Source organism: Chryseobacterium sp. D764, from assembly GCF_019317325.1.
Classification (GTDB): domain Bacteria; phylum Bacteroidota; class Bacteroidia; order Flavobacteriales; family Weeksellaceae; genus Chryseobacterium.
In genome coordinates, this window is the sequence record NZ_CP079219.1 from 2,767,622 (window position 1) to 2,825,292 (window position 57,671).

The 57,671-nt window shown below is 36.2% G+C and carries 54 protein-coding genes (2 of these 54 running past the window's edge); 32 read left to right on the plus strand and 22 right to left on the minus strand.

Going from position 1 to position 57,671, the window contains the following annotated elements:
• Positions 1–287, minus strand: the start of a protein-coding gene (locus KYG33_RS12560; protein WP_077418794.1) for a DUF6759 domain-containing protein. It extends 499 nt beyond the left edge of the window; 287 of the gene's 786 nt are visible here — the first part of the coding sequence; its start codon is at positions 285–287; its stop codon lies off the left edge, out of view.
• Positions 288–432: 145 nt separating this feature from the next.
• Here KYG33_RS12560 and tsf point away from each other — a divergent pair, with 145 nt between their 5' ends.
• The 9 genes from tsf to KYG33_RS12605 all read left to right on the plus strand — a co-directional run bounded on the left by tsf (position 433) and on the right by KYG33_RS12605 (position 12,421).
• Positions 433–1,257, plus strand: a complete 825-nt coding sequence (tsf, locus tag KYG33_RS12565) for a translation elongation factor Ts (protein ID WP_047385945.1) — start codon at positions 433–435, stop codon at positions 1,255–1,257.
• A gap of 388 nt (positions 1,258–1,645) precedes the next feature.
• Positions 1,646–4,468 carry a gliding motility-associated C-terminal domain-containing protein gene (locus KYG33_RS12570; protein WP_219071843.1) on the plus strand — a complete coding sequence of 941 codons (2,823 nt, stop codon included), beginning with the start codon at positions 1,646–1,648 and terminating at the stop codon, positions 4,466–4,468.
• Between the two features lie 114 nt (positions 4,469–4,582).
• Entirely contained in the window at positions 4,583–7,981 is a 3,399-nt protein-coding gene (locus tag KYG33_RS12575; RefSeq protein WP_219071844.1) for a T9SS type B sorting domain-containing protein, read from the plus strand.
• Positions 7,982–8,182: 201 nt separating this feature from the next.
• Positions 8,183–8,977 carry a hypothetical protein gene (locus KYG33_RS12580; RefSeq protein WP_219071845.1) on the plus strand — a complete coding sequence of 265 codons (795 nt, stop codon included), beginning with the start codon at positions 8,183–8,185 and terminating at the stop codon, positions 8,975–8,977.
• 284 nt (positions 8,978–9,261) lie between these two features.
• Positions 9,262–10,026: a DUF6759 domain-containing protein gene (locus KYG33_RS12585; RefSeq protein ID WP_219071846.1), complete on the plus strand. Its 765-nt coding sequence runs from the start codon at positions 9,262–9,264 to the stop codon at positions 10,024–10,026.
• A gap of 96 nt (positions 10,027–10,122) precedes the next feature.
• The gene (gene trmB / locus KYG33_RS12590; RefSeq protein ID WP_219071847.1) at positions 10,123–10,800 is read left to right on the plus strand and encodes a tRNA (guanosine(46)-N7)-methyltransferase TrmB; all 678 of its coding nucleotides are present in this window, start codon (positions 10,123–10,125) and stop codon (positions 10,798–10,800) included.
• Between the two features lie 19 nt (positions 10,801–10,819).
• Complete coding sequence (locus tag KYG33_RS12595) at positions 10,820–11,521, plus strand: DUF6759 domain-containing protein (RefSeq protein ID WP_219071848.1); 702 nt, start codon at positions 10,820–10,822, stop codon at positions 11,519–11,521.
• Positions 11,522–11,527: 6 nt separating this feature from the next.
• The gene (locus tag KYG33_RS12600) at positions 11,528–11,968 is read left to right on the plus strand and encodes a DUF6759 domain-containing protein (RefSeq protein ID WP_077418788.1); all 441 of its coding nucleotides are present in this window, start codon (positions 11,528–11,530) and stop codon (positions 11,966–11,968) included.
• A 264-nt stretch (positions 11,969–12,232) separates the two neighbouring features.
• On the plus strand, positions 12,233–12,421 hold the full coding sequence (locus tag KYG33_RS12605; protein WP_139348586.1) for a bacteriocin-like protein: 189 nt from the start codon (positions 12,233–12,235) through the stop codon (positions 12,419–12,421).
• A gap of 66 nt (positions 12,422–12,487) precedes the next feature.
• Here KYG33_RS12605 and rpsB read toward each other — a convergent pair whose 3' ends face one another.
• The 3 genes from rpsB to rplM all read right to left on the minus strand — a co-directional run bounded on the left by rpsB (position 12,488) and on the right by rplM (position 14,285).
• Complete coding sequence (gene rpsB, locus KYG33_RS12610; protein WP_047373581.1) at positions 12,488–13,249, minus strand: 30S ribosomal protein S2; 762 nt, start codon at positions 13,247–13,249, stop codon at positions 12,488–12,490.
• Between the two features lie 187 nt (positions 13,250–13,436).
• Positions 13,437–13,823: a 30S ribosomal protein S9 gene (rpsI, locus tag KYG33_RS12615; protein ID WP_047385930.1), complete on the minus strand. Its 387-nt coding sequence runs from the start codon at positions 13,821–13,823 to the stop codon at positions 13,437–13,439.
• A 6-nt stretch (positions 13,824–13,829) separates the two neighbouring features.
• Positions 13,830–14,285 (minus strand): 50S ribosomal protein L13, encoded by a 456-nt coding sequence (gene rplM / locus KYG33_RS12620; protein ID WP_047385928.1) that lies wholly within the window; start codon positions 14,283–14,285, stop codon positions 13,830–13,832.
• 347 nt (positions 14,286–14,632) lie between these two features.
• Here rplM and KYG33_RS12625 point away from each other — a divergent pair, with 347 nt between their 5' ends.
• Positions 14,633–15,745 carry a DUF3667 domain-containing protein gene (locus KYG33_RS12625; protein ID WP_077418787.1) on the plus strand — a complete coding sequence of 371 codons (1,113 nt, stop codon included), beginning with the start codon at positions 14,633–14,635 and terminating at the stop codon, positions 15,743–15,745.
• On the opposite strand, the gene KYG33_RS12630 is transcribed toward KYG33_RS12625, so the two are convergent.
• On the minus strand, positions 15,742–16,074 hold the full coding sequence (locus KYG33_RS12630) for a hypothetical protein (RefSeq protein WP_077419348.1): 333 nt from the start codon (positions 16,072–16,074) through the stop codon (positions 15,742–15,744). The two genes, KYG33_RS12625 and KYG33_RS12630, sit on opposite strands and share 4 nt — an antisense overlap.
• Before the next feature lie 249 nt (positions 16,075–16,323).
• Between KYG33_RS12630 and KYG33_RS12635 the strand changes: the two genes are divergently transcribed.
• The 4 genes from KYG33_RS12635 (at position 16,324) to KYG33_RS12650 (ending at position 21,927) form a co-directional block, all read left to right on the plus strand.
• Positions 16,324–19,671 carry a methylmalonyl-CoA mutase family protein gene (locus KYG33_RS12635; protein WP_219071849.1) on the plus strand — a complete coding sequence of 1,116 codons (3,348 nt, stop codon included), beginning with the start codon at positions 16,324–16,326 and terminating at the stop codon, positions 19,669–19,671.
• Between the two features lie 168 nt (positions 19,672–19,839).
• A complete protein-coding gene (locus KYG33_RS12640; protein ID WP_219071850.1) occupies positions 19,840–20,040 on the plus strand; it encodes a hypothetical protein in 201 nt (66 codons plus the stop codon).
• A 75-nt stretch (positions 20,041–20,115) separates the two neighbouring features.
• A complete protein-coding gene (locus tag KYG33_RS12645; protein ID WP_219071851.1) occupies positions 20,116–21,174 on the plus strand; it encodes a hypothetical protein in 1,059 nt (352 codons plus the stop codon).
• Positions 21,175–21,216: 42 nt separating this feature from the next.
• Positions 21,217–21,927 carry a diphthine--ammonia ligase gene (locus KYG33_RS12650; RefSeq protein WP_219071852.1) on the plus strand — a complete coding sequence of 237 codons (711 nt, stop codon included), beginning with the start codon at positions 21,217–21,219 and terminating at the stop codon, positions 21,925–21,927.
• Between the two features lie 35 nt (positions 21,928–21,962).
• Here KYG33_RS12650 and KYG33_RS12655 read toward each other — a convergent pair whose 3' ends face one another.
• Positions 21,963–23,381, minus strand: coding sequence for a pyridoxal phosphate-dependent decarboxylase family protein (locus KYG33_RS12655; RefSeq protein ID WP_219071853.1), 1,419 nt, complete (start codon positions 23,379–23,381; stop codon positions 21,963–21,965).
• Between the two features lie 173 nt (positions 23,382–23,554).
• Here KYG33_RS12655 and KYG33_RS12660 point away from each other — a divergent pair, with 173 nt between their 5' ends.
• Positions 23,555–24,667 (plus strand): serine hydrolase domain-containing protein, encoded by a 1,113-nt coding sequence (locus tag KYG33_RS12660; RefSeq protein ID WP_077418783.1) that lies wholly within the window; start codon positions 23,555–23,557, stop codon positions 24,665–24,667.
• Positions 24,668–24,683: 16 nt separating this feature from the next.
• Here the strand turns inward: KYG33_RS12660 and KYG33_RS12665 are convergent, their stop codons facing one another.
• Together KYG33_RS12665 and KYG33_RS12670 are read right to left on the minus strand one after the other, a co-directional pair.
• Positions 24,684–25,403 (minus strand): hypothetical protein, encoded by a 720-nt coding sequence (locus KYG33_RS12665; RefSeq protein WP_077418782.1) that lies wholly within the window; start codon positions 25,401–25,403, stop codon positions 24,684–24,686.
• On the minus strand, positions 25,400–25,723 hold the full coding sequence (locus tag KYG33_RS12670; RefSeq protein WP_219071854.1) for a PadR family transcriptional regulator: 324 nt from the start codon (positions 25,721–25,723) through the stop codon (positions 25,400–25,402). Before KYG33_RS12670 ends, KYG33_RS12665 begins: the two co-directional genes overlap by 4 nt.
• 79 nt (positions 25,724–25,802) lie before the next feature.
• Here KYG33_RS12670 and KYG33_RS12675 point away from each other — a divergent pair, with 79 nt between their 5' ends.
• Positions 25,803–26,327 (plus strand): 2'-5' RNA ligase family protein, encoded by a 525-nt coding sequence (locus KYG33_RS12675; protein ID WP_180564713.1) that lies wholly within the window; start codon positions 25,803–25,805, stop codon positions 26,325–26,327.
• Positions 26,328–26,358: 31 nt separating this feature from the next.
• Here the strand turns inward: KYG33_RS12675 and KYG33_RS12680 are convergent, their stop codons facing one another.
• Complete coding sequence (locus KYG33_RS12680) at positions 26,359–27,717, minus strand: M64 family metallopeptidase (protein ID WP_219071855.1); 1,359 nt, start codon at positions 27,715–27,717, stop codon at positions 26,359–26,361.
• Positions 27,718–27,719: 2 nt separating this feature from the next.
• Positions 27,720–28,211, minus strand: a complete 492-nt coding sequence (locus KYG33_RS12685; protein WP_139348585.1) for a hypothetical protein — start codon at positions 28,209–28,211, stop codon at positions 27,720–27,722.
• 100 nt (positions 28,212–28,311) lie between these two features.
• Here KYG33_RS12685 and ruvC point away from each other — a divergent pair, with 100 nt between their 5' ends.
• The 5 genes from ruvC (at position 28,312) to KYG33_RS12710 (ending at position 31,840) form a co-directional block, all read left to right on the plus strand.
• Positions 28,312–28,866, plus strand: a complete 555-nt coding sequence (ruvC, locus tag KYG33_RS12690; RefSeq protein WP_077418778.1) for a crossover junction endodeoxyribonuclease RuvC — start codon at positions 28,312–28,314, stop codon at positions 28,864–28,866.
• Between the two features lie 152 nt (positions 28,867–29,018).
• Positions 29,019–30,089, plus strand: a complete 1,071-nt coding sequence (locus KYG33_RS12695) for a DUF4407 domain-containing protein (RefSeq protein ID WP_184557930.1) — start codon at positions 29,019–29,021, stop codon at positions 30,087–30,089.
• A 165-nt stretch (positions 30,090–30,254) separates the two neighbouring features.
• Positions 30,255–30,848 (plus strand): phage tail protein, encoded by a 594-nt coding sequence (locus KYG33_RS12700; RefSeq protein ID WP_219071856.1) that lies wholly within the window; start codon positions 30,255–30,257, stop codon positions 30,846–30,848.
• A 5-nt stretch (positions 30,849–30,853) separates the two neighbouring features.
• A complete protein-coding gene (locus tag KYG33_RS12705; RefSeq protein ID WP_077418775.1) occupies positions 30,854–31,546 on the plus strand; it encodes a T9SS type A sorting domain-containing protein in 693 nt (230 codons plus the stop codon).
• 84 nt (positions 31,547–31,630) lie between these two features.
• Positions 31,631–31,840, plus strand: coding sequence for a KTSC domain-containing protein (locus KYG33_RS12710; RefSeq protein ID WP_257468771.1), 210 nt, complete (start codon positions 31,631–31,633; stop codon positions 31,838–31,840).
• Positions 31,841–31,894: 54 nt separating this feature from the next.
• On the opposite strand, the gene KYG33_RS12715 is transcribed toward KYG33_RS12710, so the two are convergent.
• The 7 genes from KYG33_RS12715 to KYG33_RS12745 all read right to left on the minus strand — a co-directional run bounded on the left by KYG33_RS12715 (position 31,895) and on the right by KYG33_RS12745 (position 39,277).
• On the minus strand, positions 31,895–33,763 hold the full coding sequence (locus KYG33_RS12715) for a GEVED domain-containing protein (RefSeq protein WP_077418773.1): 1,869 nt from the start codon (positions 33,761–33,763) through the stop codon (positions 31,895–31,897).
• A gap of 350 nt (positions 33,764–34,113) precedes the next feature.
• A complete protein-coding gene (gene guaB / locus KYG33_RS12720) occupies positions 34,114–35,574 on the minus strand; it encodes an IMP dehydrogenase (RefSeq protein WP_077418772.1) in 1,461 nt (486 codons plus the stop codon).
• A 287-nt stretch (positions 35,575–35,861) separates the two neighbouring features.
• Entirely contained in the window at positions 35,862–36,365 is a 504-nt protein-coding gene (locus KYG33_RS12725; protein WP_077418771.1) for a DUF4252 domain-containing protein, read from the minus strand.
• An 11-nt stretch (positions 36,366–36,376) separates the two neighbouring features.
• Positions 36,377–37,663 carry a DUF4252 domain-containing protein gene (locus KYG33_RS12730; RefSeq protein ID WP_257468773.1) on the minus strand — a complete coding sequence of 429 codons (1,287 nt, stop codon included), beginning with the start codon at positions 37,661–37,663 and terminating at the stop codon, positions 36,377–36,379.
• 16 nt (positions 37,664–37,679) lie between these two features.
• Positions 37,680–38,357 (minus strand): hypothetical protein, encoded by a 678-nt coding sequence (locus tag KYG33_RS12735; protein WP_077418770.1) that lies wholly within the window; start codon positions 38,355–38,357, stop codon positions 37,680–37,682.
• A complete protein-coding gene (locus tag KYG33_RS12740; protein WP_047385893.1) occupies positions 38,332–38,841 on the minus strand; it encodes an RNA polymerase sigma factor in 510 nt (169 codons plus the stop codon). Before KYG33_RS12740 ends, KYG33_RS12735 begins: the two co-directional genes overlap by 26 nt.
• 85 nt (positions 38,842–38,926) lie before the next feature.
• A complete protein-coding gene (locus KYG33_RS12745) occupies positions 38,927–39,277 on the minus strand; it encodes a helix-turn-helix domain-containing protein (protein WP_219071857.1) in 351 nt (116 codons plus the stop codon).
• 154 nt (positions 39,278–39,431) lie between these two features.
• Here KYG33_RS12745 and KYG33_RS12750 point away from each other — a divergent pair, with 154 nt between their 5' ends.
• The 4 genes from KYG33_RS12750 (at position 39,432) to KYG33_RS12765 (ending at position 42,217) form a co-directional block, all read left to right on the plus strand.
• Positions 39,432–40,772 carry a hypothetical protein gene (locus tag KYG33_RS12750; RefSeq protein WP_219071858.1) on the plus strand — a complete coding sequence of 447 codons (1,341 nt, stop codon included), beginning with the start codon at positions 39,432–39,434 and terminating at the stop codon, positions 40,770–40,772.
• An 11-nt stretch (positions 40,773–40,783) separates the two neighbouring features.
• Entirely contained in the window at positions 40,784–41,350 is a 567-nt protein-coding gene (locus KYG33_RS12755; RefSeq protein ID WP_219071859.1) for a DUF6705 family protein, read from the plus strand.
• Between the two features lie 44 nt (positions 41,351–41,394).
• Entirely contained in the window at positions 41,395–41,745 is a 351-nt protein-coding gene (locus KYG33_RS12760; RefSeq protein WP_219071860.1) for a hypothetical protein, read from the plus strand.
• 82 nt (positions 41,746–41,827) lie between these two features.
• Complete coding sequence (locus tag KYG33_RS12765; RefSeq protein ID WP_219071861.1) at positions 41,828–42,217, plus strand: hypothetical protein; 390 nt, start codon at positions 41,828–41,830, stop codon at positions 42,215–42,217.
• Positions 42,218–42,259: 42 nt separating this feature from the next.
• Here the strand turns inward: KYG33_RS12765 and KYG33_RS12770 are convergent, their stop codons facing one another.
• Both KYG33_RS12770 and KYG33_RS12775 read right to left on the minus strand, forming a co-directional pair.
• Entirely contained in the window at positions 42,260–43,420 is a 1,161-nt protein-coding gene (locus tag KYG33_RS12770) for a GlmU family protein (RefSeq protein ID WP_180565778.1), read from the minus strand.
• A gap of 105 nt (positions 43,421–43,525) precedes the next feature.
• Entirely contained in the window at positions 43,526–43,777 is a 252-nt protein-coding gene (locus KYG33_RS12775) for a type B 50S ribosomal protein L31 (RefSeq protein WP_002976190.1), read from the minus strand.
• A 183-nt stretch (positions 43,778–43,960) separates the two neighbouring features.
• Here KYG33_RS12775 and KYG33_RS12780 point away from each other — a divergent pair, with 183 nt between their 5' ends.
• The 5 genes from KYG33_RS12780 to KYG33_RS12800 all read left to right on the plus strand — a co-directional run bounded on the left by KYG33_RS12780 (position 43,961) and on the right by KYG33_RS12800 (position 48,956).
• Positions 43,961–45,370, plus strand: a complete 1,410-nt coding sequence (locus KYG33_RS12780) for a hypothetical protein (RefSeq protein ID WP_077418768.1) — start codon at positions 43,961–43,963, stop codon at positions 45,368–45,370.
• The gene (locus KYG33_RS12785; RefSeq protein ID WP_047385875.1) at positions 45,370–45,696 is read left to right on the plus strand and encodes a nucleotide pyrophosphohydrolase; all 327 of its coding nucleotides are present in this window, start codon (positions 45,370–45,372) and stop codon (positions 45,694–45,696) included. Before KYG33_RS12780 ends, KYG33_RS12785 begins: the two co-directional genes overlap by 1 nt.
• A 71-nt stretch (positions 45,697–45,767) precedes the next feature.
• A complete protein-coding gene (locus tag KYG33_RS12790; RefSeq protein ID WP_219071862.1) occupies positions 45,768–46,991 on the plus strand; it encodes a 3-phosphoshikimate 1-carboxyvinyltransferase in 1,224 nt (407 codons plus the stop codon).
• 67 nt (positions 46,992–47,058) lie between these two features.
• Entirely contained in the window at positions 47,059–47,739 is a 681-nt protein-coding gene (locus tag KYG33_RS12795) for a hypothetical protein (RefSeq protein WP_232539015.1), read from the plus strand.
• A 221-nt stretch (positions 47,740–47,960) separates the two neighbouring features.
• Positions 47,961–48,956, plus strand: a complete 996-nt coding sequence (locus KYG33_RS12800; RefSeq protein ID WP_180564720.1) for a phosphatidylinositol-specific phospholipase C — start codon at positions 47,961–47,963, stop codon at positions 48,954–48,956.
• 163 nt (positions 48,957–49,119) lie between these two features.
• Here the strand turns inward: KYG33_RS12800 and KYG33_RS12805 are convergent, their stop codons facing one another.
• The 3 genes from KYG33_RS12805 to KYG33_RS12815 all read right to left on the minus strand — a co-directional run bounded on the left by KYG33_RS12805 (position 49,120) and on the right by KYG33_RS12815 (position 55,448).
• Entirely contained in the window at positions 49,120–50,952 is a 1,833-nt protein-coding gene (locus tag KYG33_RS12805; protein WP_219071863.1) for an alkaline phosphatase, read from the minus strand.
• 73 nt (positions 50,953–51,025) lie between these two features.
• A complete protein-coding gene (locus tag KYG33_RS12810) occupies positions 51,026–52,534 on the minus strand; it encodes a RagB/SusD family nutrient uptake outer membrane protein (RefSeq protein WP_219071864.1) in 1,509 nt (502 codons plus the stop codon).
• Positions 52,535–52,559: 25 nt separating this feature from the next.
• A complete protein-coding gene (locus tag KYG33_RS12815) occupies positions 52,560–55,448 on the minus strand; it encodes a SusC/RagA family TonB-linked outer membrane protein (RefSeq protein WP_180564722.1) in 2,889 nt (962 codons plus the stop codon).
• Between the two features lie 395 nt (positions 55,449–55,843).
• On the opposite strand from KYG33_RS12815, the gene KYG33_RS12820 reads away from it, so the two are divergent.
• Both KYG33_RS12820 and KYG33_RS12825 read left to right on the plus strand, forming a co-directional pair.
• A complete protein-coding gene (locus KYG33_RS12820; protein WP_180564723.1) occupies positions 55,844–56,638 on the plus strand; it encodes an SDR family oxidoreductase in 795 nt (264 codons plus the stop codon).
• Positions 56,639–56,642: 4 nt separating this feature from the next.
• On the plus strand, positions 56,643–57,671 hold the 5' portion of the coding sequence (locus tag KYG33_RS12825) for a hypothetical protein (protein ID WP_232539018.1). It continues 675 nt past the right edge of the window; the window shows 1,029 of its 1,704 coding nt (coding positions 1–1,029); its start codon is at positions 56,643–56,645; the stop codon falls past the right edge of the window.

Below are 57,671 nucleotides of genomic sequence, written 5' to 3' on the forward strand. Positions count from 1 at the left end.
ATTTTTTCTTTACTGATTGGTCTAATTGTAGGTTTTGCTTCCGGAGAATTACCTGCCATAATAATATCAATAAGTTTTCTTTTAAAATAATCAGTTTTAGCATGTCCAGGATTCTGCTTCAAAAAGCCTGCAATTACTCTGGCTTCTTTTGAAATCTCAGCTTCCTGCTCTGTATAGATAATTACAGTTTCTTTTTCAACAACAGCTTTAGATTTTGTTTTTTTCTTTTTTTGGGAAAAACCAAGTGAGAAAATGCATATAAATAGAAGGAATAAGATTTTTTTCATTAATCAAATCTTTAAAATAGTATTAAATATATTAATAACGTGAAAAGTCATTTTTTAGTTTATCATTAAAATCATTATCTTTGCACTGCTCTAAATTTAAGCTAAAAATTAATACTAATCTTAAATAAAAAAAATAATAGATATTATGTCTTATACACCAGCTGCTGCAGACGTAGCAAAATTGAGAAACCAAACAGGTGCAGGTATGATGGACTGCAAGAAAGCTCTAGTTGAAGCTGAAGGAGACTTCGAAAAAGCGGTAGATATCCTTAGAAAAAAAGGACAAAAAGTTGCTGCTAACAGAGCTGACAGAGAATCTGCTGAAGGTGCAGTAATCGCAAGAGTAAACGAAGACAACACTTTAGGTGTAGTTATCTCTCTAAACTGCGAAACTGACTTCGTTGCTAAAAATGAAGCTTTCATCGAGCTAGCTTACGAATTAGCTGAGATGGCTATCTTCGCTGCTACTAAAGAAGAGCTTTTAGCTACTGATTTCCACGGAATGACTGTTGCTGAGAAATTAGTAGAGCAAACAGGAGTTATCGGTGAGAAAATCGAAATCGGATCTTTCGAAAGAATCCAGGGAGATTTCTTAGGAGCTTACATCCACGCTGGAAACAAAATCGCTGCAATCTCTTCTCTTTCTGCTAAAGTAGACGGAGCTGACGAAGCTGCTAAAGCTGTTTCTATGCAGGTTGCTGCTATGAACCCAATTGCTTTGGACGAAACAAGAGTTTCTCAGGAGACTATTGATAAAGAATTAGAGATCGAAAGACATAAACTTACTGAAGAAGGTAAGCCTGCTAACATTATCGACAATATCCTTAAAGGTAAAATGCAGAGATTCTACAAAGATAACACTTTGGTACACCAGGACTTCATTAAAGACGGAAGTATCTCAGTTGCTGATTATGTAAAATCTGTAAATGCAGATCTAAAAGTAACAGGATTTGTAAGAGTAAGCCTATAAGCTTATTATCTTCAAAAAAATATTGAATCCCGGTGAATTTCACCGGGATTTTTTTATTCACAAAACCCTTCAACTACAATATTACACAAACTGATATCGGGCGGAATTAAGCAGAATCTCACCATTGAAGCTGCTGGCCGGTAAAGAGCATCCATTTATAAGCCTTTCTGATAAAATTGTATTCATCGGAAAACCGAATAAAATAAGTCCTAATAAAGAGATATATTTACATATTATCAGACAGACTGATTTGAAATCGAATTACCAGTTTCATATTCAAGATGGCATTTATTTAAAAATTGGTAATATTTTTTTAACATTTATTTACATTTTATTAAAAGTATTTCATTTTTTATTTTAATTTTGTAGAAATCCTAATTCCATACACATGAAAAGATTTCTACTCAGTTTGGTATTAATTTTTTTTACAATTAATACACTCTTTGCACAAAGGGATACCGAGCATTGGATTGCTCCTTATTATGACAGTGTCGGAGGGTATAACAATATGCTATACCTATCCACTGATTCACCAACTCCCATTGATGTAACCATTTACAATAATAACGCCGTAGTTACTACGGTTACCATCAGTAAAACTAACCCACAAACCTATAAGGTTACTAACAGCCTTATTTCTACAGGTACCTCTACTGATGCATTCAATGTGGGCAATAAAGGACTTTATCTAAAAGCAGCAAAACCTTTCTACTGCAGTTTAAGACTTGCTCAAAGTGTTCACGGGGAAGTAATCACCAGTAAAGGAAGGGCAGGAATTGGAAAAACATTCTTTGTTGCTACTGCTCCCAATACCAATACCAGCAGTATTCAAAACTTTACAGCAGGTGTACTTGCCACTGAAGATAATACCAATGTAACCGTTTCATGGAACCCTACTGCCGGAGTAGTTTTTATCAATGGAACTCCTACTGGTAACACTCAATCTTTTACATTGCAGAAAGGACAATCTTTCATTCTTGCAGGATCCGGAACTCAGTCTGCAAACAAGACAGGCTTTATCGGTGCAAAAATAGTTGCTGACAAACCGGTAACACTTACCAACGGAAGCTGTAATGCTAACTTCTCCACTGCCCCTTCAGGAAGTGATCCGGTTCTGGATCAGTCTGTACCTGTTGACAGGCTTGGAAATACTTTTGCAATGGTAAAAACAAGGTCTACTGCTCCTAACCTAAATATGGAAGGAGGGCTTATTGTTGCCACTGAAGATAATACTGATGTGTTTTTAAATGGAGGTGGTACTTCTGTTGCGACACTTGCTGCCGGAGAATGGTACAGAATAAATGAAACCAGCTATGTGGCTCAAGGTACTTCAGGGCATTCAAATATGTTCATTTCTACTACTAAAAATGTATACCTATACCAATTTATTGGAATTATGGGAAGTGATGCTACGAACGGATTCAACTATATACCCCCATTGAACTGTTTCCTTCCGAGAAAAATTGATGAAATCGGAAAGATCAATGAAATGCCTATTGGTACAGGAGGAGCCAGTGCTGTTCAGGATATTATTGTAAAATTAAATATTTTAACAGAGACAGGAGCAACAGTAATGGTAAATGATAACCCAGTTGCAGCGACAGACGGCCCCTATCCGGTAGCAGGAAATACTAACTGGGTAACGTATGGGATCACCGGAGTAACAGGAAATATTAAAATTACTTCTACAAAGGCTGTAACAGCAGGTATCAACGGAGGATTTAGTTCCGCAGGATACGGAGGTTACTTTGCCGGATTCTCATCTATCCCTGTAATTGCTAAAAAGACAGGTGAATGTGTACCGGGAATCGTTCTTGAACTTGATGATGGGTATGAAACATACCAATGGTACCGTGACGGAGTAATTATTCCGGGTGCAACTTCTTATACCTATACTCCTACACAATCAGGAAATTATACCGTAAAAGTAACAATGGGAACATGCCCTCCTGTGACAACTCCTATCTATAAAGTACAAACCTGTTTAAAGGAAACAACTCAAGCGCTTAATGCTTGTTCTACTAAAATTATTACCCCTGCGTTTACTTCGTCAACACAGACTGTGGTACCGACTACCGTAGTAATTTTAACTCCTCCTACAAAAGGAACAGCAGTGGTTAATCCAAACGGAACAATCACTTATACCCCAAATCCTGGATATTTAGGACCTGATAAAATAGTTTATAAATTCTGTGGAAACTCAGTTGAGTTTACAGATTGTGAGCAGATAACACTAAACCTTACTGTAGTACCATTCATTGTAACGGATACTTCTATTAAGGCATGCTGGTATGATGTAGCTCCATACGCTTATTTTGATCTTACGAAAGCTAAAGTAACAGATTATAATGCCGTTACTAAAAAATACTACCGTACTCTGAATGACCTTACTGCAGGTATCAATGAAATCACAACACCAGATAACTTCCCTTCAACAGGAGGATTTGTATATGTGAAAGTAACAACTGCTGAAGGATGTACTGCAAATGCAAAAATCGAATTAATTGTACTTCCAATCAAAAAATCTTCGATATTGGTAGATCAATATATCTGTATGGATGCTAAAACCAACCTGGATGCTGGTTCCGGATATGACTCTTACCAATGGAGCACAGGCGCTACCACTTCAGGTATCAGAGATATAGGTGTTGGAGAATACACGGTAATACTTGGTAAGAACGGATGTTTCCTTACTCAGACAGTAAAAGTTAAAAAAGTTGAAGATCCGGTAATCCAAACGATTGAGCTCAACAACAATACTGCAACAGTAATTGTAAGCGGAGGTAAAGCACCTTATAAATATGCCGTTGACGGAACTGCTAACTGGCAGGATTCAAATACCTTCACAGGCTTAACAAGAGGACAACATACTTTCTATGTAAAAGACTTCTATAACTGTACTCCTACTGAGGTAGAAATTACAGTTCCTAATCTATTGAATGCCATTACTCCTAATGGAGATAACGTAAATGACTATATAGATTACAGTGAGCTTGCTTATAAAGAAAACCTAAGTTTTGTAGTATATGACAGATATGGAAATATGGTATTTACCGGAAATAAATTCAACAACTACAGATGGGACGGAAAACACTTTGATAAGAAACTTGGAACAGGAACATATTGGTATCATATCAACTGGACTGAATCCAATAAAGAAAAGACTCCAATAAAATATACAGGTTGGATTCTTGTTAAAAACAGAGAGTAATAATTAGTTAAAACCATAATGGTAAGCCACGATTTCATAATCGTGGCTTTTTTATTACATTTTCAAGCATTTAATACTTTTTATTATTAAATTTGTGATAAATACTACTACTGAATGAAGAAAATTCTATCTTTTTTATTTATATTTTATATTTTCACCTCTGCTTTTGCCCAATTGGACCGAGAGCATTGGTTTGCTCCGATGGTAGACAGGACCGGCGCTCCCAATCCTTATCAGAAACTGTATTTATCCACCAGCAGAACAACTCCTTTTCCTGTAAATATTTATAACAATAATGTTCTCATCGGAACGGTGAACATCAGTAAAAATAATCCACAGAAATTCGATGTACTAAGGAATTATATAATTACCACACAGCAGACGGATTTATTTACCCCTACAACCAAAGGGTTATATCTTAAAGCAGAATTTCCTTTTTATGCCAATTTAAGGTTCTCGGTATTCAACCACGCAGAAATTATCACTTCCAAAGGGATCCCTTCCACGGGAAAAACATTTTATGCAGCCTCCGCTCCTATTACGGTGAGCAACAATATTCTGAACTTCATGACCAGTGTACTGGCAACTGAAGATAACACAACCGTTACTATTTCCGGATACACCCCTGCCGTTCAGTTTTCTAATGGAACAACAGGAGCCACCAACCCGACAATGACTTTCACTTTAAATAAAGGGCAGTCTTACATCATTGACGGAATGGGGGATATAGCAGGAAACTTTGATGGTTTCATCGGCTCTAAAATTATTTCAAACAAACCTGTCAATGTTACCAATGGAAATTTTAACGGGCAATATGCAGGAAATTTCCCCTCCAGTTCTGATATTTTAATGGACCAGGCAGTACCTGTCAACAGGCTTGGAAATGAATTTGCCCTTGTAAAAGGTAACGGCCCGCTTGGCTCCAATATGGAAGGCGCTGTTGTTATTGCTACAGAGGACAACACTCAGATCTTTGTCAATAATGAAATACCTCCCGTAGCTACCATTAATGCAGGAAAATACTTCGTTATTCCTGATTCCAAATATATCCTTCAGGGAAACGGACATTATAATTTATATCTAAAAACATCCAAAAATGCTTATGTCTACCAGATTTTAGCCGGAGATTCAAATTCGGGAAATGAAACGGCTACCGGAGGATTCAATTTCATTCCGGCTTTGAACTGCTACCTTCCGAAACAGATTAATGAACTGGGACTTATCAATGAAAATTTTGTTCATTCCAATGGTAATCCCGGCGGTATTCTGAACATCCCAACAAAACTAAATCTTATAACAGAAAGGGGAGCTATTATTACAGTAAATGGAGCCAATCCTCCTGCGGTAACAGGTCCTTACAATATGACCGGAACTACCAACTGGGTTACTTATGGAATTCCCAATGTGACGGGTACTATTACTGTGGTTTCAAACAAGGCCATTATGGCAGGCATAACTGCCGGAAGTGATGCCGTAGGATATGGAGGTTTTTTCGCCGGTTTTCCTACGCAGCCCGTTATCTTACAATCAGGCGACGGCTGTATTCCTGGTATTGTTCTTACTGTGGATCCACTTATCTATGACACTTATCAATGGTATAGAAACGGCACACTTGTTCCGGGAGCTACGGCATCTTCAATTACCCCTACACTACCCGGAAATTATACCTGTTCTGTAACAATGGGAAGCTGCGCACCTTTAATTACTGAAAAATTTAAGGTTCTGAATTGTACAAAACTCAGCAATGCTTCCTACAATGTATGCACTTCGCAGACTATAACACCCGCCTTCAGTACTTCATCACAAACTCCTGTTCCTGGCACGGTAGCGATTACAACAGCTCCTTCTTTGGGTACTGCTGTGATAAACCCTGTTACAGGAATCATTACTTATACTGTAAATACTCCCGGTACATCAGGAACAGATACATTCACTTATACATTCTGCGGAAATGATCCGGACTTTCCGGATTGTGAAACAATAACAGTTACCATCAATATTCAGGCGCTTACAGTAATGAATACAACATTATTTGCCTGTGATATCAACGGACAGGGAACATTCAATTTGACGACAGCAAATATTACTAATAACTCCCCCGTTACAATTACTTACTATCCTACTCTTCTGGATGCTCAGAATGAAAATGCCGCAGCATTGATCACCAATACTACAGCTTATCCTGCACCTAATGGAACAATCATATATGCTGTTGTAAAGAACAATATTGGATGTAAAAGTATCGCGCAGATCACATTGTCTCTTTACAATAAAGCGATTGTCCTGGACAACTACAATGGTATTTTCTGTGATGATAACCTGGACGGAACTGTTACTCTCATCCTTTCCAATGTCACTCCTATTGTACTTAATAATCCTAATTATTTTACCAATGTAAGATATTATGCAAATCTGGCGGATGCTAACGCAGGAAACAATAATACTCTTCCTAACAGCTGGAGTTATACCGCAACAACTACCATTTACATCAGAGTAGATTCTCCGGATGGCTGTGCTTCTGTGATCAAGCCTTTACAGTTCAGTATCGGAGCTAAAGTAACATTAATTACCAAAACTGTTACGGAAAGTGTTTGTGATGATGACCTGGATGGAATAAAAAGTGTGAACTTGGCTCAGTTTATCCCCCAGTTTACTTTAGATCCCAATGTTACTTTCACTTTTCATGCAACCTTGGCGGATGCTCAGAATAATGTGAACATCGTTTCATCACCTGTTAATATTACAAATTCACAAATCTATTATATCCGTTTTGAAAAAAATGGGGTTTGTCCGGAAGTAGGGACTCTTAAAATCAACATTAAAATTCCTAAAAAGTCGGATGTATTACAAGATAAAGCCATTTGTCCGAAAACCACTACCACACTGGATGCAGGACCTGGCTTTGAAAGATACTTGTGGAGCACGGGAGCTACTACCCCTTCCATCACCAATGTTGCCCCTGGAAGTTATTGGGTAGAGCTTACCTTCAATGGCTGTGTTTACAAACAATATGTGAATGTTACAGAATTGCCGCTTCCTATGATTACGTCTATTGAAATTGATGGTACAACGGTAAAAGTCGGAGTAAGTGGTGGTATCCCGCCTTATGAATATTCTTTGGATGGTGTGGTATGGCAGAGTTCCAATGTATTCTACAATGTACCAAGAGGAGCGCACAATGTATTTGTAAGAGACTCTAAAATGTGTGAAGAAGTAAAGAAACCATTTGCCATTATTAACCTGATCAACACAATTACTCCGAATGGAGATGGTTATAACGAAGGAATAGACTATTCTGCTTTAATGGCCAATGATAATCTTGTATTCAGGATCTTTGACCGGTACGGTGCGGAAGTCTTCAGAGGAACTCCTGAAAACAGATATACCTGGGACGGAAGAATAGGTGGAAGATATGTCCCTACAGCAACCTATTGGTATTTTATCACCTGGACAGAGTATGGTTCTTCCCTCACTGTAAAATATTCAAGCTGGCTGCTTGTAAAACATAGGTAAAAAAGAAGCCGGAAGAAAGAAAGCTGAATTTTCAGCGGTGCTTTCTTCCGGCTTCTTTACTTATATACACACTTTTTTAAGGCAACTGTAAATTTCTAACAGTCCTTAACAGTTTAATGTTAAAGTTTAATATAACTTTAACCACTATTCTTCATCTAACTACACAAAATTGCTATATTTCTATGTAATTTTGCGCATTATATGAAGAAACTGTTTACTCTACTGCTATTGGTTTTTCTGGCAAAAATTAATGCTCAAATATATTCCGGAGAGGTATTTCTGAGAGACAACTCTATTTTATATCTCAATCAGGTATATGTCACTAACCTAAATACCCAGAAAACCGTTCTTACGGACTTTAATGGTAATTTTAATATCCCTGCCAATACCGGAGATGTGATCCGGTTTACTTCTATTGTTACGGAAAGAAAAGATATTAAGCTCACGCCTCAATCTATGACACAAAAAAATCTGGTTGAGCTAAAAATTGCGTACTATGAAATTCAGGAAATTGTACTCAGTAGGTTCAAACCTACCGGAAACCTTCGGTATGATGTCAATTCTTTAAGAAAAGAAGACAAAGCACATGCTCTTAAGAAAGTAATCGGGCTTCCGGAACCAAAAGGTGACGGAACTCCTCCTGAACTTCCTGTTGCCGGATTGCGAGATGGCGGGCTTACCTTCAGTCTTGAAAGTATCTATGATATTCTTTCCGGTGAGAGAAAGAAAAAACAGCGTTATCAGGAATACGAAAGAATGAACAGTTCCGTTACACAGATCAAAAACTATCTGGGGAAAGATTATTTCACAAGGTTTAAAATTCCTGAGAATTTAATTGATAATTTCCTTCAATTCGTCTATACTTCTGAAAATATTCAGGCTTATGTATTGGCCGGAAATTTTGAAGCCGTAAAGATTCCTATTGAAAAATATCTGCCAATCTATCAGAAGAGACTTAGAAGTTCACATCTTCAGGAAGTTGTAAGCAGTAATTAAAGAAATAATTCCAATATATATAAATAATCCATGTCTTTCACATGGATTATTTTTTTTGAAATAAACAGAAATTCCGTGGTATACCCCTTCCACACTACGTCCAATACAGATTATTCAACTTTTATTACATATCATTCTTCAATATTCAAAAATATGTTTAATTTTATCTCACAAACAGGTGTTTAAAAATAAAAACACTTGTATTTCGTTATTCAAATAAAAACTAACCAACCCAAAACGCAAATTAAGAGAGAAGCACCTATTTTTTAACTTAATATTAATTAATGAAACAAGTACTTTTACTTCTTTGCTGTATGTTTTTCTTTACTATGTCTGCTCAAAAAAAAGGGAAAGACTATAGTAATATTCTGAAAAGTAAGAATATCTATGAAATCAATGCCTTCTTAAGAGATGCCCATCCTGATGATCCGCGGAGATCCGTTCTGAAACCAAGGGTAATGGATATGATGAAAGAATACATCAAAGATGCCCATCCGGCCGATCAGAAAGTAAAAGATATGCAGGAAATGCTTGCCATGCTGAGGAGAAGGCCTTCCACGAAGATTACCTTTGATGAAATGAATGCGATCATCAAACAGAAACAAATTGCAAAATACAAGGCCGAATTGGCCGCCAAACAACCTACCGATGTTTATACACCAAGTACCGCCCAGAATACTTATGTTGTAAATACTGCTGCTAATACGGCAATTCCTAATGCTGAAGCTGAGGAATTCAACATGCTTATGGCTGTCTCCCCTGTAGAGCATAAAAACAAAACTGTAAAAATCCTTAACTCTTTATTTGATAATGACCCAAATGCTAAAGAAGCTATAATATTGATTCAAAATAAGTCAGACTGTAATATCATTGTAAGAATGGAAGGCGTAGGCACTACGAAATACAGACTGGCTGTTCCTGCTCATGGTGAAGGTTCAATTGTTATAGAAAAAGGACAGTATCTTTTCACCAGCCTTGTTTGCGGAGCTCAATATGCTTCACAAAAAACAATTGAAAGGGCAATTATGGTCGCTTTAGGAGGCCAATAATTTCGATCAAAAACGAATTATCTCTATGTCTTTTACCCCAAAAAGACAAAGATACTCCATAAATTTTCACTATTTTTGCACTCATTTTATAACTCAATGGGCAAGAATAAATTAGCAAGATTCGCAGAAAACAAAACATTACCAAATGTAATCCAACCAACAAGAGAAGATGCTTTAAACGGTTTCGAACTTAAGGGAAAATGGAGAGAAAACTTCTTTAAAAATAACAATCCAATTGTATTGGAATTAGGTTGTGGAAAAGGAGAATATTCTGTAGGGCTTGCCAAAACATTTCCTGAAAAAAACTTTATCGGAGTTGATATTAAAGGCGCAAGATTTTGGTTTGGTGCTAAAGAAGCTGTAGATAGTAATATGACTAATGTGGCTTTTCTGAGAACACAAATTGAACTTGTAGATTATTTCTTTGCTGAAAATGAGGTAGATGAAATATGGATTACTTTCCCGGATCCACAGATCAAATACAGAAGAACAAAGCACAGATTGACTCACCCTGATTTCTTAAACCGATACAAAAAGTTTCTGAAGCCTGGCGGTATTATTCATTTAAAAACTGATTCAGAATTTTTACATGGATATACACTGGGATATCTGCAGGGGGCTGGCTATGAAATCATTAGTGCCCATCATGATATCTACGGAGCACCAGAATATGACCCTGATACGGAGCACCTTAGAGACATTAAAACCTATTATGAAGAACTTTTCTCAGCGAAAGGAAAAACAATTACTTACATTAAATTCCGGATAAGCTGATGAAGTAAAATAACAATTGATGAAAAAAAAACTTTTCCCTGTTTTCTTTTTATTCTTCACATTTTTGTTCCCCAACTCAATATCTGCTCAGAAAAAAGGAGGTAATGACATCCTGAAAAGCATTGATATTAAAGAAATTGAAGAGTATATTAAGAACACCCATCCTGATGATCCAAAGAAAAGCGTGCTAAAACCTAAGCTTATCGCTTTAAAAAACGCAGAATGGACAAAAGGAGTCCGTACAGCCAAGCCGATGGAAGCAAGGCCTATTATCTCCGATATTCCTAAAAGTATCATGAGAAACCCTCATTCAGATGATGCTGAGGAGTTTAAAAAGCTCATCGCTGAAACCTCTGCTGAGCACAAAGAAAAAACGGTGAAACTTCTGAATGCAATGTTCAATGAAGATATTACCCGCAAGGAAGCAATACTCTTATTCAAAAATAATTCAGACTGCAATATTGTACTGAGGATTGAAGGAAAAGATTATTACAATCTTGCCGTTCCCGCTCACGGAGAAAATTTCATTGTGATCAATAAGGGTTCATATATGCTCAACAGCAATATCTGCGATATGAAATACATCTCCCAGAAAGACATTAAAAAAAGTATATTTGTAACGATTGATAATCCAAGACTCCTTGACACAGAAGCAAAACCCTCCAAAAAGGAACCTGCCAAAGTAAAGAAGTCTTCGAAAAAAAGAAAAACCAAAAAGTAAACTAGTATGAAAAGACTATTAGTTTTTGCCGGGATTTCAATGATCCTTGCCAGCTGTAATGTAAATTATGGCAGTTATCCGGTAAGAACCTCCTACCCTTCCTCTACCAGTAATTCAGGTAACGGAGCCAATACGGAAAGAGAATATAACGAACTTATAAAGACCTATAAACCGGAAACAGCAGACGTTCTTAATGATCTTCTTAACAATGATGATCCGAAAAATCCCAGAACCTCCATTTCAGTAGAAAACAAATCTCCATGCAACATGGTACTTACGGTAAGCGGAAATAATTTCTTCAAGAAAATCCCTATCGGCTCTGGAAAAGTAGGATATACAATGGTTCCTAAAAATCAAAACTACAGATTATCCGGACTTATTTGTAACTCGACCTATCAGTCTACAAAGTTTGTCACAACCTCATATTCTATAAAGCTTTCAAACTAAAATATGACCCACAGATTTCTGTGGGTTTTTATTTTTAATGTTCTTTCTTATTCTAAACCAACTAAAAACGTTAAAGTCGTCTGAACAGACTCATTTCATCGCTTTAAAAGCGATCACAAAATCCCATTATTAAAAGTTTAAACGAAGTAAAATAAAAAATATCTCATTGTAAATCATACACATAAAAATATTTCCATATATTTAGAAATATAATTGCGGTATCCGAAAAGCATATAGAGTAGGAAAAAAGCTAAAACTAAAACCATGAAAAATTTAAAAAAAGTCTCAAGAAGTGAGCTAAGAACCATCAAAGGAGGATACAGAAGTTGTATAGACGGCTGTAATATAGAAATGGGAGAAATGTGCTGCAGCGGCGTATGCAGAATTGGAGTCGTTGTACCAACAACAGATCCTGATTTCCCTGAATTAACGGTATGCCCTAAAAAACCTTAGTTATAAACAACAAAAAAACGCTGGATCGAAATCCAGCGTTTTTCCTATAGTAAAGAAAATCTTTAATTATTCTGCATCGAAGTCAGCATCTTTATCAGCAGATACTACTTCTCCTTCTTCTTTAGATTTTTCTTTATCAGCTTTTCTTTGAGACTGACCTTCTTTGATAGATTCTGAAACAATGCTCAAGATCATATCGATAGATTTAGAAGCATCATCGTTTCCTGGGATAACGAAATCAACTTTTCTAGGGTCAGAGTTTGTATCAACAATACCGAAAACTGGAATACCTAATTTCTTAGCTTCAGTTACAGCGATGTGTTCTCTCAAGATATCTACAACGAAGATTGCAGAAGGAAGACGAACCATGTCAGAGATAGAACCTAAGTTCTTTTCTAAGTTAGCTCTTTGTCTGTCAACTTGTAATCTTTCTTTTTTAGATAAAGTTTCGAACGTACCGTCTTTTTTCATTTTGTCGATAGCATTCATCTTCTTTACAGCCTTTCTGATAGTAACGAAATTCGTTAACATACCTCCTGGCCATCTTTCTGTAATATAAGGCATATTAAGTTCAGAAGCGTGTTTTGCAACAACTTCTTTCGCTTGCTTCTTAGTAGCTACGAAAAGAACTTTTTTACCTGCAGAAGTTAATTTTTCTAAAGCGCTGCAAGCTTCATCTAATTTAACTGCTGTTTTATGTAAGTCTACAATGTGAATACCGTTTTTCTCCATAAAAATGTATGGAGCCATATTTGGGTTCCACTTTCTAGTCATGTGACCGAAGTGTACGCCAGCCTCTAAAAGGTCTTTTACATTTGCTTTTGCCATGTTTTCTGTTTTTGTTAGTTTACTTTCCGTCTTTTAAACAATCAACAACTTCTTTAGATGGGAGAAGCGTTTGGATGCTAAACGTAACGGGCAATTTTTTTGTTTAGATAAAATAGAACCAAGAACCATGAGCCAAGATCTGAGAGCAAAGTCTTGAATCTTGTGTATGATATCCTGAATCCCGAAATTAACGTTTTGAGAATTGGAATCTCTTTCTTGCTTTTTTCTGACCTGGCTTCTTTCTTTCCACCATTCTTGCGTCTCTTGTAAGTAAACCAGCTGGTTTCAATGCTAATCTGAATTCAGCGTTGATTTCGCATAAAGCTCTTGAAATACCCAATCTGATAGCCTCTGCCTGACCTGTATTACCACCACCGAATACGTTTACGGTAACGTCATACTGGCCAACAGTCTCAGAAAGGATAAACGGTTGGTTCAATTTATAAACCATCACGTCTGTAGAGAAATATTCTTTAGCATCTTTACCGTTTACTGTAATAACACCAGAACCTGGTCTTACATAAACTCTTGCTACAGAAGTTTTTCTTCTTCCGATTTTGTGAACTATAGACATAATTAATTATTTAAATTCGTTAACATTAATTGTTTTAGGCTGTTGAGCTTCATGTTTGTGCTCAGTTCCTTCATATAAATAAAGGTTCTTAAGGATAGCAGATCCTAATCTGTTTTTAGGCAACATACCTTTTACAGACTTCTCTAATACCTTTAAAGAATCTTTCTTTTGAAGTTCAGCCGCAGTCATAGACTTCTGTCCACCAGGGTATCCTGTATGCCAGATATAAGTCTTATCAGCCCACTTGTTTCCGGAAAGTGTAATTTTCCCAGCATTCAAAACGATAACGTTATCACCACAATCTACGTGAGGTGTAAAGTTCGTTTTGTGCTTACCTCTCAAAATCTTTGCAACCGTAGAAGCTAGTCTACCTAACGGCTGTCCTTCAGCGTCTACCACAACCCATTCTTTATTCGCAGTAGCTTTGTTCGCTGAAACAGTTTTGTAACTTAATGTATTCACACGTTTTAGTTAAAGATTAAACATAATTTACCCCTAAAAGGGTGTGCAAAGGTACACATTATTTTTGTAACCCAAAAACATATTTTATTTTATCTATATAATCATGGTTACACACCCCTATATCAATAGATTTTAACACTATTATAATTTGGCATGCATCTTGTAAAATGTTGTGGCGATGAAAAAAACGCTCAGAAGATTCTAAAAACACAAGTGATACAGCAAAGAGTTCATTCCCTCAACTCTTTCTTTTATTAAATTTACTTTAAAGATTTCCGTAAAAGACATTAATATAATTACAGTTTCGCTGAAATAATTATATTTGTGTCAATCATATTTCATAATCCATGAGCCACGGAAAACTAAGAGATGATAAAACCTGCCTGAACTGCGGACATCAGGTTGATGAAAGATTTTGCCCACACTGCGGACAGGAAAATATTGAAAGCAGACAGCCCTTTCATTTTCTCTTTACTCATTTCATTGAGGATTTCACCCATTATGACGGGCAGTTCTGGAAAACTATGCAGTATCTGTTTACCCGTCCGGGGACACTTACCAAAGAATATCTGGCTGGTAAAAGACAATTGTATGTTGCTCCTGTAAAGCTGTACATATTCATAAGCTTCATTACATTTTTTCTACCCAACATCTTACCTCACGCCAAAGAAGAAACAGAAAGACCAAGCCAGATAAAAAAAGAAACAAAGGCAAAAAAGCCAAAAGAAATTTCACAAGACATTGTAAAAGATTTACAAAAAGAAGGCGTTCTGTCCCATGAAGTAGCAACAAATACTCAAAAGGTGTTGGATACTTTAAAAACTTTGGATACCCTAAAAATTAAAGACACCCGAGAAAAGACTGAACTTTTTGACCGTACGTTCGATACGAAAGAAGAGTCTATTATGAATGCCTATACAATAAAACAGTATGATTCTATACTTGCAAAGGATAAAACAGGGATATATTCATTAGCGAGACCCCTGGCAGAAAAAGCTTTTTCTTTAAAGGAAGAAGGATACAGCAAACATCAGATCTGGGAAAAATATAAAGACAATTTCATTCATACGATTCCTAAAGCGCTCTTTGTATACCTTCCTATATTTGCATTCTTTTTATGGCTATTCCATAACAAGAAAAAATGGTGGTACTTTGACCACGGTATATTTACCCTTCACTATTTCTCTTTCCTTTTATTAGGAATATTAGTATTTATAGTAGGAGAAAAGATAGTAAGCTTTCTTCCGGACAATAATATACTTACCCTGTTATATGTTTTAGCCTGTATAGCACTGGCAGTCTATATGACGATCTATTTCTTTGTAGCACATCACAGGGTATATGAAACAAAAAAAAGAATAAGTATACTCAAAGGTTCCTTATTATTTATTATTAACTATATCGGATTACTTCTGATGTTTATGATACTGATGTACTTAAGCTTTATTATGCTTCATTAATTTCTAAGGGATTTATTCCCTCTGAAACTCGCAAATAAATAATACGCAACGAAAACGGTAGAAAATTTCAGGATAGATGGAATTGCCAATTCAAGATTAAAAATTAAAGCTCCTACAAGAACAAGAATTCCCATTCCTATAAAAGACAGTCCTAATTTCTTAGGTAGTGAAAAATTGGGTGTATCCAAATAATAAGCAAGTCCCCAGGCAGAACCAAAGGCAACAGCATAATAAATATCCAGTCCGATATTCTCTGAACTTAAAAAGAAATAGTTGATCAGGAAGCTAATTACGGTTCCTAATCCAAAGTACATCAAAGCTTTTTGCATGTCTGTAAAAATATTCTGCAAAAGTAGAGAATTTAATTTGAGAATGTAAAGATGAGGAGCTTTGAAAGCGAAGTCACTGCAACTTGTTTTAACTCTGTCGTTTCCCAACTTTCAAAGTATCCTGCTCAAAAAGGGGATATATAATTAAATAAACACAAACAATCAATTGATAATCAAAAGAATAAAATCAAACACATGGTTCTTTTTTTATTGTTATATTTGAAAACTTAGAAACTTTCTAGAATTTTTATGGAAACCCAAAAATATACTCCAACCAACAAGGTAAGAATCGTAACTGCTGCCTCATTATTTGATGGGCATGATGCTGCGATCAATATTATGCGTCGTGTTATTCAGGGAACAGGATGCGAAGTGATCCATTTAGGACACGATAAATCAGCAGAGGAAGTTGTAAATACAGCAATCCAGGAAGATGCCAATGCTATTGCATTAACTTCATATCAGGGAGGTCACACAGAATATTTCAAATATATCTACGACCTGTTGAGAGAAAAAAATTCACCACAGATCAAAATTTTTGGCGGTGGTGGCGGTGTAATCCTTCCGGAAGAGATCAAAGATCTGATGTCTTATGGAATAGACAGAATTTATTCTCCGGATGACGGTCGTGAACTTGGTCTTCAGGGAATGATTGATGATCTTGTGCACAGATCAGATTTTGCGACAGGAAAAGATGTAACTGCAGAAGACCTGGATGCCATCAGTTTTGAAAACTCAACAAGCATCGCCAGTATTATCTCTGCTGTTGAAAACTTCTCAGAAGAAAAACCTGAGCTTGTAAAAGCAATTGACGAAAAGTCTAAAGATTTAACCATTCCAATTATTGGTATTACAGGTACTGGAGGAGCTGGTAAGTCTTCTTTAACAGATGAATTGGTAAGACGTTTCTTACGTTCAAATACTAATAAGAAAATTGCCATTATCTCTATTGACCCTTCAAAAAAGAAAACCGGAGGGGCTTTATTAGGAGACAGAATCCGTATGAACGCGATCAATGATCCTAGAGTGTATATGCGTTCTATGGCAACGAGAGAAAATAACGTTTCCGTTTCTCCATTCATTCATTCTGCTTTGAATGTACTGAAACTGGCTCATCCTGATGTTATCATCCTTGAAACTTCAGGGATCGGGCAGTCTGGTTCAGAAGTATCAGATTTTGCCGATGTTTCTATGTATGTAATGACTCCTGAATATGGAGCGTCTACACAGCTGGAAAAAATCGACATGTTGGACTATGCGGATCTTGTCGCATTAAATAAATCTGACAAAAGAGGGGCTCTTGATGCTCTTCAGGCGGTAAGAAAACAGTTCCAGAGAAACCACCTTTTATGGGAAAGTCCATTAGAAGATATGCCTGTATATGCTACAAAAGCATCTCAGTTTAATGACCACGGAACAACGGAACTCTACAACAGATTGGTTTCTAAAGTAAACGAAAAGTTTGCTGATTTAAAACTAAATACATTCGTAGAACAGGAAATCACAGACGAAGTAACAATTATTCCTCCAAAAAGAGTTCGTTACCTTTCTGAAATTGTTGAAAACAACAAGCAATACGACATCAATATCGAAAAACAGGCTGAGCTGGCCAGAACAATGTATCATATTGAAGGCGTAAAAAAAATAATTTCCAATGAGGTGTTAGAGGCTGAATATCAAAAGGCAGAAAAACATCTTCAACAGGATAATATCGACTTCCTGAAGACATGGGATGATACTAAAAAAGCTTTCCAGGAAGAATTCTACTCTTATTTTGTAAGAGGAAAAGAGATTAAGGTGGAAACTTCTACAGAATCCTTATCTCATTTGAGAATTCCAAAAATTGCATTACCAAAATACAATGACTGGGGTGATCTGATCCAATGGAAAGGACAGGAAAACCTTCCGGGAAGTTTCCCTTATACAGCAGGAATTTATCCGTTCAAGAGAACCGGTGAGGATCCGACAAGAATGTTTGCTGGAGAAGGAGGTCCCGAAAGAACCAACAGAAGATTCCATTATGTTTCTGCAGAAATGCCTGCAAAACGTTTATCCACAGCATTTGACTCGGTAACTTTATATGGTCAGGATCCTGCTTTACCACCGGATATTTATGGTAAAATCGGAAATGCAGGAGTTTCTATTGCAACATTGGATGATGCTAAAAAACTGTATTCCGGATTTGATCTGGTTAATGCACTGACTTCGGTTTCCATGACGATCAACGGTCCTGCACCGATGCTATTGGCTTTCTTTATGAATGCTGCCATTGATCAGAATGTTGAAAAATATATCAAAGAAAACGGTTTAGAAGCTAAAGTAGAGGCTAAACTTAAGGAGAAATTTGACGATAAAGGTTTAGAAAGACCAAAATATAAAGGCGAACTTCCTCCATCCAATAATGGTTTAGGATTACAGCTTTTAGGATTAACGGGTGATGAAGTAATTCCTGCAAATGTATACGCAGAAATTAAAGCTAAAACGATTGCTACCGTTCGTGGTACCGTTCAGGCTGATATCTTAAAAGAAGACCAGGCTCAGAATACGTGTATCTTCTCTACTGAATTTGCCCTTAGACTCATGGGTGACGTTCAGGAATATTTCATCCGAGAGAAAGTAAGAAACTTCTACTCTGTTTCCATTTCAGGATATCATATTGCTGAAGCAGGAGCAAACCCAGTTTCTCAATTGGCATTCACCCTGGCCAACGGTTTCACTTATGTGGAATATTACTTAAGCCGTGGAATGGACATCAATGATTTTGCACCGAACTTATCTTTCTTCTTCTCCAATGGTATCGACCCTGAGTATTCGGTAATCGGACGTGTAGCAAGAAGAATCTGGGCAAAAGCTATGAAATTAAAATACGGAGCTGACGAAAGAAGCCAGATGCTGAAATATCACATTCAAACTTCAGGACGTTCTCTTCACGCTCAGGAAATTGATTTCAATGACATCAGAACAACTCTTCAGGCGCTTTATGCGATCTATGATAACTGTAATTCACTTCACACCAATGCTTATGATGAGGCGATCACGACTCCTACTGAGCAATCTGTAAGAAGAGCGATGGCAATTCAGTTGATCATCAACAAGGAATTAGGACTGGCTAAAAACGAAAATCCGCTTCAGGGATCATTTATCATTGAAGAATTAACGGATCTTGTGGAAGAAGCTGTATATACAGAATTTGACAGAATTACTGAAAGAGGTGGTGTTCTTGGAGCTATGGAAACAATGTATCAGCGTTCAAAAATCCAGGAAGAATCTATGCATTACGAATGGCTGAAGCACACCGGTGAATATCCGATTATCGGGGTAAATACTTTCTTAGGGAAAGATGGCTCACCAACTGTTTTACCAGGAGAAGTTATCCGTTCTACTGAAGAAGAAAAACAATCACAGATTGAATCTCTACACAACTTCCAGCAAGCGAATGACGACAGATCTGAAGAAGCTCTGAAACAACTTCAGCATGCAGCCATCAACCAGCAAAATTTATTTGAAGTAATGATGGATGCTGTAAAATACTGCTCTCTAGGACAAATTACCAACGCTTTATTTGAAGTGGGTGGTAAATACAGAAGAAATATGTAAACCGTAATTGGGCATACATTTTTTATAAATTAAACCTCAAAGAAATTCTTTGAGGTTTTTTTATTTTTAGTGTGAAAAAATCTAAATTTTAGCGGTATCATTATAATGTTTGTTAAAAACCAAAAATAAGCTAACCCAATGATATATATTTGCCATCAAAAAATTTGAATGAGAACATTTATTAAAATTATTTCGGTGTTTGGTCTTTTGGCTGGATTAAGTTCCTGTAAAACGAATCCTACAGATACATCTTACAAAAGCGACATGACTAGAAATGTTGAAGAATTACAAAAAAGAGATCAGACGGAAAAGGAAAAGGTTGATATCACAAGCCCCCAAAACAACTACGGAAAGCCAGCCTCAAAATAGGAAATTTTATAAATCAAACCTCAAAGAAATTCTTTGAGGTTTTTTTGTATTTTTAATTTTAAAAACTAATTAACAATGAAAAAGATAACCATGAACATTAATTTTGAGAAAACCCTGCTCTTAATCCTCATTTGTCTTACATCTGCTTTATGGAGCCAGAAACGTACCGAACCATTTACTATAAGCCTTCCCAGCCACAAAGTAGAGAAGAGCTACTATAAAACGATAACACTTATTGATAAAAGAGAAGATACTACTTCTTTAGGAATTGTACAGCAGGGAATGCTGAATGCCAAAGCTAAAGTGATTCCCACCTCCAGTATATCAAGCCAATTTCAAAGTATCCTGAACAGCATCAATGGAGATGATACCGAAGATGGAACGATGGTTCTGTACCTGAAACAATTATACTTTGCGGAGGTTACTGCCAAACTCAGCGAGCATGGCTACTGCTATTTTCAGGGGTTTCTGTTTTCAAAAAACAGTGATGGAACTTACTCTTTGATGGATCAGACCGATACAGTAATTGATATCAAAGCAACTGATGTTACCACAAAAACACTTGAAAAAGGAAGCGAAATGCTCGTAGATTTCATCAGTAAAAACGCATCTAAAAAGCTAGAAACAACCAATTCTTATACCATTGAACAAGTAAAGAACTTTGATAATACCGCCAAGCAGTCAATCAGTTTTTACAATTCACCTCAACTGAAAGATGGAGTATATAAAAACTATAACTCTTTAAAGAATCAACAGCCGGACCAAGAAATCGCAAATGTCAAATTCTACGGTAATGCTCCAAAAATTGTAAGAATCTATGAAATGGCAGACGGCAAAGAAAAAGAAATCAAAAAAGACAATATCTATGCTATCGTGTATAAAGGAGAACCATACATCTACCTTTCCATAGAAAACCTTTTTACCAAGGCAGTAAAAAGAGATAATGATTATTATTTTATTGGTAAAATAAGGTCGAATCCCAATGCGGGAAGTATGATGCTGACTGGAGCTGCATTCTTTGGTGCCATTGGTGTTCTGATTATGAGCAATCCAGCCTATCCTTTTGAAATGAAGATAGATTACTTCAATGGTGGATTTGTTCCGATCAAAGAAATTCAAAACAAAAATTATTAACCCACAAAATCTCCTTACTTTTGGGAGATTTTTATTTTTAAAATGAAACCAAAAGCTTTATTCAACTGGAGCAGCGGAAAAGATTCTGCGCTTGCTCTTTATAAAATACTACAGGCAGATCAATATGAAATTTCTACTTTGCTTACAAGTATTAATGAAGAATTTCAAAGGATTTCCATGCATGGTGTTCATGTTTCTCTGTTGGAAAAACAGACCGAAAGCCTCGGGATTTCGTTAATTAAAATGGAGCTTCCTAAAGAACCATCAATGGAAGAATACCAGCAAATCATGAGCAAAACAATGGCCGGAATTCAGGCTCAGGGGATTACCCATTCCGTTTTTGGTGATATTTTCCTGGAAGATCTGCGAAAATACAGGGAAGACCAATTAAATGCCATCGGTATGAAGGCTCTATTTCCCCTCTGGAAACAAGATACCTCCAACCTCATCCATGAATTTTTAGAGCTTGGTTTTAAAACCATTGTAACCTGTGTAAACGGAACTTATCTGGATAAAAGCTTTGCAGGACGAATCATTGATCAGAAATTTATAGATGATCTTCCTGAAAATGTAGATCCATGCGGAGAAAACGGTGAGTTTCACACCTTCACTTTTGATGGACCTATTTTCAAAAATCCGGTACACTTTGAAATCGGGGAAACAGTTAAAAAAACTTATCCTAAACCTAAAACCTCTGCTGAAGAAGAAGACGGCGAATATGTTTTCTGGTTTTGTGATCTGCTGTCAAAATAAGCCTGTGGATAAATCTTCACAGGCTTTTCAATAGATTATTGTATTTCAGTAATGATTTCATTCATCAGATCAAATACCTGTCTGATATCGTTTTCACTAGTCATCCAGTTTACAAAAGCAGCTCTTACTCCTTTATGCTGATTATAAAAAGTAGGGGTCATAAAGACTTTTCCTGTATTATTTAGCTTTTCAAGAAATCGTCCTACCGCATCCTGCTTTGCATCATCTTTCAATGTAAAGCAAACTGTGTTCAGTCTTACCGGAGCCAGCAGTTTAAAATCATGACTGTTTTCAATCAGCTGTCCAAACTGTTTCGCCCATGATATATTCTTATCCACAATCTCCTGATACCCCTTTTTACCATAAGCCATAAGAGAGAACCATGCAGGAAGCGCCTTTAATCTTCTTGAGTTTTCAGGAAGGAAATTTAAATAGTTGAAATTATCCAACGGATCTCCCAGATAAGGGGCATTTGAATTCTGAAAAGTTTCTATCTGTAAAATTTTATATTGCTCTTTAATGAAAAATACGGCACTTTCATAAGGTACATTCAGCCATTTGTGACAATCTACTGTGATACTGTCGGCATATTCCCAACCTTCCACAAGATGATGATGGGTTTCTGAACAAGCTGCAAAACCACCAAAAGCGGCATCGATGTGCCACCAGAAATTGTATTTTTCTTTTAATTTGCTGATCGCTTTGAAATCATCAAAATCCACCGTATTTACTGTTCCTCCACTTGAAATCAATATAAATGACTCCCCATCAAGCTTTAGAATATTTTCTTCCAGATCCTTGATATGGATGGCTTCCCGGTTTCCTTCTTCCGTTTTAATCTTAATAATATTGGCGCTTCCCAGTCCTAATAATGACAATGATTTTATAGAAGAAGAGTGAGGAGTCGCTGTGAGTATCTTTACTGTTCCCGAAATGCCTTCTTTCGCAATATCTCTTCCCTGCTCTTTTCCCAGCCATTGACGGCCCACAGCCAAACAGGTAAAATTAGACATTGTAGCTCCTGATACAAAACCACAAAAGAAACTTTCCGGAAGCTTAAGAAGTTTTAGCAAAAGCTGTACGGTTTCCATTTCTATGGTTGCGGAAATATCTCCCTGTCCTTTTACAGACTGGGTATTCTGATCATAAACCGTCGCCAGCCAGTCACCAGCTACCGATGCCGGTGTAGCACCTCCCGTCACAAATCCCCAGTATCGGGGCCCTCCGGAACCCACCATGATCGGTTCAAATTTTTCGTTGAAAATCCGCAAAGCCTCTTCTGCTCCTAATCCTGATTCCGGGAGTTCCTGTTTTTCCAATAGAGTGTTTAGATTGTTATTGATTACCGATGTTGATCTGTCTTCAATAGAGTTCAGATAATCCGTTCCCTGTTCTTTGATGATATTCAGCAGGTATCCGATGTTTGCTGAATCATTTTTCAAGTGTTCATTCATACTTTGTGATACATTTCTATATCAAATGTATTAAAAATACCTGCTAAAGAATTATTAAATTTAATATTAAATTGATCCAAAGCCCGTCCTAGCACGCAATTTGCATCCCTAAATGCTCCTGGATATTTTAGTATCTTTAAGGGTAACAACCATCATATAAAAATACAACACCTGTGATCAAAAATTTAGTATTCCTGACTCTATTCTGTTTTTTATTTTCCTGTACAACAACTGAGGCTCCAAAGGCTTCTCCTGTTGATAAAAAAGCCATTATCGATTCTACTGTTGCCGCTTTTCAGAAAACACTTTTAGAACAACAGATTGATTCTGCTTTCAAAAAGTACCATTTCAATGGAAGTATTGCTGTTTTTAAAGACACCATATCCCTTTACAGAAGAGAAAACGGATATTCTGATTTTAAAAAGAAAACTAAAATTGACAGTAATACCATTTTTGCCATAGGTTCTGTAAGCAAGCAGTTTACCGCTGTTTTGGTATTACTTCAAATGGAACAGGGAAAACTGAACGTGACAGATAAAGTTTCAAAATATTTAAAGGAATTCCAGATCAAAGAATATGAAAACATTACAATTCATCAGCTATTGAACCATACTTCAGGGTTAAATATGGTGGGAGGAAAGCTTATGTTTAAAAGCGGTTCTGACTTCTTCTATTCCAACGACGGATTCAATACCCTTGGAAAGATTGTGGAAAAAGTTTCCGGAAGATCATATGCTGAAAACGTTCAGGAACTTTTTCAAAAAGCAGGAATGAACCATTCTTCAACCGGAGATACTTTTAAAGGAAATAACTTTGCCAGTGCTTATCTCGGTACACCTGCTAGATTTCAGGAAGTTCCCAATATGCCGAAAAGATTAGGCGGACAGGAAATAGGAACTCCGGCTGGTGGAATATTATCCACTATTCAGGATCTTCATTCATGGAACAATGCTTTGTATGGTGGGAAAATTTTAAAACCAGAAACGCAGAAGCTATTCATGGCAAAAAGCGCAGAAAGACGTCATGCAATCTTTGGAAAGATGGGCTACGCTTACGGCATCATGCTTAATATTGGCCAACCCAATTCTTATTTCCACAGCGGTTATATAAAAGGTTCCCCTTCATTAAATATCTATTATCCCGACACCAAAACTTCAGTAATCATCCTTTCTAATATTGCCGATGAAGAAAAGGGAAAAGGAGTTATCTTCAGACCTCATATTGAAGTAAAAAAGATTACAGATCATCTTGAGAACACTCTTACGCAACTAAGATCACAACACTAGTTGAATAACGTGCTATTTATGCGGGTTTAAGGAATTCCTGCATTTTCACTAAATTCTTTTTGTGTTCCATAAAATTGAATACAGCAAAAACAAGTGCCGTCTGCAATATGAAAGGGAAGATCAATGTAATTAAGGTCAGAGCAACTTCAGAATGATTGTGTTCTCTGAAAAACTGATAAGCATAAGTCCCGTTCTTCATTACAATCTGTACCATTGAAGAAGCACAAACAACCAATAATCCTATATTCTGCTGATACATTGTATAAAGGCTTTTTTCCTTGTATTTGAAATCTGCTTTCAGGTATTTCCAGATCTTATAATTAAAAACCAATATCAATACTGATCCCAATAAAAATGATCCGTTAAGCAGTTTAAAAAATATATTATAAACTTCCTGGTTTTGTGCTGTAAAAATCAGCAATAAATTAATTCCTAAAGCCAGCAATCCTATTATTAAAGATTTTCTGAAAAGTCCGGCATATTTTTCCTGTATAATCTTTTTGGCAATCAAAGGGATTGTCGTTGGATAGAATAGCAGATAGTTAACTAATTTAAATTCTCCACTCCAGGATTCTTTTATCTGTAAGAAAGCTTCCTCGAAACTGATATTCTCTTTATACTGAAGATCTGAAATCTGGCTGATCATATGGTCTCTGATTTCTACCAGAATATCCAATGAGAGCTGTTGAGCTACCAGATAATCTGTAATTTTATTTTCCTGTTCCTCCGTTATCATAAATTGAATATGGTTTGTAGGTTTAATAAGTAGCTTTTCATCTCAGTCTCTTTTTCTTCCTGTTTTTTTTTCCCTTTTTCAGTCAGCAGATAATATTTACGGTCTCTTCCGTTGATTTTCTGAATTTCAGAAATAATCATTCCGTCACCCTCCAGTTTGTGCAATAATGGATAAAGTGCTCCTTCCGTCATTTCAAGCTCACCTTCCGTGAGTTCTTTTGCCCTTTGAGTAATCTGATATCCGTACATTTTGATTTCTTTTGAAAGAAGCTTCAAAATAATATTCTGCAGGGTACCTTTATAAAGACTATTCTTTTTCATAGAATGATTTATACATTGCAAACATATGCATAATTTTCTTATGTATATAAATTTAATGTAAAAACTTTTAATTTGTCTTATGAAAAAAATGTACTTCATAGCCATTTATCCTCCTCAGGAGATTATTGAAGAAATAAAAGCCTTTAAAAGAGATCTGGTAATGAATTATGCCAATTCCAAGGCTTTGAAAAATGAAGCCCATATTACACTATTCCCTCCCTTTTCCAGAGAAATTGAAATGGAGGACGATATTCATATTGCTTTTCAGAAGATCAATACGGAAATCAACCCTTTTGAAGTAGAACTGGATGGCTTTGGAAGCTTTCCTAATCCTAAAAATCCTGTACTCTATATTCAGCCAAAAGCAAATATTCATTTAACTGAGCTTTATCATAGGGTAAAAGAGTATTTTAATTTTGTCCCTTATTCTTTTAGCCCACATATGACTGTAGGCTACAGAGATCTGAGTTGGGAAAATTATCTTAAAGCCTGGGAAAAATATGAAACAAAGGATTATAAAACTAAATTCTTAGTTGATAAAATAATACTTCTCCGCCACGATGGACAATGGGTGCCTATAGCAGAAAAAAAACTGGAAAAATAAAACCGGCTGCAGGAGCCGGTTAAGTTCAAATTTATTCTTTTATGATTTTCTGAGAGAGAATCAGATTTTTGTTTTCTTTTACATTCAGCAGATAAGTACCTGCCGGAAAGTTTTTAATATCAATTCTTATCCCGGCATCTTTGAATTCAAATCTGGATGGAATCAATTTTCCAGAAGTATCATAGATTTCTATTTTTACATCTTTTGAAAAATCCTGTTTCCCTTTAATGAAAAATTCACCATCTGTAGGATTCGGATAAATACTGAAACGTCTTTCTTCAGCTTTTACTTCTGAAAGTTTAAGAGTTGATTTACTCAGAGTCCAGGAAACATTGGTAACATGAAGGGTGCTGTGATTATCAACTTTTAAAAGCGGGTTATTATCTACGACCGAAAATGTCAAAGTATTATTTCCATTGTTAAGTTGTCCGGGAGTAATGGTAACACTATTTCCTGTAGCCCCCAAAGCTGTTCCATTTAATGTCCAGGTGTTGACCAATGTATTAGGAATAGGAAGAATTTCAGTGACCGTGAAAGTAACATTTGATGTGGCATCTACTGAAGTGTTATTTGCCGGTGTATAGGAATCTACAGGAGACACTAAACTATGGATTTTTTCGATAATTGCTTCTTTGCATACGGAGCAAAACTGCTGGTTAAGATATCTCATCTCACAACTCTGATGCGGACGGAACCAGGTTGGGCTTTCAGCATGAGCATAGACACCTACCCCGTTTAATCCTATCCAATTTTTCCATTTGATCGTCGCAGGATTGGAGTTTTGGGTTTTATTTGCGGATTCCAATGTACCTGAAAACCAATATTCATCAGCTAATTTACCAAAGGAATGTCCTAGCTCATGTACCACAATTTCATTAGAAGAACCATTTAAGGAAGCAAAGGCATAGGTACCTCCACAACCTCCGTATTCCGTAGAATTACCCAATACATAGGTGATATCATAATCCGGGATATTGGCCGCCAAAACCTGCCCTACCTTATTGGTTGTATTACTGTATATACATCTGTGAACTCCAACATCGAAGGTAGAACCAAGATAGTTATTGGGATTGGTTACAGGAATTACGGGTTCAGTAACATCTGTGGCAGTTCCCGGGTGCTTCACTCCTGATTCTGTAGAAATAACTTTTACCGCATAGGCATTAAAGTAATTTTTATATTCTGTATAGGGACTTTTTGTAAAAAGATAGTTGACTGTATTCTGAGCTGATGTCGTGAAAGCAGCCTGCTGAGCAGCGGTAAAGCCGTCTCCTAAAACAGCAATCACTACCCGCTTACTGTTGTCTCCGTTCTGTAAAAGAGGAACAGTCTCAAATGACTGGGCAAAACAGCTGCTTCCTATTAAAAGGGATAATAAAACTTTTTCCATAATTATAGTTTTTGTGTGAATAATAGTTGTGCTCCATCATCAGTTGCCTTTTCAATCTTTATAGTCTGAACATTTTCAGAATAGGAAAAACGGGCACTGAATTCCGCGCTTTGAAGGGAAGCTTTATGTCGGGAAATACCTTCTTTTTCATACACTTCCAATTCAGGATTAAAAGGATCTTTTACAAGCTGTTTGGCAACTTCTTTCCCACCAGACTCTGTTAATGTGATGATAAGATCTCCCTTATCCACTCCATTTCTTTCAAAATAAGGGGTGTGTTTCAACCTGCCATCTGTAATTTTAGAACTTTGCAGGGTAATTTTTGCATTTCCTGATTGATCTTTATCTGCCTTGAAAAACAAATAAATAATCCTATCGCCTTTTCTTGCCACAGTTTCTGAAAGCGATTGCCTTTTTTGAGTTAATCCATTTTCTTTCTGAAAGCTGCAGAACAGAAAAACAGGAACAATGAGTACATTAAATACATTTTTCATAATCATTTTTGTTTAAAGTTACTAAAGTTTTAAATATGAACGAAAATCATTGCAAATACTTTTTTCAGCTTAAAACACAGAAAGTCCTATCTTTGGGGCAATGATTTCAGAGAAAATAATTTTAGGTATTGACCCGGGAACAGCTGTGATGGGGTTTGGCATTATCTCCGTAAAAAAAGGAAAAATGGAGATGGTTTCTATCCATGAACTGATCTTAAAAAAATATCCCAACCACGAAACAAAGCTCAAATATATTTTTGAAAGAACGCTGTCTCTCATCGATGAGTTTCATCCTGATGAAGTTGCTCTTGAAGCTCCTTTCTTTGGAAAAAACGTACAGAGTATGCTTAAACTTGGCCGTGCACAGGGAGTTGCCATGGCTGCCAGCCTTTACAGAAATATCCCTATCACCGAATATTCTCCGAAAAAAATTAAAATGGCCATCACCGGAAACGGAAACGCCAGTAAAGAACAGGTGGCAGGGATGCTTCAGAATCTTCTTAATTTAAAAGAATTCCCTACCAAATACCTGGATGCCTCTGACGGGCTTGCCGTTGCCGTATGTCATCATTTTAATTCCGGAACAATAGCAGATACCAAATCATATTCCGGATGGGATAGTTTTTTGAAACAGAATCCTGATAGATTGAAGTGATCTTGATCTTCTCCTTGAAAATTTCAAAAAAGTAAATTTAATCGTCTTAAAAACAGTTTTTTACGAAAACACATTCAATTACTTGGTAAAACATAATACTATCTTTTACATTGGTATGATTTTTAGTATTACCTTTGTATAAATTTTCAGTTATGAAAACAAACCAACAAACTATAAATCAAGGGACTCATAAAATAAACTGGTTCCAAAAGTTTCTGATGGTGTGTTCCGGCGGGAACATCCATATCTTAAGAAAGACTCCGAGTGAATGGAATAAATTTTCAGGGATTGGAGGGATTGTACTTTTCACTGCAGTATTTGCCACTTTATCTGCAGGCTACGCGATGTATACCGTTTTTGACAACATTTGGGCAGCTGTAGGATTTGGAATTCTTTGGGGATTGATGATTTTTAATCTTGACCGTTATATCGTTTCTTCCATTAAAAAAACAGGAACATGGTGGAATCAGATTCTGATGGCTATTCCCCGTCTTATCCTAGCCACATTTTTAGGGATTATTATTTCTAAACCATTAGAGCTTAAAATTTTTGAGAAAGAGGTAAATAAACAGTTGAATACCATCATTCAAAGGAATAAAAAGCAGCTTCAGGGTGAAATGAATGGAAGGATTCTTCAACAGAGCGGCCCTTTTGAAACCGAAAAACAGCAGATTTCAGGAAAAATAGCACAGTATCAGAAATCCTATGATTCTGCTTCAGTAGAACTTGAAAAAGAAATTCTGGGAAAACAATCGGGTCTAACCAGTGGAAAAGAGGGTTACGGACCGAATGCTAAACGTAAACAGGAATTAAAAGAGCAACGCAGACAGGATCTTGAGAATTATCAAAAACAAGCTGCTCCCAGACTGGAATATTTAGACAAAGAAATATCCAAGGTATATACGAATCTGGAAACAGAAAGAAAATCTACAGAGACTTTTGAGGACAAATTCAATGGGTTTGCAGCAAGACTTCAGGCACTGGATGAACTGGGTAAGAATTCAGCGATTATAGGATTGGCAGCAGCTTTTATTATGGGACTGTTCATCTGTCTTGAAATCTCTCCGGTTCTGGTAAAATTAATTTCTCATATAGGGCCTTACGATTATCTTTTAGAAAAAACAGAAAATGATTTCAGGTTGTATTCCAAAGAGAAAATTGAAAAAGGAAACGCTCTGACAGATTTCAGAATTGAAGATTTTAAGGATAATCTGAAAAATTAATGATCATCTGCATTGGCAATTTAAACATTAGAGAAAAAATCTATAAAAAATTAATATTTCATTAATAAAATCTACCTTTCGTTAAATTAATGAAAGGTTTTTATTTTTATCATTGATTATATGTGAAATATTTTCTAATTTTATATTACTTAAAATCTTGTCATCATGAAAAATTTATTTCTTGTATGTACACTGCTGATCTGCGGTGCATTTGCCCCTGCTTTAAAAGCTCAGGCATCAGAACCATTTTTAGGGCAAATAGCCTTTGTACCTTATAATTTTGCACCAAAATACTGGGCAGAATGTAATGGGCAGATCCTGCCTATCGCTCAAAATCAAGCACTTTTTTCATTGTTAGGAACTACTTATGGAGGAAATGGAACAACCACATTTGCTTTACCCGATATGAGGGGAAGAGTTCTTGTTCATAACGGACAGGCTCCTGGAGGGCCAACAAGCTACACTATGGGAGAAACCGGCGGAACTGAAAGTGTAACATTATTGATAACACAAATGCCAGCTCACAATCATACTGTAAATGCCGTAACAGCGGAGGGAAATCAAAATTCACCAACAAATAATCTTCCGGCAGACACCAAAATTCTCGATAAAGAATATTCCGACGCAGCGGCCAATACTACGATGAAAAGCACAATGGTAGGAAACACAGGAGGAAGCCAGCCTCATGAAAACAGACCTCCCTTTATCACGCTGAAATGCATCATTGCATTGGCCGGAGTTTTCCCATCACAAAATTAACGGTTATGAAAATTCTTTACTTATTATGTCTGCTCGCCGGAAGCTCAGCTTTTGCACAGACCATAACGTTTAATGGATGTCCTAATCTGTTTAGCAGCCCGCCGAATACATATACTTTTAACAAAACCGGAGTAGATGCTTTTAACAAAAATATTTATATGACGACCCCTATTGACGGCGGACAAGATTGTGATGGATTAGGCACCTGTGAATTTAAAATCCAATGGAACAACACCCTTACAAGATGGGAATTTCTTGGTGATGAAGGCAATGGAACTTTTACGACTCCTTATTTGATCTATTATAATTCAACAGGAAACAATTCTGTTCCGATACCACCAGGCAACAGCGTCGGAACCTGGGTTGAAAATACAGTAATGACTAACGGACAATGTGGCGGAAACCTTACTGCGGTAAATTCCACCATGACGGGTGACGTACAGACCACAACATTGGGAACTTCAGATCTTTCTCAACATAAAATCCAGATCTTCCCGAACCCTGTGACAGATTTCATTCGTATTTCCGGCATTGATGACGGATTATCTATCCAAATTTATAATATGGACGGACGACTTGTAAAAACTGAAATGTTTGATTCAAAAATTGATGTCTCACAACTTATTCCAGGTGGTTATATATTAAAAATAAATACCAGGAATTTCCAAACTCATCAATTTAAATTCGTGAAAAAATAAACTACTATTTTACAGGAACACATCTTTGAAGCTTTCGGAATTACCGGAAGCTTTTTATTTTTGATGATAAGGAACATTTATTGTATGAACTGTAGCATGCCTTCAAGTGTTGTACATCATTTCATCTATTTCCCGGATACTGAAATATTGAGGATTATATATCAGTCAGGAGCGGTTTATGACTATTTTAAAGTACCCTCTGATATCATAGAAAAGTTCGGAAAGGCAAAATCTAAAGGACAGTTCCTGAACAAAGTCATAAAGCCCAGATTTAAATACATTAGAATTGAATAAAAAAATGTCCCCATTGAAATGGAGACATTTATATTATTTTAAAATTTGATCAATTTATTTGATGATCAATTTTGAAGTTTTAGAGTCTTTTCCGTTAGAAACCTGAATCATATATACTCCTTTTCCTAACTGCTGATCTACTTTGAAAATACCATTTCCTTCTTCAGTTGCAGACGGGCTTGCTACCAATCTTCCTGCCATATCAGAAATAGAAACTTTCAGGTTTTTACCATTTTTAGCTTTAATGAAGATTTTATCTCCGGTTGCTACCGGGTTAGGATACACTGTCAAATCACTATTATCAGCTTTCACTTCGTTTGTTCCTAAGTTAGTAACAAATTTCACTGTATAATCTTCAACCTGTCCGTACATTAATTGTCCACAAGGGGTCATGCTAGGATTCTCATCATCTACAAGAACTCTCATTCTTAATGGAGTATTCAATACCGTTGAAGCTGGAGCTGTAATTGTAGTACTGTAAGTACCTATTTCTGTAGCTGGATCTGCTATAATATTATCAGCAGAAGCTACAAGTTCAGAAGCTTCAAACGTTCCATTATTATTATAGTCAATCCAAACTCTTATTTCATTATTTGAACCTGATACATTTACCTGAAGGTTATGTGTTCCCGTTGATGAAAGTTCAGTTGATGTAGCTTTCAGGCAGCTTGCTCCTGTATAGTCTTCATAAAAACTAGCATTATTATGCCAATATCCAGTAGTTGCATTATTAATACTTCCCAGTTTTACAAGAGTTGGTCCTACAAAATAATCATCTGCTGTAGTAATACCTGCGGGATTACATGTTGCAGCAATAGGCGTTCCAATCGCAGCAGCAGTAGATGGAGCTGTTCCTCCTAATGAAGAACTCAAAGATCCTCTCATTAAAAAGAAGTAAAGAGCAGCCCTGTCATGCTGTCCATTGGTAAACTTAAATGCTATTGGATTGGTATAATTCATCATGTTATACTGTACTCCCTGATAGTTTGCTCCTGTACAATAATTCATATCATTGTTAGTAGGTGCAGGATCATTCAGTAAGCTTCTTGATCTTTCTGTATCACATACCTGATCATCATCTTTATTACAATCATTATAAGTCATCGCCGGGCAGTAGGTAGTAGAAGTAGTACCTTGTGGCGGTTGAGCGTTAGCATTACCAAATGTATGAAGTAATCCCATACTATGTCCAAATTCGTGTGCTAATGTAATATCATCCTGTAAAGTAACTACAAAAGATTTCATAAACGATTCGTAGTTATCATCAGAATTTTGAGGCAGACCTGCCCATCCCATAATACCATATGTTCCACCACCATCTACTTTATTCATAATATAAATATTAAAGTAAGATGCCTCAGACCAGTGCGGAGCAATTGATTTAATCTGATCTGTAGTAACACCATTTGTACCACTACGTTTCACCCCATAAGTATCATATCCTGTAAGAGCTCCCCCGTTATATCTAACAATACCTGTAGTAGCATTACAGTTAGGATCCCTTTTAGCCAACACCAATTTAATCGGCATTGTAGCTGCAGTACCAAAATCTGCGGGAATTCCCTGAGCCCACTGATAAGTACCTGCATACATTTGATTGCAATGATCCAACCACGCCTGAATTTGTGCATCACTCTTATTATAAGTAGTTCCAATAGCAGCTCCTGTAGGTGCTATTACGTGTACTACAACAGGAATTTCATAAACTCCATTTACAATTTTGTATGCACTTCCACCTTTAGCAGTAGTATTTTGATTACTGCTAATAATTTTGTTACGCATATTGCGAACCATTTCATCAATTTCCGCATTCTGTTTCTGGTGTACTCTCTGTTCATTATCAAAGTCACACCATTCTTTTTTTTGCTGTGCTGATATTGAAAGGGATAGTAGCAATGCCCCACAAAGGATAGTTTTCTTCATTACAATAATTTAAAAAAATTAAACAAGTTGAAAATTCATTAATTTCACATATCAATCAACAATATTTATCATCAAAACCAATGTAAAATTTTAAATTTCACTTCAGTTAGTAGAAAAAAGTTCATTATTGTTACATTTTTAAACCAAAATAAAATTAACATCACTTCAAACTACTATCACTTTATTTAAATTTTCCTTAAAAAAAATACACAGAATAAAGAGAAATATATAATTTTAAAAACCAAACATATAAAAGCAAATTACTATTAATCAATAAGTTAAAATACAAATACAAAATAAAAAAACCGCACTAATTGTGCGGTTTTTAATATATAAATTCAATTATAATTTTATAAAGAATAATTCGGAGCCTCCTGTGTAATAATTACATCATGAGGGTGGGATTCTTTCAATCCGCTTCCTGTAATCATTACCAGTTTAGAATCTCTTTGCAGTGTTTCAATATCCTTAGATCCACAGTATCCCATACCGGCTCTTAGACCTCCTGTCAACTGGAAAATTACATCTTCCAATTTTCCTTTATGCGGAACCCTTCCTTCGATTCCTTCCGGAACGAATTTTTTAGCTTCACTTTGGAAATATCTCTCTTTGCCTCCTCTCTTCATAGCAGAAAGACTTCCCATACCTTGGTAAGACTTGAATTTTCTTCCCTGGAAAATAATTTCTTCCCCTGGTGCTTCATCTGTACCCGCTAAAAGAGAACCAAGCATTACTGCTCCTGCTCCACTTGCAATCGCTTTAACAATATCTCCTGAAAGTTTGATTCCACCATCAGCAATTACCGTTACATTTTGTGACTTAGCATATTCGTAAACGTTATAGATCGCAGATAACTGAGGAACCCCTACTCCTGCAACTACTCTTGTTGTACAGATAGAACCCGGGCCTACTCCAACTTTCAGTACGTTAGCTCCAGCTTTAATAAGGTCTTTAGCAGCTTCTGCAGTTACAATATTTCCACCTACAACATCAAGGTTTGGATATGCTTTTCTGATTTCTGAGATTTTATCTAAAACTCCTTTAGAATGACCGTGAGCTGAATCAATTGCTACAATATCAACTCCTGCCTGTACCAAAGCCTCAATTCTTGCCAATGTATCTTCTCCTACTCCTACTCCTGCTCCTACGATAAGACGACCATTCTGGTCTTTATTAGCGTTTGGATATTCCAATTGATTATCAATATCCTTGATCGTGATTAATCCTACAAGCTTATTATCTTTATCTACAATAGGAAGTTTTTCAACTCTGTTTTTAAGAAGGATTTCTTTTGCCTTTTCAAGGTTGGTATCTTTGTCTGAAGTGATCAGATTTTCTTTGGTCATGATCTCTTCCACTTTCATATCAAGGTTTTCCTGATATTTTACATCTCTGTTGGTAATAATTCCGATCAGAACATTATTAGGATCTACCACCGGAAGACCGGAAATCTTATATCTTGACATAAGATCTCTAGCTTCACCTAAAGTATGATCTTTAGATAATGTAACCGGATCTGAGATCATTCCGTTTTCGGAACGCTTTACACGGTTTACCTGAGCTGCCTGCTCATCGATCGTCATGTTTTTGTGGATAAAACCTAATCCTCCAACTCTTGCTAAAGCAATAGCCAGATCAGCTTCAGTAACAGTGTCCATCGCAGCGGAAACTATCGGAACATTCAGCGTGATTTTGTCGGTAAGTCTTGATTTTAATGAAACCTGGTTAGGTAAAACTTCTGAATAAGAAGGGACTAGAAGAACGTCATCGAAAGTGATGGCTGTCTCTACAATTTTGTTATGAATAGACATCTTTACTTTCTTTGCAAAATTAGGTTATTTTAGTGAGATATGAAAATCCTTTTTAATAGTTTAAATAAAATTTAATAATCAATAACTTAAATCGAAAAAACCGTTCTTTTATCAGAACGGTTACGGTACAAAATAATTGAATATGTAGAAACTACTTGTTAAATCTGATTAAACTGGTTGTTAAAAGGCTTACTTGACCTGGTTTTCATTTTCACCTAAATTATTTTTATGGATGTATAATGTATTAGTTTTTCCAGGCTGCGAAAGTTTTGAGATTAGTGCAAGGATTATTTAGCAGAAACTGAATTAATCATTTTTGAAATATCATCAGGAGTAAAGTTCCCTTTCACATCCACAAAAACCATATCCTGGCTATTGGAACCTACAGTGATCAGCATATTTTTAATAGCTTCTCCGTCTTGTTTTACCTTTATATTGACATTATCTCCATCGTGCTTAATGGTAGCCCATTCTTCGTAGTGATTATCACTCAAATATTGGCTATAATCATTCAGCATTTCCTTACTCCCGTTTGTTACGGTAAGAACTTTTATTTTTGAAGCTTTCTTTACCAGGTTGACTGTTTCCTCACTTTCTCCTTCTTCCCTTAACGCTTTCTTAATATACGATTTAGCAAGAGCCATAGGTACATTAATACTTGCAAACCGCGCTCCTTTGAAATCATATTTTGAATTTTGAAAAAAATCGATATTCGGCTTTTCTGATACAATACACGACTGAAGCATACCTATTGTCAGAATAGCTAGGAAAATGTTTTTAAGAGTCTTCATAGTTTAGTTTTTTATTTGATTTGTCTGAAACTTCCTCCTGAAATTTTATCTACTTTGGCATCCAGTTCAGGGTTTCCTCTCAATTTTACTGCCGCTCCAGATGAAACACTTACTTTCAGCTTATCTGTTACCAGTAAGGAAAGACTTGCTCCTGAAGTAGATTCTACCACTGCTGTAGTGATCTTAAGATCATCTGCTTTACAAGAGGCTCCACTGCTGATATCAATTACGGCAGAGGCTACCTCTCCGGATATGCTAACACTTGCGCCACTGGAAGTATCCAATGCAAGCTTTGGCGTTTTAATATCAACATCCAGTACAGATCCTGAGCTTACCTGCACTGCTGTAGCATCTTTTACATTGAATGTTCCTTTAATAATAGAACCAGAATCTGCTTCAATTGCCAAACTGTTTTCTGTAACCGGATTCACAGCTGTAAAGACACTTCCTGATGATGTTTTTATAGCGTTAATACTAGGTGCAGAAACATTAACATTAAGATTTTTAAATCTCAGGTTCCGAACTCCTTTATTGTCAACATATATTTTTAAAACTCCGTTTTCCACCTTTGTGATCACATATTGAAGCTTATCAGCATCCGCAATAACTTTTACACTTTTTGTATTTTCCTGTTTATAGGTAACATTTACTCCTACGCTGGCATCTATCTTGGAAAATTCACCCACATTTCTGTTATCTCCATTCAGGTAAGACGATGTATTACCCGAAGTAAGATCATTTCTCACGGAAGTTGTTACAGAAGAAGTGGTTGTTTCGCCGGAATTAATAATCTTGTTAACATCAGATAATTTCATTTTTCCATTAAGGATAAAAATAATATTTTCTTCTTTAGAATCAACATTGAACACCAAATTTTCAAGATAGTTATCTTTCTCATCTTCAGCCAGAAATTTCATAGAAGTTCCATCGCTGCTCATAGACATCAGCTCGTTGAAGTTTAATGATTTTAAGGCATCATTTATTCTCGCCGTTTTATCCTCGTTCATTTTTATATTGGCAAGATTCTCATCTTTTAAACGATCTGGGAAGGTAATTTTAGGAATAATTAAAATTTTAAGCCCATCCACATCGTTCAAAATCGGTTTTATTTTTCCGACATAGGCATCATCAACATCAATGGTATTCAATAGCTTGAACATCGGTTTTTTAATATTGATAGAGGTCACTCTACCCTTTTTTTCAAAATCCTGAAAAAGCTTGTCTAATTTCTCAGTCTGTGCAGAATAAGTTGCAAAGCTGCTTAGCATTACGGCTATTATAAAAAATATTTTTTTCATGGGATTGTTCTGATTTTTAGTATTCGCTGTCAAGATTTTCATTTTTTTGAGAAGATGCTACTGTTTTTTTAAACTCAGTTCCTAATTTCATAAAGGAATATTTAGCAACATCTATGGCTTCTTTTTCACTGCTGATTCTTTTGCCGTTTACAATTACATAGGAGTCATTGTATGCTGTAGCAGAATCATTTAAACTTTTACTGTTTGAGGAATTACTTACGTATCTGGGTCTTGTTTCCTTTTTAAGTCTTCCTCTTTTTGGAAGGATTTCATCCATTACATCTTTTTCCGCTACCTGGTTATCCTGAAAAACAGAATCTTTTTTCACACCGGAAATAGAATCTGTATGATTTATGGCAACCTGTTCCTGGTGATCACTGTTTTCTTCAATGAATCCGGACTTCTGCTTTAAGATTTCATCTTTTACCAGCTTTTCTTTATCCTGCGCATTCTTATTATTGTTATTCAGGAAAAATCCGATACTTAAGACCAGCATTACACTGGCGGCCATCCAGAACCATTTAGGAAAGGAGGGTTTCTTCTTTTCTTGCAATGGAATAACAGGTGTTGCATTCTGTTCAGGCTCCGCGCCTTCAGCAGTCTGAAGAAAGTCTTCAAAACTCCAGTCCATTTTTTCTTCCTTAATATCCCGGAAGACTTCGTTGTATTTATCTTGTAATTGATCTTTTTTCATAGCTCATCAGTTGTGAGATTTGTTCTTTTACTTTTTGTCTCGCACGCATCAGGTTTACCCTTACTGCATTTTCCTCCATTTCCAGCATTTCAGAAATTTCAGAAACATCATACTCTTCTACATCTTTCAAGTGGATGACCATCTTCTGTTTTTCGGGGAGCTGATTGATAAATCCTATAATATGTTCCTTAAGGTTATCAACTTCCATACTATAAAGCTCCGAGCGATGAAGCTGCATATCCGCAAAGCCGATCTTGACATCGTGATGTTTCAGCCGGTTCAGGCATTCGTTCCGGACAGACTTCAGCGCATAGGATTTAAAATTTCCGAATTGCCCCAGTTCATCCCTCTTCTGCCAAAACTTTATCATGAGATCCTGCACTACATCTTCTGCTTCATCACTGCTCATGACAAACCGCTTCGCAAAACGATACATCTCGTCTTTGAGAATAAACACCGTATTCTTGAAAGTTTCTTGGGTCATGAGTTTTGTTTCTTATAGGTAAGACAATTGCCGTTACAGATCTATTACATCAAAAATAAAAAAACTTCAAAAAAAATTGAAGTTTTTATTTTTTGTCAAGAAGCTGCTTGAGAAATGCGATCTCCGCATCCTTGTCTTTAAGCCTTTGTTCGTATTGCTCTATTAGTTTTTCAGAGGCATTGATGGTTGCATAATTCTGAGCTATTGCAACTTCATTATTATTTTGATTGACAGTTATACTATCTCCGCTCAGAAAATCAAGAACGCTTGCCTCTAACACTTTTGCAATATCCTCTACCTGAGAAAAAGCGGGCTTACTTTTATCATTTTCAAAATTGGAATAGGTTTTCTGGGAAACGTTCAATACTTCCGCAAGATACTCCTGGGTAAAGTTCTTATTGATTCTCGCTTTTTTCAGTTTTTCTCCTAACGTCATAGCACAATGTATTTTTACCAAAATTACATATTTTTTCTTTTAGAAAAATAATACGGAAACCAGTATTTTTCTACTGTATTGTTTCAGTTTATTATTCACACATTTGTAGAGTTATAAAAAAAGTATATATTTAATACCTAAAAAACAAATGCTTATGAAGAAAAATTTAATCTTTCGGCTTTTCCTGCCGATGGTTCTCTTTACCCTGTTCCATTCCTGTATTCATGATGAAACCTTAGCTTCCTCAGATCCGGCTTCTAAAGAATACACCAATAAGAGCTTATGGAAAGAAGATGAAAAGTACATTCAGAATGTCATGAAAATCTATCAGGATAATGAATTTAAGATCAAAAAAAACAGCGGCTCTCCTTACTGGAACTATGCTACTACTGTAGACCGGTATGATGAAAGCTTTCTGATGGTGCCTGTAGTAGAAAACGGGAAAGTAGTTTCTGTATTACAGGTTCCGAGACATCAGGATAAAGTGTATTTTATTTATACGTCTTCAGATGATGATATTTCTTTCTTTCAAAATCTGTTTTCTTCTAAACTAAAAAGAGTAATAGATACAAAAGTGAGTGATGAGGCCAGCAAGCTGGTTTGTACTACAAAGGTCTATTCTATATGGTATCCTGATAATGAGTCTAATCCCGATCCTTCGAGCGGATCAGGACATTGGGGAACTTATCAAGTCACCAACTGTACATTTTCACAAGCGGAAGCTTGCCTAGGTATTGTAGGGCCTAATGGAGAGTGTCTAGAAGGCGGCGGCGGTGGATATAATTATCCAATAGGAGGCGGAACTAATAATAACCCACCTGATCAACAAAATCCCTGTGATAAGCTAAAAACACAAACTTCTAATATTACGTTTAAAAATAATATAACTTCCCTCGAAGGAAAAACTACTGACAGCTATGAAAGTGGTTATAGGATAGGAACTAATTCTGATGGATCTTTACAAAATCAATTATTACAAAATAAGCCTGGAACACAACAAGTGGATCTCAAAGCCTTCTCAAATACAATAACATTAATGCATTCACATTATGACGAATTGTATCCAATGTTTTCACCAGGTGACATCATCTTCTTTAACCAATGGATTGTTTGGGCACAGAATTGGAACTCAATACCTAAAAACATGCCTAAGATACCATTGAACAATCTTACATTCACCCTAGTAACAAGTAATGGAAATTATTCTTTTATTTTCGATGGCACATCTGCAACTCCTTTACCAAATTATACACAACAACAATTAGAGGATTTAGATAGAGATTATACATACAAGTATTTAAATAATGCGGTGACTGTAGGAAATGTGAGTGGAAATGCAAATTTTAACATGGAAAAATTAGAAACAGAATTTCTTAGATTTATGAATGATAAAATGAAGATGGAGGGGTTGCAACTTTATAAAACTACAACAAGTGGAAATTCATCAGTAACTTTAGTAAATGGAATACTACAGAAAACAGATTGTCCGAATTAAAAAATAAAATTATGAAACAAATATTATTAATACTATTATCAATTTTTACAATTCTTTGTAAAGCACAAATATACCCTTTAAATCACAAGGAAGAAGTACCAAATGGGGCATATTACAAAGATTTAAATAGTGAACTTGATAAGTATATAGGCTTATGGAAAGGAACATGGAATGGGAAAACATTATATTTAGATTTAAGAAAAAATAAATATAAACTAGGAAATGATTCTAATTACATTTACAGAGATATGATTTTAGGAGAAAGAAAGATAATTAATTCGAATGGAAATATTGAAATTGACCGAATTTCTAACTTCGATTATCAACATCCAGAATTTGATGGGATTGGATTCAATTTAAAAAATGTTAATATAAAAAGGTTGTATTTTTATCCTAAAAATATGTGTAGAAAAACTGCAACTTTGGATATTACAAATTTCACAGGAAATCAAATGACTTTACATTTTGAATATCTTCCAAGTATTATAGATCCTAATTGTCAGCATAACGCCTATGTAGATCAGTATGGAGATTTTCCTATTAATTTCCCGAAAGATATTGTATTAACCAAACAATAGTATAAAACCTCCAACATTGGAGGTTTTATTTCTAAACACAGATTATGAAAAACCAAATTAAAATCCCAACACCCTGCCCAGAAAACTGGGAAAATATGCAAGACTTTCCATCAGGAAAATTCTGTGAGAAATGTTCTAAATGTGTCGTAGATTTTACGGAGAAAACAGATGAACAAATCCATAAGATTCTTAAGACTGCTAATGGTAAAGAAATCTGCGGAAGAATTTCAAAACGGTTATTAGCTATTGCTGTGACAGGAATTATTTTGATTACCAATCTTACTTTTGTTCAGGCGCAGACTCAAAATAATCCAGGAGTTGTTACCGAACAAAAAGCAACATATATCACAAAAGTTTCAGGAAAATTGAACAAACAAGGAAATATCCAATGCTGAAGTTTTCTTCACTTGTAAATCAAAATATATAAAAACAATAGCAGATGAAAATGGAAATTTCACTTTAGAAATACCTAACGAGTTGATTAAAAGAAAAAATGTTTTGTACTTTGATTTTGATAAATTAAATAATGAAACCTATAAAAATCCCGACAGAAAAGTACCCAATACAATAAATGCCGATATTTACGAAAATACCTCAATTATTTTCTCTAAAAAAGAACAAATAAATGAGAAAGAATTTCAGATTGAGTCTCAGCATCGATATTTAGAAATAGGAGCTGTAGTAGTAACATCTGAAAATCCACCTGATTACTATTACTTTAATGGGAAGAGTATGAGTGAAAAGAAATTTGATAAGTTGAAAAAAGAAAATCCCAATTATCAATACTTCTTTTTCAAAGATAGAGAAGCAGAAATTATTTCCGGGAAAGGCTATCTGGATAGTTTACAATTATTATATTCAAACTAAAAAACAAACCCCTCAAAAAGTTATGAGGGGTTTATTTTTAATTTAATACGTATCAAAAATATGTTTCAAAATAGCTTTATCTTCTTCTGTTAAAGGAACTTTTCTCCTCGCCATAGCTCTTTCTGCCACTTCATATACTTTATCCAGCCTGAATCTTTCATCATCTTTCAATCCTCCCCATGAAAAGTTTTCCACAAGATTGGGTGGAAAACCAGGTTTGAAGATATTGGATGCTACTCCTATCACCGTTCCGGTATTCAATTGAGTGTTAATTGCTGTTTTGGAATGATCTCCCATGATCAAACCAGCAAACTGTAAGCCCGTATCTTCAAAAGCTTTTGTTCTGTAATTCCACAGTTTTACATGGCTGTAATTATTTTTAAGATTGGAAGAATTGGTATCAGCACCGAAATTACACCATTCCCCGATTACAGAGTTTCCAACGAAACCTTCATGTCCTTTACTGGTGTAACCAAAAATGATAATATTATTGGCTTCCCCTCCCACTTTACAATGTGGACCAATGGTAGTTGCTCCGTAAATTTTAGCCCCAAGATTAAATTTAGAATCTTCTCCAAGGGTAATAGGACCTCTAAGGTGACAGCCTTCCATCACTTCAGCATTTTTACCGATATAAATTTTCCCGGTCTTAGTATTTAAAGTAGAGAATTCAATTTCTGCACCTTCTTCAATAAACAGATCTTTTTTATCTCCTAAAAAACCATTGGTTGAAGATAACTCCTGTGAAGTTCTTCCTTTGGTAAGCAGATCAAAGTCAAAATCAATAGCATGATGATTATAGGTAAACAGATCTTTTGGTCTTTTAAAGAAAATAAGATCCTCCTTAATGTCTGTCATTTTTTCAATCTGATTCAGAGAGAAATCTTTCATATTGATTTTAGCGGCGATCAATTCATCTTCATAAACCAACGCTTCTCCCAGCTTAAGATCTTTAATCTGTTGAATTACGGTTTCTGTAGGAATGAAATTCGGAACTAAAAAGAGACTTTCTTTTTCCTCCGGACTTTTAAATTTATCCTGAAGATACGTTTCCGTGAAGTAGGAAATTTCCGTGTTTTCAAGGATTTTCTGCCATCTTTCGGAGAATGTAAGAATTCCGCATCGCATGGCAGCAACAGGGCGGGTAAAAGTAAGCGGAAGAAAATCTTCCCAATATTGTGCGTCTGAAAATACTAACTGCATCATTCAGGTTTTGGTTTAAAGTTTAAAATTCAAGGTTAACAAATTTACAATAAAAAAAGTCTTCCAAAAAATTGGAAGACTTCTATATTTTTAAGTATACAAAAATTACTTAGCGAATTTTTTGTATTTGTTCATGAACTTATCAACTCTACCTGCAGTGTCAACTAGTTTTACTTTACCAGTGTAGAAAGGGTGAGAAGTTGAAGAGATTTCCATTTTGATTAGTGGATACTCTTGTCCTTCGTACTCGATAGTGTCTTTTGTTTCTGCAGTAGACTTGCAAAGAAACACCTCGTCGTTACTCATATCTTTGAAAACAACAAGTCTATAATTTTCTGGGTGGATTCCGTTTTTCATAATACTATTTTTAAAAAAATTAAGTTTGCTTTCGAAATAGTAATGGATATTTCTCTGCTAAATTTTAGGTTGCAAAAATACAACATTTTTTTAAAATTCCAAATACTGAATTCATTTTTTTTTATTGGTAAGAAATTTAAAGTATTTTCGTTAAATTTGGAACTTACTTAAACCTTAATTTCAATGAAATTCAAATTATTACTGGCTTTTTCCTTCTGGATGTTACTTGTAGCAGTATCATGTAATAAGGATGATATTACGTTTGACAGCCCTACGCAGCAGCTAAGTTTCTCAAGAGACACAGTATTCTGTGATACGGTATATCATCAGGTACGTTCAGAAACCTATGTAGTAAAAGTATATAATAATGAAGATAAGGATATCATGATCCCTAGAGTAAATCTTGAGAAAGGTGCCGCATCATTATATAGAATCAATGTAGATGGAAAACCTGGATATGATTTTCAAAATGTTCCTTTAAGAAAGAAAGACAGTCTTTATATTTTTGTTGAAATTGCCCCTGAAGCTACCGGACCAGAAGCGATTGCTGAGGACAAAGTTATTTTCACAGGGCCTGCAGGACAGCAGCATGTGACCTTATTTTCTGTAGTTCAGGATGCTGAATTTTTTATTCAGACTCCCGGCAACCCTAATGAAATTACCAATTCCACTACATGGAATAACAATAAAGCAAAGATCATCTACGGGAATCTTACCATCAACCCAAGTGTAACACTGGACATAAATCCTGGAACTAAGGTATACTTCCACAAAAACAGTGGAATGAAAGTTTCTTCCGGAGCTGTTTTAAATATCAATGGAACTCAGACCGATCAGGTTATTCTTCGTGGAGACAGAAATGATCCTTATTATGATACGATTCCTAAAAACTGGAATTCTATTAAAATGGAAGCAAATTCTACGCTCAAGATGAACCATGCAAGACTTTTCGGAGGAACAAGAGGTTTTGATATGAGACAAACCAATGCTACTATCACCAATTCATTCATCCATACTTTCTTTGAATACGGTATCTATGCGGTAGGTTCTACTGTGAATGCCAATAACCTTGTGATGAACAATTGCGGTTTATCATGTATCGGTATTTTCAGAGGAGGAAAACACAGCTATACTCACGCTACGATTGCCAATTATTCCAGAACAATGAGCTCTTTTGACAGAAGCGGAATTTTTGCAGCCAATGAATGGAAGAATGATGCAGGACAATCAGAACAGGGCGCTTTACAGCTGCTTGATATTAAAAACAGTATCATATATTCTGATAGGGATGATGCTATTCATTTTGAACAGACTCCGGGACAGCAGTTTGAATTCTTACTTCAAAATTCATTAATAAAATATACCAGTGCAACAGGAGCAGGTTTCACTTTTGACAATAATCCAAACGTAATCCAAACAACCAAGAATACTGATCCACAGTTTGTCAACTATTTTATGGCTAAAATGAATTTAAGGGTAAAACCAGGTTCTCCAGCTCTTGGAAAAGGAAATGCGGCTGTTGCAGCAACAGTACCTTTCGATATTGTGAATGTATCCAGAACTACAAACCCAACGCTGGGAGCTTATCAATAATGGAAATTACCCAGTTACAACAGCAGGTTGATGAATGGATCAAAACCATTGGCGTAAGATACTTTAATGAGCTTACGAATATGGCGATGCTGACAGAAGAAGTAGGTGAAGTAGCGAGAATCATTGCCAGAAGGTATGGTGAACAAAGCGAAAAGGAAAGCGATAAAACAAAAGATCTTGGCGAAGAACTGGCTGATGTACTTTTTGTAACATTATGCCTGGCTAATCAGACGGGAGTTAATTTACAGGACGCTTTTGACAGAAAAATGAAAATCAAGACTGACCGGGATAAAGACCGGCATCAGAATAATGAAAAATTGAAATAATTATAAATGATGAGTTATGAATTATAGATGAATTTGTAACTCATAATTTTTTTAATATCATGTAGATAATAATGAAGAAGCTAGAAAAATCAAAGTTATCAGGAGGAAAAACAGTACAGATCAGCGGTTCGAAAAGTATTTCGAATCGTTTATTGATTCTGGAAAGTCTGTTTAGCAATATAAAAATCGGAAATCTATCCAATTCTCAGGATACTCAGTTGCTGAAAAAAGCATTATCTGAAAATACAGAAGTGGTAGACATTCACCATGCAGGAACGGCAATGCGCTTTCTTACTTCTTATTATTCTATCCAGGAAGGAAAGACTACTATTCTTACCGGCTCAGGAAGAATGAAAGAAAGACCGATCAAAAATCTGGTAAGTGCCTTGAGGGATCTTGGGGTAGAAATTGAGTATTTGGAGAATGAAGGCTTTCCTCCTTTAAAAATTACAGGAAAAAAGATCACCCAGACTTCTGTGAATGTTCCGGCCAATATTTCCAGCCAGTTTATTACCTCTCTGCTTCTTATTGCAGGAAAACTTGAAAACGGAATGGAAATTAATCTTGTAGGGAAGGTTACATCTAGGTCTTATATTGAAATGACCCTTGATATTCTGACAAAATTTGGTATCCAAAGCAGTTTTGAAGGAAATTCGATCAAAGTAGAACCTTTCACTCCTGACCATAATGCAGAAGTACATTATGAAGTGGAGAGTGACTGGAGTTCGGCTTCTTACTTCTACTCTATCTGTGCTTTGGGAAGAGAAACCATCCACCTGAAAAGTTTTTACAAAGAGTCAACGCAGGGAGATTCTGCAATTGCCAATATCTATGAGAAGTTCTTCGGAATCAAAACAACATTCTCTGAAGATGAGCATCAACTAACGCTGGAACCTCAGCCAGATTTTTCTTTTCCGGAAAAAATTATCCTGGATATGAATGACTGTCCTGATATTGCACAAACTCTTTGTGTAACAGCCGCAGCCTTAAAAATACCTTTTGATATTTCCGGATTGGGAACTTTAAGAGTAAAAGAAACCGACAGACTTCTTGCCTTATATAATGAGCTTGAAAAACTGGGCACTGAAACAGAAATTACAGATTTAACGATTAAATCAATCCGTTTTGGAGAGCCACAGGATCATATTTCTATCAAAACGTATCAGGATCACAGAATGGCAATGAGTTTTGCTCCGTTCTGCCTGATTAATGAGCTTACTATTGAGGATGAAAATGTAGTTGAAAAATCTTATCCAATGTTTTGGGAAGACCTTGAAAGTATTGTAACAAATTAATTTAAAAATGTGGTAATTTGGAAATGGTTTCATTCTGGATTACCACATTTTAATCATACTACTAATAATGAGACTCATCTTTCTCTTTTTGGCTTTCTTATCTGTGACGAGCTTACCTGCTCAGAATCTGAAAAATTTTTCAGTTCCGAAAGGTTATACCCAGATTGTGGAAGCCAAAGGCGATCTTGACAAAGATGGAAAAGATGAAACTATCCTGATATTTAATACGAATATAAAAGCATCAGACAAGCAAAACCTGGAAGGTACAAATGACTATAAAAGGGTTTTCTATATTCTGAAAAAAGGAAACAGCGGTCTAAAAGTATGGAACGAAAATTCTACCCTCCTTTTTTCAAGCGGATTCGGATTTTATCCTTCTGATAATACTCTTGAAATCAATATAAAAAATAACTGTCTTATTATTGAACAGCAGTTTTTTACCAATTCAAGGCATACCCAGCAATATAAACATACCTTCAGATTTCAGAACGGAGATTTTTATCTTATAGGTTCGCACGATCATTTTGAAGACACCTGTGAATTCAGTTTTACAAATGAAATCAATTTTTCTACAGGGCAAGTAATTGTTGACAGAGAATATTCATCCTGTGATGATGGCACCAAAGTACCCGAAAACTCACACAAAGAGTTTTCTCATAAATTCCCGGCTCTTATTAAAATGAATGATTTCTTTATCGGAGACCACAAGTTCAAAGTTCCCGGGTCGAAGGAGGATTTTGTGTTTTAGGATGGAAGATTGAAGCTGGAGGTTACTGTTAGGTGGTTGATCTATCATAGCTGCTTTATTGTAAATCCATTACTATTTAACTAGTAACGATTTCTCTTTTTCCACCATCCATCCCCCAACTTCCTGACTTTATAGCAACTTAATCATCTCTTAAGATTAAATTAACTCCTTGTACTTTGATATATTCTTATTTTTAAGCTGCATTAAAAAATAAAAAAACTATGTTCAAACAAAGCATGAAACGTTTTACAGCCATCACTCTTGGGGTTGTTACTGCGTCGATCTTCTTTTCCTGTTCAAATGACAGCATGATGGAAAGAGATAATGAAACTCTTGCAGCCTCTTTAGCAAAAACAAGTAATAAGGCTTCATTATTACCTATTGCCATGAATAGCTGGATGTCTGGTCTTCAGGATAATATTTCAATTTCAAAAATCTCTATTCCCGGGACTCATGATTCCGGTGCACGTGTAGATGCTCCTGTTGTATCAGGTACGGCTAAAACTCAAGACCTCAGCATTGCAGAACAACTGAATGCAGGAGTCCGTTTTCTGGATATCCGTTGCAGACATATTGACAATTCTTTCACCATTCATCACGGTGCGATTTACCAAAATCTGAATTTTGATGATGTGCTTAATGCCTGCTATACGTTCCTTAACAGCCATCCATCAGAAACAATTATCATGTCTGTAAAGGAAGAATATGACGCATCCAACACTACCAGAAGTTTTGAGCAGACCTTTGATTCTTATGTACAGAAAAACCCTTCTAAATGGGATCTTGGGGCAAACATTCCTGCATTAGGAGCTGTAAGAGGAAAGATCAAATTGTTGAGAAGGTTTTCTTCAGGAACAACTAAAGGAATCAATGCTTCTCCGTGGGCAGATAATACGACATTTGATATCAACAATTCCGGCGTACAATTAAAAGTTCAGGATTATTATAAGGTTACCAACAATGATGATAAGTGGAATGGAATTTCCAGTCTGCTTAATGAAGCCAAAAATGATACTAACGGAAAGCTTTTCGTGAATTTCACCAGCGGTTATAAACCGGGAATCTTTGGGATCCCAAGTATTCCTACAGTATCCAATACCATTAATCCAAAACTTAAGACCTTCTTCCAGACGAATACTCAGGGTTCATATGGAATAATGCCGATTGACTTTGTAAATGCGGAACTGTCTGAATTAATAGTGAAGACCAATTTCTAATTCATTATTTGTTAGATATATTTATAGGCTGTTTCTTTTTTGAGGCAGCCTTTTTAAATTTTGTTCTTGTTTTATCTCTGGCTTTAAATCAATACACAAAAAAGACCGTTTCGTTTTTTGAAACGGTCTCTCTTTGTAAAAGTAAAAGTATTAAAATCAAAAGTTATTTCTGTATTCCGTAGGCTGCCAATATCTTGTTGAAAATCTCTGTATTTTCAAATAATCCTGTAAATTCTTTAGAGTTCGGACCGTATGCAAAAACACTTGACGGAATGGAGGTATGATCATTCGTACTGAAGTTTCCGAATATCCAGCCATCTTTCAGGCTTCCGTCCAATAGCGTCAAACCACCTGTTTCATGATCTCCCACCACGATTACCAGGGTTTCTTTATTTTCATCAGCAAATTTCATTGCCTTACCAACCACATGATCAAAATCCAGTAATTCTGTAACCAGCTGCTCAATATTGTTGCTATGACCTCCTCCATCAGTCTGAGAAGCTTCTATCATCATAAAGAATCCGTTTTTATTATTCTTTAAATTATTTAAGGTAAGATCGAACGCATCGGAAAGCCAGTTTCCTCTTCCGTTGGTTATTCTTTGTGAAGCCAGAGGATCAATCACCAAAGTACGGTTCTTAATTGCAGTAACTGATTTCAAATCTTTATACAAATCGACTTTGGCATCTTTAAATTTCTGTACATTTTCCTGAGACAGTCCGTTTGTAGGGCCTCCGATAAGAATTCTCGTTTTTGAAGCTGCGAAATCTTTCAAAATAGATTCGGAACTATTTCTATTGTCTGAGTGTGCATAGAAATCAGCAGGCGTTGCATCTGTAACATCACCCGTAGAAATCAATCCGGAGACCATTCCTTTCTCAGCGATAATATCAGGAATTTGTGCGAGTGCTTTTCCCATATTGTCAACTCCTACAAAAGTATTTTTAGTTTTCACTCCTGTTGCAAATGCTGTAGAACCCGGTGCTGAATCTGTAATATAGGCATTGGATGAATTGGTTTTGGAAAGTCCTGTAGCTTTCATATTGAAAACATTTAACTTTCCTTTGTTGGCTGTAAAGGCAGCATAGTATTGCGGAAGAGAAGTTCCGTCTGGTATAAGAAGGATCACATTCTTTACCTTTTTAACCACTCCGTCTGATGCATAAGTCGGAGTATAGGTGCTGTATTCTTTTGTATTTTTATAAAAGTTTTTCGGGATAGAGTTCATGAATTTTTTTAGATCCGGAATATGGTCGGTATTGATATAATCTACTCCCATATCCATAAAATTCACCCATGCATTAGGAAAGTCCGGAGCCCCGTAAAAACGCACTGGTTTTTGCTGGGAATGTGCTTTTTCAACAGCAGTTTTAATCCTTGTCGTTTCCTCGTCTCTTGGGATTCCTTTTCCATTCCATTTTACCAATCCGGGAAGATCTGCACTGAACATTCCTACTCTTTTTAACTGGTCTGCAGAATAATTTTTGTCAAGATCTCCATCAAAGTAAAGATAGTCTGGATAGTTTTTAAAATCTGTCGGTTGGGGTCTTCCGCCGGTAATCACAATTTTAATTCCTGAATTTCCCGTGATCTCAGGATATTTTTTTAATGTAGCCACCAAAGCATCCAATGATGTTTTATAATCCTGCTTAATATCAATCAGCAGCTGGAGTTTTTTGCCGGCATCCGGATAGATATTCCCCTTGTTCAGCTTAATCTGTTTTGAAATATTATCGAGATAAAGGTTTTCCAGTGTTCTGTCTGCAGAAAGTTCTTTTTCGGTATGAGCTACCCAAAGATTACCTTTTACAAGAAATACATCTGCTTCTATGGAACCAAAGTTGGCATAATAAGCCTGCCAGAAAGGGATCTCCTGCATGTAATCATTATGTGAATGTGCATTGCCAACATTGTAGTTTAAATAATTCTGTGCCTGATTTTCAGAAAAAACAGCCAGGGCCAGTACAGCCAAAATTTTTGATAGTTTCCGTTTCATAATTTCTGTAAAAAACTATATCATCACAGAAGTTTCTGCAATGATATAGTGGATAATATATAAGATTAAGATGTTACCAGCCTTCATTTTGCTTGATGATTCCATGACTGTTTACGATTTCAGCCTGCGGAACTGCCCAAACATTATGTACAGCTGGATTAAAATTTCTTGCTGCCCAAACCTCCTGTCCGTTAATACCATGCAGAGGCTTGGCATAAGCTGCCTGTGCATCTCCCCAACGTACAAGGTCTCTGTGTCTGTCTGCCCATTCACCTGCCAGCTCACAGCGTCTTTCATGTTTAAGATCTGCCATTGTACATCCGTTTTTCGGAGATAAACCTGCACGTACTCTGATCATATTGATTTCCTGATCTGCAGATTTCCCCTGCATCAATGCAGCTTCTGCTTTGATAAGGATAACCTCAGCATAACGCATGATCGGAACGGCAAGATCCGTACACGGATAATCTCCGTTGGCACTCACATGACCGCTGTTAAGCTGATATTTGAAAGCATCCATATATTTATTGAACTGATATCCGGTAAGTGAATTGGTAGAAGTATATATTCTTTCTTTCCCGTTAAAGGTAAATTTGTCACCTATTTTCAGGATGGATGCACTTCTTCTAAGATCCCCTGTTTCATATTCGTCATAAAGTTCTTTTGTAGGCTGAAAATATCCCCATCCGTTATATTCGCCCCATCCTTTATTTTCAAGCATTACGCCCGGAAGAATACTTCCCCATGCTGTAAACTTAGGTGTCCCGGGGACAGACCAGATATATTCTGAGCTGTAGTTGTTTTCAGCTTTGAAGACGTCAGCAAAATTACCCAGCAAAGCTCTGTTTCCTTTTGTCATCACTTCATTAGCCCAGAATTCTGCATTCTTCCAGTCTTTCATAAACAAGTATACTTTTGCCAAAAGTGCCCATGCTGCAGCTTTATGTGGTCTGCCATAATCTTTTGCAGGAAGTTCTGCCTGAGTAGGTAATAATTCTGCTGCTCTTTTCAGATCGTTTACAATGTAGGTGTAATTTTCCATCACATTGGCTGCTCTCGGAATCGGGTTTGGATCAGGATCCTTAGAACGGTCGATAATAGGCACTCCCGCTTTTTCATTTCCGTAAGAATAAGAAAGTTCAAAATACATTCTGCTGCTCATGAACAAAGCTTCTCCCAGGTATTTATTTTTAATGGCCTGTGAAGTCTGGATGTTATCAATATTACGGATCACACGGTTGGCCACCCCAATTACATTATATCTTTTGTTCCATTGAGTTTCAAGATCTCCCGCTGCGATGTAATTACTGCTGAAGTTTTTTGCGTTATCCGCTTCGCTCTTTGCTCTTCCGGTTACCATATCATCACTGGCGTTGATAAACCAAAATAGTCCTCTTCCGTAAAATTCACCGTCGAACAAAGGTTTATACATGGCATTAGCACCGGTAATCAGGTCATTTTCCGTTTTCCAGAAACTGGCTTCAGTAGGTGTTCCTTCCGGCTGAACATCCAACTCTCCTGTACATGATAAAAGCATTACGGATATTCCTGATACTAAAAATATTTTATTGAAAAATTTCATTTTTTACTTTTTTGTTAGTTAAAAATTATAACCCGATCTCCACCCCAAAGATGAATGAGCGTGCCTGAGGATATCTTCCGGTATCTACACCATAAGAATTCATTCCTACTTCAGGATCAAATCCTGTATATTTCGTAATCGTAAACAGGTTATTGGAAGTCATATAGATTCTCACCTTATTCACATCCAGCTTGCTGTACAATTCTTTTGGTAATGAGTAACCAATGGTAAGGTTCTTCAGCCTTAGATAAGATCCGTCTTCCACATAGAAATCCGATACTTTGGAATAATTACCGCTTGGGTCTCCGTGTACCAGTCTTGGAATATCGGTGTTCGTATTCTGAGGAGTCCATGCATTAAGGATATCTTTATCCATGTTGTAGTTCTGCCCTGTACCACCCGGGTTCAAAGAAATAAACTTCATCCCGTTGAATATTTTATTTCCGTATACGCCCTGGAAGAATAAGTTCAGATCAAAGTTTTTCCATGTCATGTTGTAAGAAAATCCGTAAGAAAACTTAGGATATGGGCTACCAAGATTAACAAAGTCATTATTATTAAGCACTCCTGTGTTACCTTCTTTCTTCAGGAACTTGATATCACCTGGTTTTGCATTCGGCTGGATAAGATTTCCGTTGGCATCTTTATAATTGTTGATCTCTTCCTGAGTCTGGAAAATTCCTCCGGTCTTGTAACCATAGAAAGAATAGAGAGGATCACCCACTTTCACGCGTGTTGGTTTCAGCACACCTCTTACTCCATTATCATTGATAAAGATCTCATTCACATTGGCAAGCTGCTTCACCGTGTTTTTTAGTTGACTCATTGTAGCTCCGACAGAGAATGTGAAATCATCAGAAACTACTTTGTTGTAATTGATTCCCAACTCGAATCCTTTATCCTGAAATAATCCTGCATTCACATACTGATTATTATATGTTGCCGTACTTGGTAAGCTTACATTGAAAATCTGATCTTTGGAATTCTTTACGAAATAATCAAACTGTAAAGAAAGGCTGTTGTGGAGGAATGAAGCATCTACCCCAAAGTTAGTCTGCTCAGATTTCCCCCATTTCAGATCCGGGTTCGGACGTGTAGTTGCGTAATAAGCAATATTTTGAGAAGGATCCTGTCCGAAAATCACATTATTATCTCTGGTCATTAATGGATTAACAGCTTGTGGAGAAATCCCTCCAAGGTTACCCAGAATACCATAACTTCCTCTCAGTTTAAGACTGGAAAGCCATGAAATATCTTTCATAAAATTTTCTTTCGAAACTACCCATGCACCGGAAACCGCATAATAGTTAGCAAATCTGTTCTGTTTTGCTACCAGTGAAGAACCATCACGTCTTCCCAATACACTTATGATATACTTTCCTGCATAGTCATAATTTACTCTCGCCAGATAAGAAACCAAAGATTGCTTGAATCTGTAACTGGAAACATCTTTATTGGTATCTGCAGCATTCTGAAGATGTTGGAAAACCTCAGCTTCACTTCTGAAATCATAGGCTTTTGCTACAAAACCATCATCAATTGTTTTCTGGAAAGTAAACCCTCCCAGGAAATCAAAATTATGTTTTCCTGCAGCAATTTTATAGGTAAGCAATTGCTCTGCAAGTGCTGTAGATGAGTTATTGGACTGGTACTCTAAATTATTCGTATCAAAAATCTTCCCGACTTCCAATACTCTATAGGTAAAGTTTTTTACATCACCCAGTTTAAAAGTCTGCGAAAAGTTAGAACGGAATTTTAAATCCTTAGCCAACGTAATCTCAGCATATGGATTGATCAAGATCTCATGCGTAGGATTTCTGATACTGATCCTTTTAAGATAAGCTACCGGATTGATCATATCTCCGTAACCTCCTGCCACATCAATTGGTAATCCGGAAAAAGCTCCGCTTGGTGTGTATACCGGAACATTCGGTGGATAGTACATTGCAGCCACTAAAGCTCCCGTATAACCACTTTTTGTATCTGCTGTATTGCCGTCAGAGTAATTATAATACATATTTTCTCCAATCGTCAGCCAATCTTTTACTTTATGTTCAGAATTGACTCTGAAATTATATCGTTTTGCCTGCGTATTCAGTAAGATTCCTTCCAGATTTCTATGGTTCATTCCCACAAAATATCTGGATTTCTCACTTCCTCCGCTTAGGTTAACATTGTATTCCTGAATAGTTCCTGTTCTGAAAATTTCTTTCATCCAGTCTGTTCTGGTAATTCTTCCGTCCGGATATTGGTTAGGATTAAAAGCAATGGGTAAACTTCCCAGTTTCCCGGCATTTTCATATGCTTTGTACATTACATCCTGAAATTCCGCTGCATTCAGAGACTCTTTTAGCCTCCATGCCTGGTTCACTCCATATTTTACATCAAAATCTACGGTAAGATTTCCTTTTTTCCCCTTTTTAGTGGTGATCAGGATAACCCCTCCGGAAGATCTTGCTCCATAAATGGCTGCAGAAGCATCTTTAAGTACAGAAATATCCTGTATATCATTTGGGTTAATAGAGGGTGTTCCATTAAAAACTACTCCGTCTACTACATAAAGAGGAGTTTCTCCATTGATTCCTCCCAGACCACGAATATTTACTTTAGGTGAGCCGTTAGGATCTCCACCTTCGTTCACTACAGTTACTCCGGGAGCTTTACCCTGAAGAACCTCTCCTACACCAGACAAAGATCTGGAAGTAAGCTTATCCAGCGAAGCCTCCGAAACAGCGCCGGAAACTTTACTTTTTTTCTGTGTTCCGTATCCTACAACAACAATCTCGTCGATGGATTTTTCTTTTAAGCTGTCTTTTTTCTGAGCGAGGAACATCGGTGAAGCTGATATTGCACCAATAAGTAATACCCTTCCCGTTAAATACGTTACTGAGACAGGGATTTTAAATACATTCATGATCTCCTTTTTGATTAGGTGCAAAATTAGATCAGTCCGCTCCCCCGCCCCATTAAGGTTTCCTTATGTTTTTATTAATAAATTTTAGCTTTTTTAAGACACCACCTACCACACGTTGTAAGTAAAACATTGTATATCAATTATATAAGTAATTAAAAGTAATCATTTCTCTGATATTGCATGCAGAATTGAGATTAAGTTTGTCTTAAGTTTATTATGAACTGATAGCAATAGATCAGTAAATCATTAAAATTATTTCAGGAATAATAAATAACTGAGTTCATTTTTCTTTTTTTACATTTGCTGAAAATAGATTTTACTTTTGAACACAGACCTTTAAAAACGTCTCACTGGCATCAGAAGAAAAATAAAAACAATAAAATCAGACAAATTCAATGACCATCATTATTACAGGAACCTCATCAGGGATCGGGTTTGCATTGGCCGAATATTTTGGTAAAAAAGGGCATAAAGTATACGGATTAAGCAGAAAGCATACAGAAAGTGAGTATTTCAGATCTATACCCACTGATGTTACCGATAACACAGCCGTTCAGAATGCTATCGCTGAGGTTTTAAAAACAGAATCCAGAATTGATGTTCTGATCAATAATGCTGGAATGGGAATGGTAGGAGCAGTAGAAGATTCTACGAAAGAAGATATTTTAAAATTGTTCAGCCTAAATCTTGCCGGACCTGTACAGATGATGAGCGCTGTTCTTCCGAAAATGCGTGAACACAAATTTGGGAAGATCATCAATGTTTCCAGCATCGGAAGTGAGATGGGTCTGCCTTTCCGCGGATTTTATTCGGCTTCAAAATCTGCGCTGGATAAAGTAACGGAAGCAATGAGGTATGAAGTATACCCTTGGAATATTGAAGTATGTTCACTGCATTTGGGAGATATCAAAACCAATATTGCAGACAACAGAGTTATTGCACAAGTTTCCCAACCTTATAAAAATGTTTTTGATAAAGTATATGCTCTGATGAACTCTCATGTGAACGATGGAACTGAACCTTTGGAAGTTGCAGAATACATTGAAAAACTTTTAGCAAAAAATAAGTGGAAAGCTCATTATTATTTTGGTAAATTCGGGCAGAAAATCGGGGTTCCTTTGAAATGGATTCTTCCACAGGGAACTTATGAGAATTTAATGAAAAAATATAATAAACTGGATAAAAATTAGTTGATTGATAGGGCGCATAGTTATTCTGAACAGAATGCGATGCAGTGAAGAATCTTTTGTACTGAAGATTTCTCAATCCTCTTCACATTCAGAAGCTGATAAATTGAAATTACTTTTAAAAATATTTTTTGTGCTGTTCTGCGTTTTTACACAAGCGCAGAAAAAGCAGTATTGGCTGATTGATACAGAAACCAATGTCAGGAAAAAAGTAAAAGATTCTACTTCCGCAGTAAAGTTTCTGGATTCATTAGCTCAGAATAATTATTTCTTTACCAAACTTAAGGATGTAAAAGTAAAGGGTGACAGCACTGAAATTTTCTTTGACAAAGGCAAGAATTTCAATGAAACCTATGTAAACCTCACTGATTCTCTTGTTCAGAAGCTAAAGATTCAGAAAGATTTTTTCACTAAAAACTTAGATTCCACCAAGAAAAGCATCAACAAAACTTATATTGATGACGGATATTCTTTCAGCAGAATCAAATCCAAATATAAGGGACAGAAAAACGGCTACCCCATCGTAGAACTTGACATTAACAAGAACGATAAAAGAACGATCAATAATTTTGTCGTAAAAGGATATGAAAAAGTTCCTAAAAGATTCATCAAAAATCTTGAAAAGGAATTTAAAGGCAAAAACTACGATGATAAAAATCTTTTGGCCATCAATAAAACATTTCAGAGCCATCCTTTTCTGACTCTTGAACGGCAGCCGCAAACTTTATTTACAAAAGACTCTACAAGTATTTACCTGTTCCTGGAAAAGAAAAAGACCAATACTTTTGACGGAGTAATCGGTTTCGGGAATGACAAAACCTCCAAGTTTACGTTAAACGGAACCATGAATGTAAATTTCAGGAATATGTTCAACGGTTTTGAAACCGTCAATTTATACTGGCAGAGAAACCCGGATAGAGGGCAGACTTTTGATCTTCAGGTGGATATCCCATATCTGTTCAAATCGAATGTCGGGATGAATGCAAAAGTGAATATCTATCGCCAGGATTCTACATTTGCCAATGTAAAATTCCTG

What these genes read in the sequence shown, in the direction of transcription:
- tsf (WP_047385945.1), top strand. Translation starts at nt 433, where the DNA reads ATGTCTTATACACCAGCTGCTGCAGACGTAGCAAAATTGAGAAACCAA.
- KYG33_RS12570 (WP_219071843.1), top strand. Translation starts at nt 1,646, where the DNA reads ATGAAAAGATTTCTACTCAGTTTGGTATTAATTTTTTTTACAATTAAT.
- KYG33_RS12575 (WP_219071844.1), top strand. Translation starts at nt 4,583, where the DNA reads ATGAAGAAAATTCTATCTTTTTTATTTATATTTTATATTTTCACCTCT.
- KYG33_RS12580 (WP_219071845.1), top strand. Translation starts at nt 8,183, where the DNA reads ATGAAGAAACTGTTTACTCTACTGCTATTGGTTTTTCTGGCAAAAATT.
- KYG33_RS12585 (WP_219071846.1), top strand. Translation starts at nt 9,262, where the DNA reads ATGAAACAAGTACTTTTACTTCTTTGCTGTATGTTTTTCTTTACTATG.
- trmB (WP_219071847.1), top strand. Translation starts at nt 10,123, where the DNA reads ATGGGCAAGAATAAATTAGCAAGATTCGCAGAAAACAAAACATTACCA.
- KYG33_RS12595 (WP_219071848.1), top strand. Translation starts at nt 10,820, where the DNA reads ATGAAAAAAAAACTTTTCCCTGTTTTCTTTTTATTCTTCACATTTTTG.
- KYG33_RS12600 (WP_077418788.1), top strand. Translation starts at nt 11,528, where the DNA reads ATGAAAAGACTATTAGTTTTTGCCGGGATTTCAATGATCCTTGCCAGC.
- KYG33_RS12605 (WP_139348586.1), top strand. Translation starts at nt 12,233, where the DNA reads ATGAAAAATTTAAAAAAAGTCTCAAGAAGTGAGCTAAGAACCATCAAA.
- rpsB (WP_047373581.1), bottom strand. Translation starts at nt 13,249, where the DNA reads ATGGCAAAAGCAAATGTAAAAGACCTTTTAGAGGCTGGCGTACACTTC.
- rpsI (WP_047385930.1), bottom strand. Translation starts at nt 13,823, where the DNA reads ATGTCTATAGTTCACAAAATCGGAAGAAGAAAAACTTCTGTAGCAAGA.
- KYG33_RS12625 (WP_077418787.1), top strand. Translation starts at nt 14,633, where the DNA reads ATGAGCCACGGAAAACTAAGAGATGATAAAACCTGCCTGAACTGCGGA.
- KYG33_RS12630 (WP_077419348.1), bottom strand. Translation starts at nt 16,074, where the DNA reads ATGCAAAAAGCTTTGATGTACTTTGGATTAGGAACCGTAATTAGCTTC.
- KYG33_RS12635 (WP_219071849.1), top strand. Translation starts at nt 16,324, where the DNA reads ATGGAAACCCAAAAATATACTCCAACCAACAAGGTAAGAATCGTAACT.
- KYG33_RS12640 (WP_219071850.1), top strand. Translation starts at nt 19,840, where the DNA reads ATGAGAACATTTATTAAAATTATTTCGGTGTTTGGTCTTTTGGCTGGA.
- KYG33_RS12645 (WP_219071851.1), top strand. Translation starts at nt 20,116, where the DNA reads ATGAAAAAGATAACCATGAACATTAATTTTGAGAAAACCCTGCTCTTA.
- KYG33_RS12650 (WP_219071852.1), top strand. Translation starts at nt 21,217, where the DNA reads ATGAAACCAAAAGCTTTATTCAACTGGAGCAGCGGAAAAGATTCTGCG.
- KYG33_RS12655 (WP_219071853.1), bottom strand. Translation starts at nt 23,381, where the DNA reads ATGAATGAACACTTGAAAAATGATTCAGCAAACATCGGATACCTGCTG.
- KYG33_RS12665 (WP_077418782.1), bottom strand. Translation starts at nt 25,403, where the DNA reads ATGATAACGGAGGAACAGGAAAATAAAATTACAGATTATCTGGTAGCT.
- KYG33_RS12670 (WP_219071854.1), bottom strand. Translation starts at nt 25,723, where the DNA reads ATGAAAAAGAATAGTCTTTATAAAGGTACCCTGCAGAATATTATTTTG.
- KYG33_RS12675 (WP_180564713.1), top strand. Translation starts at nt 25,803, where the DNA reads ATGAAAAAAATGTACTTCATAGCCATTTATCCTCCTCAGGAGATTATT.
- KYG33_RS12680 (WP_219071855.1), bottom strand. Translation starts at nt 27,717, where the DNA reads ATGGAAAAAGTTTTATTATCCCTTTTAATAGGAAGCAGCTGTTTTGCC.
- KYG33_RS12685 (WP_139348585.1), bottom strand. Translation starts at nt 28,211, where the DNA reads ATGAAAAATGTATTTAATGTACTCATTGTTCCTGTTTTTCTGTTCTGC.
- ruvC (WP_077418778.1), top strand. Translation starts at nt 28,312, where the DNA reads ATGATTTCAGAGAAAATAATTTTAGGTATTGACCCGGGAACAGCTGTG.
- KYG33_RS12695 (WP_184557930.1), top strand. Translation starts at nt 29,019, where the DNA reads ATGAAAACAAACCAACAAACTATAAATCAAGGGACTCATAAAATAAAC.
- KYG33_RS12700 (WP_219071856.1), top strand. Translation starts at nt 30,255, where the DNA reads ATGAAAAATTTATTTCTTGTATGTACACTGCTGATCTGCGGTGCATTT.
- KYG33_RS12705 (WP_077418775.1), top strand. Translation starts at nt 30,854, where the DNA reads ATGAAAATTCTTTACTTATTATGTCTGCTCGCCGGAAGCTCAGCTTTT.
- KYG33_RS12710 (WP_257468771.1), top strand. Translation starts at nt 31,631, where the DNA reads ATGAACTGTAGCATGCCTTCAAGTGTTGTACATCATTTCATCTATTTC.
- KYG33_RS12715 (WP_077418773.1), bottom strand. Translation starts at nt 33,763, where the DNA reads ATGAAGAAAACTATCCTTTGTGGGGCATTGCTACTATCCCTTTCAATA.
- guaB (WP_077418772.1), bottom strand. Translation starts at nt 35,574, where the DNA reads ATGTCTATTCATAACAAAATTGTAGAGACAGCCATCACTTTCGATGAC.
- KYG33_RS12725 (WP_077418771.1), bottom strand. Translation starts at nt 36,365, where the DNA reads ATGAAGACTCTTAAAAACATTTTCCTAGCTATTCTGACAATAGGTATG.
- KYG33_RS12730 (WP_257468773.1), bottom strand. Translation starts at nt 37,663, where the DNA reads ATGAAAAAAATATTTTTTATAATAGCCGTAATGCTAAGCAGCTTTGCA.
- KYG33_RS12735 (WP_077418770.1), bottom strand. Translation starts at nt 38,357, where the DNA reads ATGAAAAAAGATCAATTACAAGATAAATACAACGAAGTCTTCCGGGAT.
- KYG33_RS12740 (WP_047385893.1), bottom strand. Translation starts at nt 38,841, where the DNA reads ATGACCCAAGAAACTTTCAAGAATACGGTGTTTATTCTCAAAGACGAG.
- KYG33_RS12745 (WP_219071857.1), bottom strand. Translation starts at nt 39,277, where the DNA reads ATGACGTTAGGAGAAAAACTGAAAAAAGCGAGAATCAATAAGAACTTT.
- KYG33_RS12750 (WP_219071858.1), top strand. Translation starts at nt 39,432, where the DNA reads ATGAAGAAAAATTTAATCTTTCGGCTTTTCCTGCCGATGGTTCTCTTT.
- KYG33_RS12755 (WP_219071859.1), top strand. Translation starts at nt 40,784, where the DNA reads ATGAAACAAATATTATTAATACTATTATCAATTTTTACAATTCTTTGT.
- KYG33_RS12760 (WP_219071860.1), top strand. Translation starts at nt 41,395, where the DNA reads ATGAAAAACCAAATTAAAATCCCAACACCCTGCCCAGAAAACTGGGAA.
- KYG33_RS12770 (WP_180565778.1), bottom strand. Translation starts at nt 43,420, where the DNA reads ATGCAGTTAGTATTTTCAGACGCACAATATTGGGAAGATTTTCTTCCG.
- KYG33_RS12775 (WP_002976190.1), bottom strand. Translation starts at nt 43,777, where the DNA reads ATGAAAAACGGAATCCACCCAGAAAATTATAGACTTGTTGTTTTCAAA.
- KYG33_RS12780 (WP_077418768.1), top strand. Translation starts at nt 43,961, where the DNA reads ATGAAATTCAAATTATTACTGGCTTTTTCCTTCTGGATGTTACTTGTA.
- KYG33_RS12785 (WP_047385875.1), top strand. Translation starts at nt 45,370, where the DNA reads ATGGAAATTACCCAGTTACAACAGCAGGTTGATGAATGGATCAAAACC.
- KYG33_RS12790 (WP_219071862.1), top strand. Translation starts at nt 45,768, where the DNA reads ATGAAGAAGCTAGAAAAATCAAAGTTATCAGGAGGAAAAACAGTACAG.
- KYG33_RS12795 (WP_232539015.1), top strand. Translation starts at nt 47,059, where the DNA reads ATGAGACTCATCTTTCTCTTTTTGGCTTTCTTATCTGTGACGAGCTTA.
- KYG33_RS12800 (WP_180564720.1), top strand. Translation starts at nt 47,961, where the DNA reads ATGTTCAAACAAAGCATGAAACGTTTTACAGCCATCACTCTTGGGGTT.
- KYG33_RS12805 (WP_219071863.1), bottom strand. Translation starts at nt 50,952, where the DNA reads ATGAAACGGAAACTATCAAAAATTTTGGCTGTACTGGCCCTGGCTGTT.
- KYG33_RS12810 (WP_219071864.1), bottom strand. Translation starts at nt 52,534, where the DNA reads ATGAAATTTTTCAATAAAATATTTTTAGTATCAGGAATATCCGTAATG.
- KYG33_RS12815 (WP_180564722.1), bottom strand. Translation starts at nt 55,448, where the DNA reads ATGAATGTATTTAAAATCCCTGTCTCAGTAACGTATTTAACGGGAAGG.
- KYG33_RS12820 (WP_180564723.1), top strand. Translation starts at nt 55,844, where the DNA reads ATGACCATCATTATTACAGGAACCTCATCAGGGATCGGGTTTGCATTG.